This window comes from Bradyrhizobium sp. AC87j1 (genome assembly GCF_002936975.1).
GTDB classification, from domain to species: Bacteria; Pseudomonadota; Alphaproteobacteria; order Rhizobiales; family Xanthobacteraceae; genus Bradyrhizobium; species Bradyrhizobium shewense.
The window spans coordinates 1-55576 of record NZ_PTFE01000049.1 but is presented as its reverse complement, the minus strand read 5'-3'; the positions used below and the strand labels follow the sequence as shown (position 1 = coordinate 55576).

Here is a 55576-nt window from a genome sequence, read left to right as displayed (position 1 = left end):
CAGCGCTTCGAAGCGCCGGACATTGCTGGGCACGCTCATCGGATACCGATCTTTTCTTGGTTATTCTCTCGGAAAGTCCAGGCCCATCTCGCGGTAGCGATCGGGATCGTCGCCCCAGTTCTCGCGCACTTTGACGAACAGGAACAGGTGGACAGGCACGTCCAGGATCTGCATCAGTTCCTTGCGCGAGTCCGCGCCGATCGACTTGATGGTGGCGCCGCCCTTGCCGAGCACGATCTTGCGCTGGCTCTCGCGCTCGACGAAGATCGTCTGCTCGATCCGCACCGACTTGTCCTTGCGCTCCTCCCACTTGTCGGTCTCGACCGTGGACTGGTAGGGCAATTCCTGGTGCAGCTTCTGATAGATTTTTTCCCGCGTGATCTCGGCCGCCAGCTGCCGCATCGGCGCGTCCGACATCTGGTCCTCAGGGTAGAGAAACGGGCCCGCCGGCACCATCTCGGAGAGAGTCTTGCGGAGGTCGTCGACGCCGTCGCCCGAGATCGCCGCGATCATGAAGGTCCGCGCGAACTTCATGCGCTCGTTGGCGGCCTGCGCCAGCGCCAGCAGTTTCTCGCGCTGAACCAGATCGACCTTGTTAATGACGAGGATCTTCTCGTGATTGACGCTGGCCGCCTTGGTGAGGATCGCCTCGGCCTCCTCATCGATCCCGGTCTTGGCGTCGAGCAGCACGCAGACGAGATCGGCGTCATGCGCCCCGCTCCATGCGGTCGAAACCATGGCGCGGTCGAGCCGGCGCTTGGGCAGGAAGATGCCGGGCGTGTCGACCAGAATGATCTGCGCGTTGTTCTCGATCACGATGCCGCGGATCAGCGCGCGCGTGGTCTGCACCTTGCGCGAGACGATCGTGACCTTGGCCCCGACCAGCGCGTTGACCAGCGTGGACTTGCCGACATTCGGCGCGCCGATCAGCGCAACGAAGCCGCAGCGCGTGGCAGTGGGCGCCTCGCCGCTTGTTTCAGCCGTCATTGCCGCCGCCAACGCCTTCACGTTCGATCATCACTGAAGCTGCTACTTTCTCTGCCGCGCGCTTGCTGCCGCCGATGCCTTCGGCCGGCGCGAGCCCCGGCAGGTCCACCGCGACGCGGAATTGCGGATCGTGGTGCGGGCCGGTGCGCTCGACCTCACGGTAAACCGGCGTCGGCAGCCCTTTGCCCTGCGCCCATTCCTGCAGCACGGTCTTGGGATCGCGCAAGGGACGGCGCGGCTTGTGCATGCGCTCGGTCCAGTTGCGCTTGACGAACTCGGCCGCCGCCGCGTAGCCACCGTCGAGGAAGACGGCGCCGATCACGGCCTCGCAGATGTCGCCGAGGATGGACTTGCGCAGTCGCGCGTCGGCGCTGGAGCCGACTGAGCCGAGCTTGATGTCGTCGAGCAGTCCGAGCGACTTGGCCACGTCGGCGCAGCTTTCCTTGCGCACGAGTTCGGCAAGACGCTTGGACAGCTCGCCCTCATCGGCGTTCGGGAAGGCGTGATAGAGCATGTCGGAGACGACCAGCCCGAGCACGTGGTCGCCGAGGAATTCCAGGCGCTGATAGCTGTCGCCGCGCTTGCGCCCGGACTTCAGCGCCGAGACATGCGTGATCGCCTGCATCAGCATATTCGGATCGGCGAAGCTGTGGCCGATGCGCGCCTCGAGCGCCGCGTTGGCATCGGTGCCCTTGGCCTTGCTGCTCCGCGTCCGCTTCTTCTTTGCAGGCGTCTTCGCTGCAGCTTCGCTCTCAGGAGCGGCTTGCGCCTCGGTCGGTTGGATCGCGATGTCCTTGGCTTCGTCTTTCATCGGACGATTTTGAAGAACCGATTCCAGCGCACCGCCCACGGCCAGCGCCAGAACATCCAGGCATGCTCGCCTTCGGCGATGGAGAAGAAGATCATCTGGGCGCGGCCGATCAGATTCTCCTGCGGCACATAGCCGACCTGGCCGAGAAAGCGGCTATCGGTGGAATTGTCGCGGTTGTCGCCCATCATGAAGAAATGGCCTGATGGCACGGTGTAGACATTGGTGTTGTCCACGTAGCCGTTGTCGGCGCAATCGAGCGTCTCATAGGACACCCCGTTCGGCAGCGTTTCCTTCCAGCGCTTCACGCGGGAGATGCCGCCACCTTCCGAGCCGCAGGGCTCCTCGCCGACATATTCGCTCATCCGCTGCCGCTCGACCGGCGTGTCGTTGATGTAGAGCAGCCCGTCCCGCATCTGGATACGGTCGCCGGGAAGGCCGATCACGCGCTTGATGTAATCGGTGGAATCGTCCTTCGGCAGGCGAAACACGACGATGTCGCCGCGGTTCGGATCCGAGCCCCAGATCCGCCCGGAGAACAGCGGCGGCGAGAACGGAATCGAATAATGGCTATAGCCGTAGGAATATTTCGAGACGAACAGATAGTCGCCGACCAGCAGCGTCGCCTTCATCGAGCCGGACGGGATGTTGAAGGGCTGGAACAGGAAGGTGCGGATCACCAGCGCGATCAGGAGAGCGTGGATCACGACCCGGATCGTTTCACCGACGCCGCTCTCAGTTTTCGTTCCTGAAGTCACGCTCATTGCTCTCTCAATTCCGCCCGGCGATCACAGAGCGCCCTCCTCCCGCGAACGGCCCACCGGTTCGCGGCGCAAGGAGATTGTCCTGATTCTGATAGTGAGGGCCAATTCCGGCGTAAAGCCGAATTCGCCCATGCTGATTTTGTGTCCGCGGACTTTTAGACGGTTGTCGGAGGCCACGCAATCAAGGATCGCGTCAAAACTCGATAAGATATTGATTTATAACACAAATCATAATATGGCCCCGGGCCCCTCAGGGTTTCGGCAGCGGGACGGCCGAAATGATGACGAAGGCCTGCGCCAGCGGCCAGTCATCGGTGATCGACAGGTCGATCCGCGCCTCGAACCCCTCCGGGGTCAGGGCCTGGAGCCGGGCCAGCGCCCCGCCGGTCAGTTGCATGGTCGGCCGCCCGCCCGGCAGGTTGACCACCCCCATGTCGCGCCACCACACGCCGCGCCGGATCCCGGTGCCGAGCGCCTTGGAGCATGCCTCCTTGGCGGCGAAGCGCTTGGCGTAGGTCGCCACCACCATCTTCTCGTTCTTGGCCCGCCGCTCCGCCTTGGCCCGCTCGGCCGCGGTGAAGATGCGGTCGAGGAAGCGCTCGCCGTGCCGCTCGATCACCTTGCCGACGCGGGTGATGTCGATCAGGTCGGAGCCGATGCCGATGATCATGCCCGGCTCCGGCCGCGGTCCATCGCCGCGCGCATGCTGCGCACCGTCTCGGCAAGACCGACGAACAGCGCCTCGCCGATCATGTAGTAGCCGATGTTGAGCTCCATGATCTCTGGAAGGGCGGCAATCGTCTCTGCCGTTGCATAGTCGAGCCCGTGCCCGGCATGAACCTCCAGCCCGGCGGCCTTCGCCAGCTTCACGCCCGCCACGATCCGCTGCCATTCGGCCTCGGCCTTGGTCGTGTGGCCGTCGACGACGGCGTCGCACCAGGCGCCGGTGTGGATCTCGATCACAGGCGCGCGCAGCCGCGCCGCCATCTCGATCTGGGCGGGATCGGCGGCGATGAACAGGGAGACCCGAATGCCGGCATCGTTCAGCCGGGCGATGTAGGGCGCGAGCGCGTTGTGCTGGCCGACCACATCCAGCCCGCCTTCGGTGGTCACTTCCTGCCGGCGCTCCGGCACCAGGCACACCGCGTGCGGCTTGGTGGCGAGCGAGATGCGCATCATGTCGTCGGTCGCTGCCATCTCGAAATTGAGCGGCTTGGAGATCTCGGCCTTCAGCCGCGCCATGTCCTCGTCGCGGATGTGGCGGCGATCCTCGCGTAAATGGGCGGTGATGCCGTCGGCGCCGGCTTCGATAGCCATCAGCGCCGCGCGCACCGGATCGGGATGGCGGCCGCCCCGCGCGTTACGCACGGTTGCGACGTGATCGATATTGACGCCGAGGCGAAGCGGAATTGCGGGCATTTCAGGACTCGCGAAGTGACATTTCCCAACTCGTCATGCGCGGGCTCGACCCGCGCATCCATCTTCTTTGAAGAGATGGGTTACCGGGTCAAGCCCGGCAACGACAAGCATCATCCATTAACACGTTCGACTTTGGCGACGACCGCCTTCGCGCGCAGCTGGGCCAGGATCGCGCTGAGGTGCTTCAAATCGTAGACTTCGAGATCGATCGTCGTCTCCGTGAAATCAGGCGAGCGGCGCTGCATGCTGATGTTGTCGATATTGCCGTCGTGCTCGGCGATCACGGTCGCGATCTGCGCCAGCGCACCGGGCTCGTTGACGTTCTCGACCTTGATGCGGGCGGGGAAGCGCTGCGGCGCGGAGTCCTCGATGTCCCAGCGGACGTCGAGCCACCGCTCCGGCTCCTCCTCGAAATCCTTCAGGGCCGGCGCCTGGATCGGGTAGATCGTGATGCCCTCGCCCGGCGTGACGATGCCGACGATGCGATCGCCCGGCACGGCGCCGCCATTCGGTGCGAACTTGATCGGGAGGTCGGAATTGATGCCGCGGATCGGGATCGCGACGGGGCTGCGCGGCGGCTCCGACGACTTCTCCTTGAGCTTGGCGGCAAGCCCTTTCTTGACGCCGTAGCGCGCGATGCGCTCCTCCTTGTAGTCGGGGTACATCGCACGCGCGACGTGGGAGGCCTTGATCTCGCCGCGGCCCACCGCCGCCATTACGTCCTCGATCGAGGTGCGCGCGAGCCGCGGCAGCGCGCCCTTGAGCTTGTCGTCGGCGTATTCGATCTTGGCGCGTTCGAACAGGCGTTCCACGATGCGCCGGCCGAGACCGGCATATTGATCGCGCACCGCAGTCCGCGTGGCACGGCGGATCGCGGCGCGCGCCTTGCCGGTGACCGCAAGCGTCTCCCAGGCCGAGGGCGGCGCCGATTGCGCTTCCGAGGTCAGTACCTCGACCTCGTCGCCGTTCTGCAGCTCCGAGGACAGCGGCGCGAACTGACCGTTGATCTTGCAGCCGACCGCGCTGTTGCCGACGTCGGTGTGCACGGCATAGGCGAAGTCGATCACGTTGGCATGGCGCGGCAGCGCGATCAGCTTGCCCTTCGGGGTGAAGCAGAACACCTGGTCGTGGAACAGTTCGAGCTTGGTGTGCTCGAGGAATTCCTCCGGGTTGGCGCTCTCCGAGAGGATGCCGATGGTGTGGCGCAGCCAGGCAAACGCATTGGACTCACGCTTGAGGAATTCGGTCGGCGAGCCGACGCCCTCCTTGTAGAAGACGTGCGCGGCGATGCCGCGCTCGGCGATCTGGTCCATCGCCTCGGTGCGGATCTGCAACTCGACGCGCTGGTTGCCGGGGCCGATCACCGTGGTGTGGATCGAGCGGTAGTCGTTCTGCTTCGGCGTCGAGATGTAGTCCTTGAAGCGTCCCGGCACGACCGGCCAAGTGGTGTGGACGATGCCGAGCGCGCGATAGCAGGCCTCGATGTCGTTGACGACGAGACGGAAGCCGAAGATGTCGGACAATTGCTCGAAGCCGACCGACTTGCGCTCCATCTTGGTCCAGATCGAGAACGGCTTCTTGCGGCGGCCATAGACCCGCGCCCCCAAGCCCCGGTGGCGCAGATTGTTGGAGAGCTGGTCCTCGATCTCGCCGATCAGATTGCGGTTGCGTTCGGCGAGCGCGTCGAGGCGCTGCATCACCACCGAATAGGCCTCGGGATCAAGGGTGCGGAAGGACAGATCCTCCAGTTCCTCGCGCATTTCCTGCATGCCCATGCGGCCCGCCAGCGGCGCATAGATGTCGAGCGTCTCCTCGGCGATGCGCCTGCGCGACTCCGTCGGCACGAAATCCAGCGTGCGCATGTTGTGCAGGCGGTCGGCGAGCTTGACCAGGAGCACGCGGACATCGTCAGCAATGGCCAGCAACAATTTGCGCAGGTTCTCGGCCTGCTTGGCCTCCCGCGACACTAGCTCGAGCCGCTTCAGCTTGGTCAGGCCCTCGACCAGCGCGCCGATCTCCGGCCCGAAGATCTGGTCGATCTCGGCCCGCGTCGCTTCGGTGTCCTCGATGGTGTCGTGGAGCAGCGCGGCCACGATGGTGGCGTCGTCGAGCTTGAGGTCGGTGAGAATCGCTGCCACTTCGAGCGGGTGCGAGAAATACGGATCGCCCGAGGCTCGGGTCTGCGAGCCGTGCGCCTTCATGGCGTAGACATAGGCGCGGTTCAGCAGGTCTTCGTTGGTGTTGGGATTGTAGGACCTGACGCGCTCGACGAGGTCATATTGACGCATCATGCGCGCGCGCGGCTTGGCCGGGCGCGCGACCGGCGCAGTCGGGGCCACGGCAACCGATTCCGTTGCGGCCTGCATCTGCGTGGATCTGCGGCGCCGATATACCATCCCGTCCTGCCTTCAAACGAGCCCGAGCCGGCCCGCTGTATACATCTTAGCTCCGATCGCGCTTGTGTCCGATCAATTCAGTGACAGGACGCATCGCCAAGTACAACGCATGGTAACCACGAAAACGTCAACAAAAGCAAAGGCCCGAACACCGGTTCGGGCCTTTGATAAAATCACAAGAAATCGACGATCGCGACGGACGATTTACTCGTCTTCCTCGGGCTGCTCCTCGGGCGGCGCGAGGCCTTCGAGACCCTTCAGGAGCTCCTCTTCGGTCATGCGCTCGACGGCGACTTCAGTGTCGTCCGCATCGACGCTCGCGCCAGCGGAACCGATCAGCGGCACCGTATCCGGCTCGGGCTCGTCGACCTCGACGAACTTCTGGAGCGAGTGCACCAGCTCCTCGCGCAGGTCCTCGGGCGAAATGGTCGTGTCAGCTATTTCGCGCAAAGACACAACAGGGTTCTTGTCGTTATCGCGGTCAACCGTTAGTTGTGAACCGGACGAAATCATGCGGGCACGGTGGGCGGCCAGCAGGACCAGGTCAAACCGGTTGTCGACCTTGTCGATACAATCTTCTACGGTGACGCGAGCCATGGACTGTCGCTCCGTTGTGGGTGGGACGAAATATGTGGATGATTGGGGCTAGTTATAGGGGCTGGGGCGGTTTCGCAAGGCCAATTTGTGATTTGGCCTCGCCAAACGGCTCTGCTACCCCCACATTGGGGCTGGGATGGGCGGTTACCCGGGCTGCCATCGAGGGCGGCGCCGGGTCTATGAAAGTCCGCCATAACTATACCTTGTTTGCCCCGACTTCTCCGGATTTGCGGCTTCGACGGATTTCGGCGGCACCCTAGAACTGCGCGGCCTGCTGCCGCCGCGCCAACAATAAACGATCAATCACGAACACTACGCGAGCAAACTGAATGTCACCTTCCTCTACCGACAAGATCGCGCTCTTCATCGACGGAGCCAATCTCTACGCGACGGCGAAAACTCTGGGCTTCGACATCGACTACAAGCGCCTGCTGAAGGAGTTTCAGAGCCGCGGAACGCTGCTTCGGGCGTTCTACTACACCGCCATCATCGAGGATCAGGAATACTCCTCGATCCGCCCGCTGATCGACTGGCTGGATTACAACGGCTACACCGTCGTCACCAAGGCGACCAAGGAGTTCATCGACGCCTCCGGCCGCCGCAAGGTCAAGGGCAACATGGACATCGAGCTCGCCGTGGACGCCATGGAGCTTGCCGAGCACATCGACCAGATGGTGCTGTTCTCCGGTGACGGTGACTTCCGCTCCCTGGTCGAGGCCGTGCAGCGCCGCGGCGTGCGGGTCACGGTGATCTCCACCATCGCCAGCCAGCCGCCGATGATCGCCGACGAGCTGCGCCGCCAGGCCGACGTCTTCACCGACCTCGTCGAGCTGCAATCCAAGCTCGGCCGCGATCCCTCCGAACGCCCCGCCCCGCGCGACCGCGGCGATCGCGAGGCCCGCCACCACGCCCCGCAATTCCTCCAGCGCGCAACCACCATGGCGCCGAGGGGCGATGACGACTTCGAGGAGTGAGGCGGCCCGGTCAAGTCGCCAGCCTCCCACCGTCGTTCCCGACCGCAATTGTCCGCTCTGTCCGCGCCTGGTCGCCTTTCGCGAGGCGAACCGGGCGCGCGAGCCGTTGTGGCACAACGCGCCGGTCGCGCCTTTTGGCGACGTCAAGGCACGCCTGTTGATCGTCGGCCTCGCGCCGGGGATGCAGGGCGCCAACCGCACGGGACGGCCGTTCACCGGCGATTACGCCGGTGACCTACTCTATGCCACGCTGCTCGAATTTGGTTTTGCCAAGGGCACCTATCAGGCACGTCCCGATGACGGCCTGAAGCTGGTCGACTGCCGGATCGCCAATGCAGTGCATTGCGTTCCGCCGCAGAACAAGCCGCTGCCGGTGGAGATCAACACCTGCCGCCAGTTCCTCGTCGCGAATCTCGAGACGATGCCGAAGCTGCGCGCGATCATCGCGCTCGGGCGGATTGCGCACGACAGCGTGCTCAAGCCGCTGAAGCTGAAGGCCTCGCAGGCCCCCTTCGGCCACGGCGCCGTGCATCCGGCCGGCGCGTTCAGGCTCTACGACAGCTATCACTGCTCGCGCTACAACACGAATACCGGCGTGCTGACGCCGGACATGTTCCGGTCGGTGTTCGCGAAGGTGAAGGCGGATCTCGATTAGCGCCCTGGTTCAGGCCTGGGCCGGATTGGCCTTCAGCCAGTCCAGGACGTCGCCGGCGTTCCGGTCGGGCGGAAACACCGGGTAGAATACATGCGTGATTCTGGCGTCGTCGACGATCAGCGCAAGACGCTTGATCAGGGTCAGGCCCGCGACCTCCATCGTCGGCAGATTGAGCGCGCGCGTCAGCGCCAACTTCTCGTCCGACAGCACGGGGAACGGCAGATGCAGCCGTGACGCCATCTCGGTCTGGTACTCGTTGCTCTGGGTCGAGAGGCCGAACACGTGGGAGGCGCCGGCGCCCTTCAGCTCAGCGAACAGATCGCGAAATGCGCAAGTCTGCGGCGTGCACCCGCGTGCACCCGGGATCATGTCCCAATCGTCGACCAACGAAATCTTGCCGGGTTCGCCGGTGCGGGGATAAGCGAACACCACGGTCCGGCCGCGCAGCGCCGACAGCGTCACCGAGGTGTCGTTGGTCGCGAGCAGGCCGATTGGCGGCAGCGTCATGCCGGTCAGATGCGCGGCCGCGCCGTCGTCTTCAGGTGCGGGAATCTGGCTCCAATCGACCTCGAGCAGGTTCCGTTGATTCATCTCGCTATCCCCTCGCCCGCATCAGGCGGCCCTTCTCCCGGCTCCAATCGCGCTTCTTTTCGGTCTCGCGCTTGTCGTGGAGCTTCTTGCCTTTTGCAACCGCCAGCTGCAATTTGGCGCGCCCACGCTCATTGAAATAGAGCTTGAGCGGGATCAGCGTCATGCCCTCGCGGTCGACGGCGCCCATCAGCTTGTTGATCTGCCGGCGATGCAGCAGCAGCTTTCGCGGCCGCTTGGGCTCGTGATTGAAGCGGTTTCCTTGCAGATATTCGGGAATGGTGGCGTTGATCAGCCAGATCTCGCCGTCCTTGGAATCGGCATAGGACTCCGCGATCGTGCTCTTGCCGTTGCGGATCGACTTGACCTCGGTGCCGGTCAGCGCAATCCCCGCCTCGATCGTATCCTCGATCGCATAGTTGAAGCGGGCCTTGCGATTTTCCGCCATGACCTTGATCGGACGTTCGTTCTTTTCAGCCATGGCGACGAAACCTGAGCGCGATGCGCAGCGATGCTAACAGTTTGGATGAAGCGCGCGCGTCACTTCTTGAGGAGATCGCGGATCTCGGTCAGCAGCACAACCTCCTCCGACGGTTTCGGCGGCTCCGCGGGCTTGGTCTCTTCCTTCCGCTTCAGTGTGTTTATGGCGCGGATCACCAGGAACAGCACGAAGGCGACGATGATGAAGTTGATCGTCAGCGTCAGGAAGCTGCCGTAAGCAAGTACGGCGCCTTGCTTTTTCGCATCCGCTAAGTTGGTGGCGGTCACCGCCTTCGACAAGGGGGCGAAGTAGTTCGAGAAGTCGAGGCCGCCGGTCGCAGCGCCGATGATCGGCATAATGATGTCACCGACCAGCGAGGTGACGATGGCGCCGAAGGCCGCACCGATGATGACGCCGACCGCGAGATCGACGACGTTGCCCTTCATGGCGAATTCGCGGAACTCCGTGAGCATCCGCCTGCCCTTTTCGTCGACGCTCATGAACGGCCTCCCCGATAGGTCAACCTATCAGTTGATGAGGCCAGCGTGCACCATGGCGCTGCGCACGGCAACGCGGGTCGGCTCGGAGACCGGCACCATCGGCAGCCGCAGCGTCTCCTCGAGCTTGCCGAGCAGCGACATCGCGTACTTGATCGGCGCCGGGTTGCTCTCGATGAAGAGGTTGTTGTGCAGCGGCATCAGCTTGTCGTGGATCTTCAGCGCGGCGGCATGGTCACCCCTCGCCCAGGCGGCCTGGAACTCCGAGCACAGGCGCGGCGCGACGTTCGACGTCACCGAGATGCAGCCGTGGCCGCCATGCGCCATGTAGCCGATGATGGTCGCGTCCTCGCCCGAGAGCTGGTTGAAATCCTCGCCCATCGCCGCACGCTGCTGCGACACGCGCACCATGCTGGCGGTGGCGTCCTTCACGCCGGCGATGTTCTTCAGCTCCCACAGCCGCTTCATGGTGTCGACCGACATGTCGATCACCGAGCGCGGCGGGATGTTGTAGATGATGATCGGAATGCCGATCGCGTCGTTGATCGCCTTGAAGTGCTGGTACATGCCTTCCTGGGTCGGCTTGTTGTAGTAAGGCGTCACCACCAGCACGGCATCCGCGCCCGCCTTCTCGGCGTGCTGGGCGAGCTCGATCGCCTCCTTGGTCGAGTTGGAGCCTGCGCCCGCGATCACAGGCACGCGGCCCTTGGCTTCAGCGATGCACCATTCGACCACCTTCTTGTGCTCGTCATGGCTGAGCGTCGGGCTCTCGCCGGTGGTGCCGACCGGGACCAGGCCGTTGGTGCCCTCCGAAATCTGCCAGTTGACCAGGGATCGGAATGCCGCCTCGTCCAGCGAGCCGTTCTTGAACGGCGTGACCAAGGCGGTGAACGACCCCCGGAATTTCGTCTTGGCTGCCATGGACTTCCTCCGTACGCGGCTATCTCTTGAGCAAGCCCCTTTCATATCGGGTCTATCCCGCCGGTAAAAGGCCCGCTTCCGTGTGACGCACCGTTTAGGCCGCGATTTTGCCGCGGTAGTGGTGCAAACCGGCCCGCGGTAAGCCGCTGTTGGTATTTTGTCCGCATATTCAATCAAATACAGCTAGATCTTGAGCCACTTGACTGATTCGGGGCGACCAAACCCGTGACCTCATTCCCTCGTGCCGCCTGGCGATCCGCCGGTCTCATCGTGTGCCTGATGGCAGGGCTATCGGTCGGCTGCGCCGCCCTGGCCAAGTCCAATGAGACGACGGCGGAAGCTGGCAAGGACACCGCGAAGCCAGCCGCCAAGGACGCTGCCAAGGACAGCGCGAAGGGCTCGTCCAAGGGAACCGGCAAGGAAACCTCGAAGGACGCGGCCAAAGGAGCAAGCCCGGGCGCAAGCAAGGGCGCGAGCAAGGCTGCCGCCGGCGCTCCGGCCAAGGACGCTGCGAAGAAACCGGCCAAGGATGCTGGCAAGGACGCCGGCAAGAGCCCCGGAAAAGAGCCCGCGAAGGACAAGCCCAAGCCCGCCGCTTCGGCCCCTGCGCCGAAATCGCATCCGGCCGCCAGCGGTTCGTCGCCGAAGACCGCCCCCGCGCCGGCGGTGACCGCCACCGTCAGACCTTCCGCCCCCGCGGCCAGACCGGCCGCAGCGCCCGTGCTGGCCCCGGCGACGCGCCAGCATGCCGCGCCGCGCAAGCCGGTCATACCGGCCGCGGTCGCTGCGACGTCGTCGACGCCCCAGGGCGACAAGGACGCCCTCGAGAGCGTCATCGAGCTCGTGCGCAAGCGCAAGGCGGGTGAGGCCAGCAATGTCGCAGCCGGCATCTCGGATCCGGTCGCGCGAAAACTCGCGGAATGGATCATCCTGCGCAGCGAGGACAATGGCGCCACCGTGGAGCGCTACCGCGCCTTCCTCTCCGCCAATCCGAGCTGGCCGTCGCAGACCTTCCTGCGCCGGCGCCTCGAGGCCGCGATGTGGGACGACAGGCGCGACGATTCCGTCGCGTGGTCGTGGTTCGAGAACGAATCTCCGATCTCCGCCAAGGGCCGCTTCACGCTCGCCAAGGCGATGCTGGCGCGCGGCGACCGCGCCAATGCCGAGCGGCTGGTGCGCGAGGCCTGGCGCAGCGATCCGATGTCCGAGGATACCGAGAACAACGCGCTCGATCAGTTCGGCGCCCTGCTGACACCGGGTGACCAGAAGGCGCGGATGGACACCCTACTCTACGGCAGCGAGAACGAGGCCGCGCTGCGCGCCGCAAAGCGCCTGGGTGCCGGCTATGTCGCACTTGCCAAGGCCCGCATCGCCGCCGTCAAGAAGGCGCCGAACGCGCGTGCGCTGCTCGACGCCGTTCCCCGCGAGCTGCACAACGACCCCGGCTTCACCTTCAGCAAGATCCAGCTGCTGCGCCGCGAGGAGAAGTTCGCCGAGGCAGCCCAGCTCATGCTGTCGGCGCCGAAGGATCCGAACCGGCTCCACAATCTCGACGAATGGTGGATCGAGCGGCGTCTTTTGGCGCGCAAGATGATCGACACCGAGGAATTCCGCAGCGCCTATCTGATCGCGCGCGACGCCGCACTGCCCTCGCGCGACATCTACAAGACCGAGCAGGAATTCACGGCCGGGTGGATCGCGCTGCGCTTCCTCAACGACCCCGCGGCCGCCACCCAGCATTTCGCCCGCATCGGCGTCGGCAGCGTCAATCCGACCGCGCTGGCGCGTGCGGGGTATTGGCAGGGCCGCGCCGCGGAAGCGGCGGGACGCCAGCAGGAGGCGCGCAACGCCTATGCCCGCGCAGCCGAACAATCGACCAGCTATTACGGCCAGCTCGCCCGGGCCAAGCTCGGCCTGCCGCAGATCGAGCTCAACAGCCAGCCGCGCGGCCGCGGCGCCGAACGGCTGGAGATCGTGCGCGCCGCGCACCTGCTCTACGAGCTCGACGAGCGCGAGATGGCGATACCGCTGCTGGCCGACATGGGCGAGAACGGCGATCCCGAAGCGCTCGCCGGCCTCGGCGAGCTGTCCCAGCGCTACAACGACGCGCGCGGCATGCTGCTGCTCGGCAAGGCCGCGCTCAATCGCGGCCTGCCGTTCGACTTCTACGCCTACCCCGTCAACGGCATTCCACAGTTCACGCCGATCGGTCCCGAGGTCGAGCGCAGCATCGTCTACGCGATCGCGCGGCAGGAGAGCGCATTCAATCCGTCGGTGGTCTCGCCGGCGCAGGCCTACGGCCTGATGCAGGTGACGCCCGACGCCGCGCGCTATGTCTGCAAGCGTCACGGCGCGACTTACGATCTGGGGCGGCTGAAGAACGATTCGGTCTACAACGCCACGCTCGGCTCGGCCGAGCTCGGCGGACTGCTCGAGGATTATCGCGGCTCCTACATCATGACCTTCGCCGCCTACAATGCCGGCCGCGGCAGCGTGAAGAAGTGGGTCGAGCGCTACGGCGATCCGCGCGACCCCAAGGTCGACGCGGTCGACTGGGTCGAGCTGATTCCGTTCTCCGAGACGCGCAACTACGTGCAGCGGATCATGGAGAACCTGCAAGTCTACCGTGCCCGCTTCGGCGGCGGCACGCGGCTGCAGATCGAAGCCGATCTGCGCCGTGGCGCCGGCAGCGTGGAATAGCGATCCGCTCTTTCGATTCGCAGCCGCGAGCATGGGTGGCGAGCGCTGCCGTTGCCTCGCGGTGCAGATGAAGGCGCCTGGCGCCGCCGCTGCAAAGGCAGACCAGCGAGGCGTTTGCGAGGCCAGCCGGCCAACGGCAGTGCACCCCTGCGCGCCGCTATCAGGATGGGAAGCGCGGAGCTTCCCTCTCCCACTCCAGAGCAATCGCATTTGGAAGCGACCCCTCTGTGGCCATCCTTCGAGACGCCCGCCGTTGGCGGGCCCTCAGGATGAGGACCGAGCGTGCGGCAGCAGTCTTGGCGGGCATCGATGCCGCTTGGCCTCTAGGAGACCGCCGCCGGGTCCGCGCAAGCGCGGCCCGATGACAGGCTTCACAGTCGTCTGGAAGGACGAGGCGCGCGCTCAGCTGGGGGAAAATGCCGTATGCGATTGCCCTGCCCCCCACCACGGCTTCCATTAGATCGCAACGAAGATGGAGGGCGATGCGCCAAACTTGGCCCATTGCGCCCAGCGAGAAGGCAAGCATCGCGGCAAAAGAAAAGCCCCGGCGGTTTCCCGCCGGGGCTCTCTGTCAGGTCGTTAGACCGAACTTACCAGTTGCGCTGAGCGCGGAGGAGCAGGGTGATGGTGTCCTGATCCTTGAGCTGGTAGGTGGCGATCGGCTTGGCAGCCGGGCCATTGATTGCCGTGGTGGTCACCACACCAGCATATTTCTGGTCGAGGTGGGTCCAGTTGAGGTCAGCCGAGAACGTGAGGTTCTTGACCGGGGTCCAGCGGGTGATGATACCGACCTGGCCGACGGCGAAGTCGGGATTACAGCTCGTCACGCCAGCAACTGCCGTGATGACGCCCGCAGGGCCGCAGAGGGTGCCCTTAGCCAAGCTACCGAACTGTGCCTGAGCGTAGGCACCGTAGATCGCGGTGTTCCAGTAGGGATCCCAGTTATGCGTGTAAGCGCCACGGAAGCCCCAGGTCTTGATGGTTTCCTGCTGGCCGCCGGTCACGAACACCGTGTCCGGGGCACTGGCAGCACCAACGCTCGCGTAAGCTACATTCGAGCTGCCATAAATGGCGTACGAGCCGCCCGCAAGGTTCTGGAAGTTGTAGCGGGTCGCACCGTCGGTGTAGACACCCGAAATGTTGATCACGTCACCCGCACCAGTCGGGATGTTCTTGATCGACAGAGCGAGCTGAACCGCCCAACCCCACTTGTCGTCGGGGTGGCCAGTGGCCTCCGTAGCGCCGTAGTAGGCAACGTGGTTGTCATGCGCAGCGACCGACGCCTGGAACAGACCCCAAGCCTGGTCGACACGAACCATACCGACGAGGTTCGGGGAACGCGAACCGCCGATGGCATTGGAGCCATAAGCTGCACCCGTCACACCGCTGAGACCGGCGGCACCGCTCATGTTCAGGTTGCCGGCCTGGTAGTAGGCCGTCGCGTCTTCCGCCGAGAACGACGCCGTCACGCCCTGACCGAAGTCAGCGGTGTAGGTGAACTGGTTGACACCAGTGACCGTGCCGCTGCCGCCGACGAGGCTGTCGAAGTTGTTGCCGGGATAGTTGGTCCAGGGCGCGTCGAACTGCGACACGGCCTTACCCATGGTGAAGCCAGCGAACTGGATGAAGGCGTAGTACACGCCGAGCGAACCGCCCGAGGTGTTGCCGTCGGTGCCGTTGATCGACGAACCAACGAGCACCGGGGTGGCGCCGGAGGTGTTGAGAGCCAGCGTGCCGCTGTAGGCGGTCGCGCCCGTCGCGCTGCCCGTGCCGGCGTAGTTGCCGGTGGTCCAGGAGAACACGCCGTCGAAGAAGGTACGGACGACGCCGTACTCGGTCGCGGTGCGCGTGTCGATGTTGAGATCTTCACGAGCGCGCATGGTGTAGTAGTTCGTCAGACGGTTGCGCCCACCGTTGTTGCCGGTGAGCTGACCGCTGAAGCTCGAGTTGGTGTTCAGCGCGACTTCAGCGCGCAGATAACCACCCAGCTTGATGCAGGTGTCGGTGCCCGGGATGTAGTAGAAGCCCGCGCCGTACAGCGAGCAGATCTTCACGTATTCGACCGCCTTGGCCTTCACGGGCAGATCGGCTGCTTGAGCTCCGCCCACGGCGATCAGACCCGCCGCTGAGCCGAGCAAAAGGCTCTTAACCAACTTCATGTTAAACCTCCAAGTTGCTCTTCAGGGAAGGTCACTGACCGGACGGCCAATTCCCCAACCCCCTCTAAATCACCGCTCCGGGCTCCTTCGCGTCTTCGGACACACCCGCATGAACGCGAGGGACTTAAGCGAAATGACCTAAACGGGACGACCTCGGGATGCCCCCCTCCGTCGCTCAGTCACAATTACCGAACGTCCTTGCACACACAACAAGAGAACGCTTTGAAACGGGCCTATGAAGCTTGTTTTCCGACGGGTGTTGCACAAATAACACGCAGATGTGATCAGAGCGCCCTCGCAACATATTGTTTTTATTGTTGTTTTAGAGACGGTTCCTTCTGCCATCAAAGTTCCCCACTTAAGGCACCGCAAGCGAGGTCTCGGCCTGGAGGGGCTTTGACGCACTCGAATCGTAGAATCGGAGGGAGACTCAAGGAGAACGCATCGACCTGCTCCGCGCCTCCCAGCCTGATGCAGGCACGGCTTTAAGGTGCGCGACGAGCACCTTTGCGGATAGCGGGGGCTATTGGAGCCGGCTGGCGGAGCTGCCACGAATCGAACTTTCGACCGCCCCCCCCCCGCCCCATCGATTCTTCCAGTAAACTCAGTCCCTTACGCGAGCTAAGACGATCTCATAGGCGGAACTATCCTCCGAGATGCGCCGCACGCTCCAACTCTGTGCCGATTCTCGCAACGTTACGGTCACGCTCCGGGGCCAAACTGCTTTGTCGCGAAAATCGCTGGGAATATTCGAGCGAAAACACGCGCTTCCAAATTGACCGGCCCGAGTAATTAGATGCATAAGGCTCGCACCGGAGAGGTGGCCGAGTGGCTGAAGGCAACGCTTTGCTAAAGCGTCATACGGTCTCAAGCTGTATCGAGGGTTCGAATCCCTCCCTCTCCGCCACCCAGCGGCAGAATCAATCAAGGCCTGGGCGTTCTTTCCCCTGAATGCGCTCGTGAGGCCGCGCGAAAGCCTGGCGCAAGGATAGGCGCGGCGAGCTCCAGCTCGATTCGCGCTATCTTATATGTGTGGGTATGTGTTCGGTCCGCGCCTAGCGGTGGAACCGCCAGATCCGCCAATGCGAGGGCGAAATCAGCACCGCTTCGCCGGCCCAGACATTGTACCAGACGCCGGACCTGCGCCGGCACGGAAACGACCAGGGCAGAATCCCCGTCTTGTGCGGACGTCCGAGTTCCAGATCGCACTCATCGGGAGCGATCTGCATCGGCAGCCATCGTCCATTGATGTCGGGCTCGCTCATGCCGCACGGGTCTTATGTGGCGGCACGACGAAGAAACTTGATTCAGCGCAACCCGGCCCACCCGTGCGAACACGGGTATGGATCCGATTCCCGGTTCAGTGCGTGGAGACCCACGCCCTCGCCTCGCGCTGCGCGGCCGAGATCTCGGCATCCGACATCTGCCCGGCGACTTCCTGGCGCAGGGTCACGGCGTCCTTGCGGCCCTTCAGGGCGGCGAGGTTGAACCATTTGTGCGCGGCGACGAGATCGACGAGCCCGGAACGGCCGCTCGCCCAATAGATCCCGCGCTCGAACAGCACGTCCGACAGCGCGGTCGCGTCGATCGGCGTTGCCGTCTCCAGATCGAAAGTACCCTGAAACATAACGCATCCCCTTTTTTCTTGTGCCTTGCTCCCCCGAGCGCGGCTCCCGTCCAACTCTGATGTGCATGACCCTTCCCGGGACCGTGCACTGTTCAACTCATCCCTTAGTCTTCTTGCCCAACGCCGTTTGCCGGCTTGTTGGAGGCGATGATGGCTGGCAAATTTGAATGGCAGTTTAAGTATCGCGATGAAGCAGACGTAAACGCGAGCACGCGGCACCGGCGCGCAGAATTCAAGAAGCCCCTGATTTGCAGGCACTTCTGCGATTCGTCAGATTTGGTTTACCCTGGGATTTTGGGACATCGATAACCATCGCATGCGGTGGGCGCATCCTGTGGCGTCCCCAACTCGCTGTCGTCACCCGCGCCCCGGCTACGGCCGAGGCTTCGCCGAGGCCCGTCGTCTTGGAATTCCGAAGCTTCAGCGAATGCGGCAGGCGGACGCCCCGGTATCCGGAGTCAGCAACGTCGCTCGAGATGCCGCGCCGTACCCGATCGCCCGGTCGGAGCCCGCCGATAACATCGCGAATGGTAAAGCGGCGTGCGAGCAGCGCGCAATCGGGCCGCAGCCCTCGCCTGCCCAAGGTGGAGCGGCCAGCGCAACGATGACGCTATGGTCAGATCAGCAATGTGGGGAAAAGGAATGCCGGCAATACCCCGGCCTCAGGAGAACGAGGGCGTCGGCGAACACGTCAGGGCCAGATTCCACTTTGACCGCGAGGCCACTCGTGAAATTGCAGAACCGGAGAACCGGCCCCGCACCGAACGAAGAAAACTTGTTTCTTCTGCCGGACCGCGAAGAGAGCGATCCGACCGTTGACCTGATGTCTCGCCGACACCCTCTATCGTCGACCAGAACCTCTGGGAGGCGCTGATGACGTGCCGGCTCTCGAGGAGCCGGCAACTTCAGAAGCGAAGTTACTTCTTCTTGGCGACCTTGCGGGTCTTCTTCGCAGTCTTCTTCACTGCGCTCTTCGCCTTCTTCGCCTTCTTTGCCTTCTTAGCTTTCTTGGCCATGTTGCCCTCCGATGTGTGAGATGGCTTAATCGCTGCATGCATTCGGGGATCGAGTGCACACTCATCCCGAATACACCAACACAACGAAAAAAACAGCGTCTCGCTTAAAGAAGTGTTGACGGCGCAAGGCGCGTGCGCTTGGCGAGCGCGATGCAAGCACGCTGCATGACGTGTTTGCACGATCGCGCAGAGTGCCCGCATCATCGATGTCTGCGAGAGATGCGATTGCAGAAAACTCTATGCAGCAAGTATTTTCCTGCACGCGCGCATCGCGCACGATCGACCCGACGGTGCGCATCGTGACGGTCGAGATCACCTTGCAAAGGCATTTCGCGGACTCTGAGTCGCGATTTTTGGCAACGAAATTATTTTCATGCTTAACGGCGCGAGCGCTCGCCAGAGCGTGTGCGAGCCGCCTTTTTGCGCGAATCGCGTGACGGCGATTCGGCCGTCGCATCGCGTCTGGTCGGGATGAAGTTTGCCGCCGAGGATGCGCGCGAGCGTCGCATCACGAACCGAAAGCGAGGTGACGAAGCGTGTCGTCACCTCGTTCGAACGCGCGACGTCAGACGCCGAGCTTGGACTTGAGCAGGTCGTTGACGCTCTGCGGGTTGGCCTTGCCGCCCGACGCCTTCATCACCTGGCCGACGAACCAGCCGAGCGACTGCGGCTTGTCCTTGACCTGCGCGGCCTTGTCGGGATTGGCCGCGATGATGTCGTCGACAACCTTTTCGATCGCCGAAAGATCCGTGACCTGCTTCATGCCGCGGCTTTCGACCAGCGCACGGGGATCGCCGCCCTCCTGCCAGACGATCTCGAACAGATCCTTGGCGATCTTGCCCGAGATCGTGCCGTCGCCAATCAGGTCGATGATCCCCGAGAGCTGCTCGGCGCTCACTGGAGAGCCCGTAATATCCCGGCCTTCCTTGTTGAGACGGCCGAACAGCTCGTTGATCACCCAGTTCGCCGCCATCTTGCCGTCGCGCGCGCGGTTGCCGAGCTTGTCGAGCACGGTCTCGTAGAACACCGCGCTCTCGCGCTCGGCGACGAGCACGCTCGCATCATAGGCCGACAGGCCGAGATCTGCGACGAAGCGCGTCTTCTTCTGGTCCGGCAGCTCGGGGAGCTCAGCCTTCAGCTCGTCGACGAATTCCTGGCTGAACTCCAGCGGCAGCAGGTCGGGATCGGGGAAGTAGCGGTAGTCATGCGCCTCTTCCTTGGACCGCATCGAGCGCGTCTCGCCCTTGCTGGGATCGAACCGACGCGTCTCCTGCTCGATCTGACCGCCGTCCTCCAGGATCTCGATCTGGCGCCGCGCTTCATACTCGATCGCCTGGCCGATGAAGGTGATCGAGTTCATGTTCTTGATTTCGCAGCGGGTGCCGAGCGGCGCGCCGGGCTTGCGCACGGACACATTGACGTCGGCGCGCAAGGATCCCTTCTCCATGTCACCGTCACAGGTGCCGAGGTAGCGCATGATCGAGCGCAGCTTGGTCACATAGGCCTTGGCCTGCTCGGCGTCGCGGATGTCCGGTTTCGAGACAATCTCCATCAGCGCCACGCCACACCGGTTGAAATCGATGTAGGACAGCGAAGGCGACCGGTCGTGCAGCATTTTGCCGGGATCCTGCTCCAGATGCAGCCGCTCGATGCCGATGGAGACACTGCGGCCGCCATCAAGATCGACGATCACCTCGCCCTCGCCCACCACCGGCGACTTGTACTGGCTGATCTGATAGCCCTGCGGCAGGTCCGGATAGAAATAGTTCTTCCGGTCGAACACCGAACGCAGATTGATCTGCGCGTTGAGACCGAGCCCGGTCCGGACAGCCTGCCTGACGCATTCCTCGTTGATCACAGGCAGCATGCCCGGCATCGCGGCATCGACCAGCGACACCTGCGAGTTCGGCTCGCCCCCGAACGCAGTGGACGCGCCGGAGAACAGTTTCGACTTCGACGTCACCTGGGCATGGATCTCCATGCCGATGACCACCTCCCAGTCACCGGTGGCGCCCTTGAGAAGCTTGTGCGTGGCCGTGCTCATGTCGTGCTCCCGAGCAGCGTGACAGCGATCCGCTCCCACTCCGCTTCCAATGAATCCTTTGCAGCGGGCTGACCGGCCTGGCGGTACCAGTAGCCGGCATTGCCGAGATCGCCTTCGACGCGATGCAGATAGGCGTGCACCCAGGCCGCGTCGCGGCTGCTCTCGTCCTGGACGATCTTGTGCGCGCGGTCCCAGTCGCCCTTCGCGGCCCACCAGAGGCCAGCGAGCGGCGCGCTCAGGTGTGGCGCGGGCGCGGCGCCGTCGAGGCTCGCGATGAACGCGGCGGCATTCACCACCACCTCGCGGGCGTGAAGCGGCCGGCGGCCTGCTCGATCACCTCGCCAAGCGAGAACAATGTCTCCTCCTCGAACGGACGGCCGATCAATTGCAGGCCGAGCGGCAGGCCCTGCGCGTCCTTGCCTGCGGGCACCGCGATGCCGGGCAGGCCCGCCATGTTCACGGTCACCGTGAAGATGTCGTTGAGATACATCTCGACCGGATCGGCGCCGCCCTTCTCGCCGATGCCGAAGGCCGCCGACGGCGTCGCCGGCGTCAGGATCGCGTCGACGCCCTTCGCGAAGCAATCCTCGAAATCCTTCTTGATCAGCGTGCGCACCTTCTGGGCGCGCAAATAATATGCGTCGTAATAGCCGGCCGAGAGCACATAGGTGCCGATCATGACGCGGCGGCGGACCTCCGCACCAAAACCTTCGGCGCGGGTGTTCTCATAGAGCTCGGTGATGTTCTTGGCCTGCTCGCGCAGGCCGTAGCGGACGCCGTCATAGCGCGCGAGGTTGGAGGACGCCTCCGCCGGCGCCACGATGTAATAGGCCGGCAGCGCGTATTTGGTGTGCGGCAGCGACACCTCGACGAGCTCGGCGCCGGCCGCCTTCAGCCAGGCCGCGCCCTCACTCCAGAGCTTTTCGATCTCGGCCGGCATGCCGTCGAGGCGATACTCCTTGGGAATGCCGATCTTCATGCCCTTCACGGATTTGCCGATCGCGGCTTCGTAATCCGGCACGGCAATGTCGACCGAGGTCGTGTCCTTGGGGTCGTGCCCGGCCATCGAGCGCAGCAGCATCGCGGCATCGCGCACGCTGCGCGCAATGGGACCTGCCTGGTCGAGCGAGGAGGCGAAGGCGACGATGCCCCAGCGCGAGCAGCGGCCATAGGTCGGCTTGATGCCGACGGTCGCGGTGAATGCCGCCGGCTGGCGGATCGAGCCGCCGGTGTCGGTCGCGGTCGCGCCCATGCAGAGCAGCGCCGCCACGGCCGAGGCCGAGCCGCCGGACGAGCCGCCCGGCACCAGCGTGGTGTTGCTTCCTTCGCGCCGCCAGGGATTGCCGACCGGACCGAAGCACGAGGTCTCGTTCGCCGAGCCCATCGCGAATTCGTCATTGTTGAGCTTGCCGAGCATCACCGCACCGTCGCGCCACAGCTGCGAGGTAATGGTGGACTCGTAGGTCGGCACGAAATTGCCGAGGATCTTCGAGCATGCCGTGGTGCGCACACCCTTGGTCGCGAACAGGTCCTTGATGCCGAGCGGAATGCCGGCGAGCGGGCCGGCATCGCCCTTGGCGATCTTCTCGTCCACGGCCTTCGCCATGTCGCGCGCCTGCTCCGGCGTCTCCATCACGAAGGCATTGAGCACGCGCGCGGCTTCGATCGCGCTCAGATGCGCGTCGGTCAGCTCGAGGGACGTGAAAGTCTTGTCGGCGAGACCCTTGCGGGCCTCGGCGAGCGTCAGCGATGTCAAATCGGTCATTTATTGATCGGGCTGCAGAAGAAAGGAGACAGGGTCTTGTCGTTGGCCGGGTCGTCTTTTTTGGCGGCCGCATTGGCGGCGGCCTCGATCTCGTCGAGCACGGCATTGACGGCGACGTTGGGATCGGCAGCCTTGCCCTGCCGCTCCATCTTGTCGAGATAGTTCATGTAGGCCTGATAGGCCTTCTCATCGTCGCAAAGCAGGCACATCGGACCTAACCTGTTTATTCAACGACCTTGGGCACCAGGAAGAAGTGACCTTCGGTCGCGGGCGCGTTGGCAACGATATCGTCGGCGATCTCACCGTCATTGACCACGTCCTGCCGCTTCTTCATCTGCATCGGGGTGACCGAGGTCATCGGCTCCACGCCCTCGACATTGACCTCCGAGAGCTGCTCGACAAAGTCGAGCATGGCGTTGAGCTCGCCCTGCAGATGCGGAACCTCGCCCTCGGAAACCGCGATGCGCGCCAGATGCGCGATGCGGCGGACGGTAGCGGCGTCGACGGACATTATATAAGGCCTCTCACGGCAAAACCTATGTGCCGTATAGCAGAGGCCGGTTTTGCGCCGCAACCGGCGCCGGGACTTAGCTGGCCAGCGCTTTCATGCGGGCCAGCGCCGATTTGGCAAAATCCCGGGTCAATTCGGCCGCAGGGACCTCGCGGCCCAGCGCAACGGCCTGTCCAGCCCAGAGATTGGTGAAATCCACCCTGCCCTGCTTTTCGGCAGCCGTCTTCAATGGTCCCAGCGCGGTCGCGGCATGGGGAAACGGCGGGGCATCCGGCGAAATCGGGCCGGCCTCGCGCATCAGGCGGTTCTGGATTCCGCGCGCCGGCCGGCCGGTCATGACATTGGTGATCACGGTGGAATCGTCCCGCGCTTCAGCCAGCGCCTTGCGGCCGCCGGCGCTGACCTTGGACTCCGGACAGCGCAGATAGGCGCTGCCGATCTGCACGCCCGAGGCACCGAGCGCGAAGGCGGCTGCGATGCCGCGCCCGTCCGCGATGCCACCGGCCGCGATCACCGGCACCTTCACGGCATCGGCGACCTGCGGCACCAGCGCAAACGTGCCGGGCTGCTCGGAGATCTTGTCGGTCAGGAACATGCCGCGATGGCCGCCGGCCTCGGCGCCTTGCGCAATGACGGCATCGACGCCGCGCTGTTCGAGCCAGACCGCCTCCTTCACCGTCGTCGCCGACGAGATGACGAGGCAGCCGGCGGCCTTGACGCGCTTGAGCAGCGCCTCCTCCGGCAGACCGAAATGGAAGCTGACGATCTCGGGCTTCAGCCCCTCGACGACCTCGCAGAACGCGGCATCGAACGGCGCCCGGTTCGCCGCAGCGATCGGCGCCGCGGGATCGAGACCATGCTCGGTGTAGTACCCCGTGAGCCGCTGCTTCCAGCGCGCTTCGGCCTCGGTCGAAAGGTCAACCGGCGTGTGGCAGAAGAAGTTCATGTTCACTGGCGCCTTCACGCGCTGGCGGATGATGTTGACCTGCTCGCGCGCCTTCTCCGGCGACAGCATCGCGCTCGGCAACGAGCCGAGCCCACCGCCCTCTGCCACGGCGATCACCAGCTCCGCATCCATCACACCCGCCATCGGCGCCAGCACGATCGGAAATTCGGTCTTGAAGAGGTCGATCAGTCGACGGTCAGGCCACATGGGTTCTCTCTCGCAGTTCAGGCGGACACGATGGAGTTGCGACGACCGGCCAGGAGTTGCTCAGCCTCGCTCGCGATGCGTTCGACAATTTCCGCTGCCGGCGGAATATCATGGATCAGGCCGACCGCCTCACCTGCGATCACGGCGGCGAGGTCGAAATTGCCGGCTGCCTTGGCCGCGGCATAATCCGCCGCGACCCCAGCGACATTCTGCATCAACTCGACTTCGCGACCACTCCAGCGCCGGGCATGATCATTGACCAGACACCGCCCGGTAAACGGCGCCGGCCAGACATTGTTGCGGGAGAGATCGAAGATGATGCCGCGCACAGTCGAGCCGCTGCTTGCCGCGCAGATGCGCCGCTTGGCCTCCTGTGCACCATCGGCCTCCTCACTCGCATAGAAGCGCGTGCCAAGCAGCACGCCACTCGCGCCCAGCATCATCATCGCAGCAAGCCCACGCCCATCGGCGATGCCCCCGGCCGCAACCACCGGCACGCCCGCGGCAAGATCTACGATTGCGGGCACGAGATCGACCGTGGTGCGGGAGGCGCCGTGACCACCCGCCTCCGTCCCCTGCGCGATCAGGATATCGGCGCCGGCTTCGAGCGCCTGCCGCGCCATCGCTTCGTCCTGCACCTGGCAGATCAGACGCGCGCCAGCCGACTTGATCTTCGTTGCGAACGGCGCGGGATCGCCGAACGAGAGCATGATCGCGGACGGCTTTGCGGAGAGCGCGATGTCGAGAAGCTCGGGCCGCTTGGCGAGGCTCCAGGTAATGAAGCCGATCCCAAACGGCGCGGACAGCGAAGCGAGCTTCGCGGTCTCCCGCTCCAGCCACGTCCTCTCGCCATAGCCGCCGCCCAGAATGCCAAACCCGCCGGCGCCGCTCACGGCCGCGACCAGACGGCTGCCCGCGATGACATCCATCGGCGCCAGCAGGACGGGATGGCTGATCTCAAGCAGCGTGGTCAGCGGTGTCGCAATGGGCATGGCCCCTCCCCCGATCTGGACAGCGAGAGTAAGCGCGATTAGCATTCTCGAAAATTGAATTGTTGCGAACGCTACCATCTCAAACCCGAAACGGCGCCATGGAACTCATCGATCTCCAGACCTTTGCCACTGTTGCCCGCACCGGCGGCATCACCCGCGCCGCCGAAGAGCTCAACACGGTGCAATCCAACGTTACCCAGCGCGTGAAGGCGCTGGAGGCGGAGATCGGCACGCCCCTGTTCGAACGCCATAGCCGTGGCATGACGTTGACCGGCGCCGGCAAGCGCCTCCTCCCCTACGCTCAAAAGATGGCGGCGCTGTCGCGCGAGGCCGTGCTTGCGGCGCGCGACGATGGCGAGCCGAAGGGACCGCTTGCGATCGGCTCGATGGAAACGACAGCGGCGGTACGGCTGCCGCCGCTGCTCGCCGATTTCCACCGCCGCTTCCCCGCCGTGCGGCTCTCCTTGCGCACGGCGACCACGGCCGACCTCGTCGCAGCCGTGCTCGAAGGTGCGCTCGACGGCGCCTTCGTCGCGGGCCCGATCGCGCATGCCGACCTCACCGCGACGAGCGCGTTCCGCGAGGAGCTGGTGCTGGTCAGCGCGCGGCGCTGGACCTCGCTTGCCGAGCTGCGCGCCGGCACGCCGGAATCCGGCCCGACTGCGCTGGTCTTCCGCACCGGCTGCACCTACCGCCAACGGCTCGAGCAGATCTTCGTCGACTTTGGCTGGCCGTCAGCCGCGCGCTTCGAGCTCGGCACGCTCGACGGCATGATCGGCTGCGTCGCCGCCGACATGGGCGTGACGTTGCTGCCGCGTGCCGTCGTCGAACGCAGCGCCATGAACGGCAGCGTCTCGATCCACACGCTGAGCGCCACGCACGCGCGCGTCGAGACCCTCTTCATCCAGCGTCGCGCCGGAAATCAATCCAGCGCGCTCGGCGGCTTTGCCGCGTGCCTGAAGCAGGACGAGGACGTCATCGCAGCCTGACGCGGTGACGCCGCGTCAGGCCGCGCTGTTCTAGAGTCGAATGTCCTCATAGGACTCGATCCGCCGCGGGCCGACTGAGGTCGCCTCGTGCGAATCCGCATCAGTGAGATTGCCGTAATCGAGCTTGGTCAATTTCGCAAGGTCCGCGATCGAGACCTGGAAGATACTGACATCCTCCTCCGACATCTTTTCGCGCAGATCCGCCTCCTGGATGCGATCGATCTCCATGACCAGCTTTCGCTGGCTCATCAGGAAAGCCGCCGCCTTGAGCGCGTCGTCATCCTCGTTGCGCCGGATCAGGATCTTCCAGAAATATTTCGGGATCTGAACGCCGCCGAAGCTCGGATCCTTGTGCGGCCGCCCGGTCGGATTGGGCAGATCGGATCCATCGGCATCCGGCCCGTCGAACACCGGACCATTCATGACGATGCCCTTCTCCTCGCCTTCGAGCAGGACATCGCGCGTGTAATCCTCCAGGCCCGCCCAGAGCTGCTTGCCCTGGTTGAACGAGAAGAATTGCGGCGAGCAATTGGTGAAGTGGAAGGAATCGTCGCCATGCTGCTTGGCCGCGGCGACGGTGTCGCCCCAGGTCGCATCGAGGCGGCGCACGAGATGACCGCGATCGAACGGGTTCTTACTGCGGTCCGCCTCGAAGGTGGCCTGCTTGCGGTAGAACTCGTCGCCGATCTGGGCATCGTCGTCGATGCGCGGATCGCGCAGCCAGGAATCCCCTTCGCGCTTGCCGACGTCCTGTTGCTGCCCGCCGTCGATATTGACACAGCTGAAGAAGGCGAGCCGGCGCTCCTTGTTCATGACGACGCTGTAGTTGAAATATTTCAGCTCGGACTGCCTGGAGCTCCCCTTCAGCGTCGCGATCCGGGACTTCAGAGCGGCCGGAATCTTCGGCAGGGCCACCGAGAATTTACCGGTGCCGAGAAAATTCGCCTTGTATCCAGGACGCGATTTCAGCGTGCTCTGATCGATATGCACGGCCTCCATGGGCAGGCCGTTCGCACTGATGCGAGGCAGGAGGCCGGCCGGCGGAGCGATCAACGGCTTGCCGCCGTTCGGCATACCGCCGTTCTGCGCCCCTCCGTTGCCCCCAGCCGGGCCCGGCACGGGTGCCAGCGGAGCGAACGGAATGTCCTTCCTGAACATCGGCAGCGGCACGCGGATCGGGACCACCAGCGAGGTCCCGTCGAGCGACTGCTCGACCCAGACATTGGCGCCGAAAGCAGGCGCGGCGACCGGCGCGCTGACCTTCTCGACCTCGAGCCGGATCGGCGGCTCTTCCTCGTCCAGCACCGGCCTGATCAAGGGATGGGAGCCGACGGCGACCTTGAGATCGGCGACGATCGCGCTGATCCGGATGCCTTCATTGGCGATCCAGTCGATCAGGGATTCATCCATCGACGGCTTCCACACCTTGCCGTCCTTGGCCAGGGTGCGGCCTTGCGAATCCTTCCGGGGAACGCCGCTGTGATGCAGCCCGACCACCTGCCAGAAGCGGTTGAACGCCGGCGAGCCCGACGATCCCGCCGTCGTATCGGTGTTGTACCAGAGGAAGTCGCCGACATATTTGAGCAGCTTGTTCTCGCGGACGCAGACCTGCTTCATCTGCCCGCTGGGGTGCTGCACGATGGTGAGGTACTCGCCGGGGTCTGCCTTGCCGGGCGCTCCGCTGAGCGGCAACCATCCCCAATCCTCGAGCTCCTCGTGGCCCGACAGCGAGGTCGGCGCCACCGCGACGACCGAGAAATCCAGCCTGTCATTGGTGTAGAAAAATTTGCCCGGCTCGAAGCCGAACCGCACCGGCACACGCTCTTGTCCGGAGACGTCGAGCTCGTAGTTGAAATCGGCGATCGAATTGGCGGCGTCGGCCGGCTTGCCGAAGACATGATGGTTCGTCAGCAGCAGGCCCGGCCCGATCAGAAAGCCCGAGCCGTAGCCGAGCAGGTTCGACTTGAGATCCCTGAGCTGAATGCGGCAGACCGAGCGCGAGGCCGCAGTCCCCTTGGCGAGATAGTTGATGCTGTCGAGATCATTGCCCTGGATGATCCGCTCCAGGCCGATCTCGGCCTTCTCCACGTCCTGCGTCTCGGCCAACAGCTGGCGCTGGCGCACGCGCATCTTCTCGACGGTCATCTCGATCGGACCGTCGCCCAGTTTCCGGTTCAGGGCATCGGGTGAGAACTCGGCTTGCTTGAATCGCCTTTCTGAGCCCGCGATCAGGCTTGGCTTGATGAGCATCGTGACCTCTCAAATGATTGGCGAATATTGGACCTGGTGAGCGCCTGAAAAAATCTGCGCGAAGTTGCAGCGCGGGCCGGATGGCCGATCGCTGCCGATCGTTCTGGAAATCGGGGGCTCCGCCCCACACTACTTTAGACCTGCACATCTCCTGCCACGCAACCACCGGCATCATGCCATGGTCTGCAATGTCACCAGTGTGAGATTTCCCACAAATGATCGATGCGCCCGCGCATCACGATTTCGCGCGCTGCTTGCTGCCGCTGGATCATCTACGGCTTCAGCTGCCACCGCCGCAGCGCCACGACGGCCCAGATCGCTTCCACCAGCCCGAACGGCCAGGCGCCCTGCAGAAAACCGTAGGCCGAGCCGAGCCCGCAGGATGCGGCGAACAGCAGCACGAACCAATGGCTGCGATCTTCCAGGGCGTAACTGACCAGCATCGCCGTGACGGCGAACAGGCCGAATAATGTCAGCGCATCCATTGTTCCGGGTTCACTCCGCGGCGCGACGCGTGATATGCGCTACGCATGCCGGCTCTTATCCTGCCCCTCATCGATGCTGCAACCCACTGGCCCGCGCGCGGCGCGCTGGTCGGGCTCGACCTCGGCACCAAGACCATCGGCGTTGCCGTATCCGATCCGGACCGGCGGCTTGCGACCGGCGTCGAGACGATCCAGCGCAAGCAGTTCAAGCAGGACGCCGCCCGGCTGCTCGCGATCGCGGCCGAGCGCAGGGTGGTCGGCTTCGTGCTCGGCCTGCCCATCAACATGGACGGCAGCGAGGGTCCGCGCGCGCAATCCACCCGCGCCTTCGCCCGCAATCTTGCCGGGCTCACACCCCTCCCCATCGGCCTGTGGGACGAGCGTCTCTCGACCGCGGCGGTCGAGCGCGAGCTGATCGGCATGGACGTCAGCCGCGCCAAGCGCGCCGAGGTGATCGACGAGCACGCCGCGATCTTCATCCTGCAGGGCGCGCTCGACCGCCTCGCCAATCTCCGTCCAGGGACCGCCTGACCGATGGCCGTCGTGATCGCGGCGCTGCTGCCGGTCTTCATCCTCATCGTGCTCGGAATCGTGCTGAAGCGCAGCCTGATGCGGCTCGACACGCAGTGGCACGGGCTGGAGCGGCTGACCTATTTCGTGCTGTTTCCGATGCTGCTGATCCAGACGCTGGTGAAGGCCGACCTCTCCAAGGTGCCGGTCGCCGGTGTCGGCGGCGCGCTGCTGCTGTCGGCATTGGCGATGTCGCTGCTCTGCCTCGCGCTCCGCCCTGCCCTGGCCCGGCTCGATATCGACGGGCCCGCCTTCACCTCGATCTTCCAGGGCGCGACACGCTGGCAGACCTTCGTCGGGCTGTCGGTGGCCGCCAACATGTTCGGCGATGTCGGACTGGCGCTCGCCTCCGTGGCGATGGTCGCGATCATTCCCCTCGTCAATGTGTTGAGCGTCGTGGTGCTCGCCCATTATGCCGCGCCGGAGAAGCAGTCAGCGCGGACCATCGTCATGACGGTGATCGCAATCCCCTGATCTGGGCCTGCGCGATCGGGCTCTTCGTCAACGTCACCCACCTGCCGTTGCCAAAACTCTGGCACGAGGTGGCAGACGCGCTCAGCCGCTCCTCGCTCGCGATCGGCCTGCTCGTCACCGGCGCCGGCCTGCATCTCGAAGGCCTCTTGCGTCCAAGCCTGGCCGCGGCCATCGGCGTCGTCTTCAAGCTCGCGCTGATGCCTGCACTGGCGCTGGCGCTTGCCCTCTGGTTCGGGCTATCAGGCGACAGCCGCGCGATCGTGGCGATCTGCGCGGCGGTGCCGACCTCGTCCAGCGCCTATGTGATGGCGCGCCAGATGGGCGGCGATGCTCCGCTGCTGGCGCAGATCATCACGCTGCAGACGATTTTGGCGGCGATCACGATGCCGATCGCGATCGCGCTGGCAGCTTAGCTCCCCAGCCACATCGTCAGGACCACCGCGGTCAGATTGTTCAGCGCGTGCAGCACGATGGTGAGCCAGAGCGAATTCGCGCGATAGCGCATGTAGCCGAACCACAGGCCGATGGTGAAGACTTCGGCGAGGAAGTACATGTCGTATTGCAGGTGCACGACCGTCCAGACCAGCGACGACAGCAGGATCGCGCCGGGCACGCGCAGGAAGCTCGCCGACCAGCCGCGAAAGAGGAAGCCCCGCGCCAGGATCTCCTCCGACATCGGCGCAGCCACGCTGAAGGCGAACAGCAGCAGCAGCGCCGCGCCCTTGTCGCGGCCCGATTTCAACAAATCGGTCATGAACCCCGGCGTCGCCTCGCGGCCGAGCGCGCGCGACATCGTCTCCCAGACCAGCACAAGCAGGATGAGGCCGACCGCACCGAATAGGAGCTGCTTCCAGGACGGCCAATGCAGCGCGAGATAGTCGACGAAGGAGGCTTTCTTGATGCGGATGGCGAGCCACACCGCCAGGAGCGTCGCCGGCAGGCCCATGATGACCGAAAGCGCGAGCGTCTGGGGCTCGCTGCCGACGAGCTGGATCGAGGCGAAGTCCATGGGAAGACCACGCTGCACCGCCAGCAGGACGACGGCGCCGATCTGCCCGACGAACATCGCGACGAAGACGAAGAGGCCCCACAGCGCGGTGCCCAAGAACATCCAGACGCGCGGCGGCGCAGGCGTCACAGTCAGCGACGGATGGTCGGGATTGAGGGAATCCATCAGGAGGCTTTCGTTAGGAAGACTCACGGCAGCGCCCGCTCCAGCAGCGCGCGCACGTCGCCGTTCTCCAGCTCCACGGCGCCGTACATGCTGGCGTGATTGGCCGCAAGACGCGTGCTCGCGAACAGTTCGGCATTGCGCGGGGAAACACCGTTGAGAGCCGCAGCCGCAGCCAGCAGCGCCAGCTTCTCGACGGCGAGACGCGCGACGCGCTCGCCATCGGCGCGGCGGAAAGTCTTGCCGATGAAGGTGGCCGTCTCGCCTGCGCCGGGCAAGCCCTTCGTCTCGGCCGCAAGCGATTGCAGCACAGCCGTCGCCGCCTCCGGCTCGCGCGAGAGCGCCCGGAGCACGTCGAGGCACATCACGTTGCCGGAGCCCTCCCAGATCGCGTTGACCGGCGATTCCCGGTAGTGCCGCGCCAGAATGCCGTCCTCGACATAGCCGTTACCGCCGAGGCATTCCATGGCCTCATAGAGGAACGGCGGCGCACTCTTGCAGGTCCAGTATTTGATCGCGGGCGTCAAGAGCCGCATATAGGCGGCCTCCGCCGCGTCGCGCGGCGTGCGGTCGAAGGCGCGGCAGAGCCGCATCACCAGCGCCGTGCTCGCCTCGACATGCAGCGCCATGTCCGACAGCACCGCCTGCATCAGCGGCTGGTCGGCCAGATGCTTCTGGAACACGCTGCGGTAACGGGCGTGATGCAGCGCATGCGCGAGCCCCGAGCGCATCAGGCCGACGGAGGCGATCGCGCAATCCTGCCGCGTCAGCTGCACCATCTGGATGATGGTGCGGATGCCCTTGCCCTCCTCGCCGACCCGTTCGGCGTAGGCACCGACGAACTCGACCTCGGACGAGGCATTGGAGCGATTGCCGAGCTTGTCCTTCAAGCGCTGGAACTGGATCGCATTCACCGAACCATCCGGCGCGAAGCGCGGCATGAAGAAACAGGTCAGCCCGCCGTCCGCCTGCGCCAGCACCAGGAACGCATCGCACATCGGCGCCGACATGAACCATTTGTGGCCGGTGATGCGATAAGCCTCGCCCTCGCGCACCGCGCGCGTCATGTTGGCGCGCACGTCGGTGCCGCCCTGCTTCTCGGTCATGCCCATGCCGAGCGTCATGCCGCGCTTCTGCCACCACGGCGCAAAGCTCGGGTCGTAGCTCCGGGTCGACAGCACCGGCATCACCTTGCCGAGCAGGTCCGGCTGCATCGCCAGCGCACCGACCGAGGCGCGGGTCATCGTGATCGGACAGAGATGGCCGGTCTCGACTTGGGCGGCCATGTAGAATTTTGCCGCACGAATGACTTCGGCGGCATCGCCCGCAGGTTTGCCGTCCGCGGTCCACGTCGAATTGTGCACGCCGGCATGGGCGCTGTGCGCCATCAATTCGTGATAGGCCGGGTGAAACTCGACCTGGTCGCGGCGATTACCTTTGGCGTCGAAGGTGCGCAGCTTCGGCGTATTCTCGTTCGCGACGCGCCCGCGATCGGCCATCGCAGCCGAGCCCCATTGCTTGCCGAACTCGGACAGCTCGCGTTCCGCCGCCGCACCACCATTGGCCTTCACCGCATCGACCAGCGGCCGATCGACAGTGAACAGGTCGATATCCTCGAACGGCGGCGACTGGTTTAAGACCTCGTGGGTCGCAAAGCTCGGCTGGGTCATGGTGCTTCCTCGGCGCGGAATCAGTTCCGGCGCGGCTGGATCGGGAAATCATAGGCTGCCCCACCGGCCCCCGGCAGGGAAAAATGCCACCACTCCTTCGAATAGTTCACAAAGCCTTGCCTGGTCATCGCAGCCACCAGCCGCTTGCGCCAGATGCGCTGCTCGGAGGTGATCGCCGGTGCCGCGGTATGGCCCTTGGCATCGGTACAGTCGTAGCCGGTGCCCATGTCGACGCTGCCTTCCGGCGCGCGCGCTTCGACCGGCGCGGTGCAATCGGCATAGGTCTTTGCCGGATCGTATTTGGCGGCGTTGTCGGCTTTGAGATCGACCAAAGTGAGATCGAGCGCGGCGCCCGTCGAATGCTGCGACCGGCTCGCGATGTAGCCGAGGCGGAACAGCTCGGTCTTGGGAATTTTGGGATTGTAGCGCCGCTCGGCGGCGCTCTCGTGACCGTTCTGCGACCACTTGACCATGTCGAGCGAGGCCCGCGCCGGCCGGTAGCAGTCGAACATCTTGAGCGAGAGATTTTGCGCCGCGAGCTCCTCTTGAACCGCCTTCAGCCGCAGCCCGACTTCGCGCTTCACCACGCATTCACCGGCATTGTAGCCGGCGAGCGGCCGGCCGACGAAATTGTTCGAGGTGGCGTAGCGGATGTCCTGGATGATGGCGGGATCGATCTCGCGCAGATAAACAAAGCCGCCGGGGAGCGATTGGGCGTGGGCGGAGGAGATTGTTGCTGCAGCCAAGAGCACAGTCAGGATTGTTTTCACGAAATGCCCCCACATCGTCCTGGCCGGGTTTATCCCGGCCATCCACGTTCTTTTTGCGTCAAATGCGATAGAAGAACGTGGATGCCCGGGACAAGCCCGGGCATGACGGAGAGGCCACGCCGCAGCGTCGGGACGGACAGATCAGGGGATAACTCACCGCCCCGGCTTTGGCCCTTGCCCCCTCATCCATCCGCGCCTATAGCTCTCGTTTTAATGACATCGAAATCGACCTTCGTCCTCGGCCACCGGCATTTGCTGGGCATCGAGGGCCTTTCCGCGGCCGACATCACCGGCCTCCTCGACCTGTCCGAAGAATATGTCGAGCTCAACCGCCAGGTTGACAAGAAGCGCACCGTCCTGCGGGGACGGACGCAGGTGAACCTCTTCTTCGAGGCCTCCACCCGGACCCAATCCTCGTTTGAACTCGCGGGCAAGCGGCTCGGCGCGGACGTCATGAACATGTCGGTGTCCTCCTCGTCCATGAAGAAGGGCGAGACGCTGATCGACACCGCGATGACGCTGAACGCGATGCACCCGGACATCCTGGTGATGCGCCATCATGCCTCCGGCGCGGTGGAACTGCTGGCGCGCAAGGTTGACGGTTCCGTGATCAATGCCGGCGACGGCGCCCATGAGCATCCGACCCAGGCCCTGCTCGACGCGCTCACCATCCGTCGCAACAAGGGCCGGATCGAGGGGCTCGTGGTCGCGATCTGCGGCGACGTGCTGCATTCGCGCGTCGCCCGCTCCAACATCATCCTGCTCAACACGATGGGCGCCCGCGTCCGCGTGGTCGGCCCCACCACGCTGCTGCCGCCGGGCATCGAGCGGATGGGCGTCGAGGTCGCGCGCGACATGCGCGAGGGGCTCAACGGCGCCGATATCGTCATGATGCTGCGGCTGCAGCGCGAGCGTATGAACGGCTCCTTCGTGCCGTCATCCAGCGAGTACTTCAACTATTTCGGGCTCGACCAGAAGAAGCTCGCCTACGCCAAGCCCGACGCACTGGTGATGCATCCGGGCCCCATGAACCGCGGCGTGGAGATCGACTCGATTGTGGCCGACGGCGCTCAGTCCCTGATCCGCGAACAGGTGGAGATGGGGGTGGCCGTGCGCATGGCGGTGCTGGAAGCGCTCGCCCGTAACCTGCCGAACGCGTGATGCCGATGTTGACCGATCGCCGCCCCATCCTGCTCGCCAACGCCCGCGTCGTCGATCCCTCCCGGGATTTCGACGGTGTCGGCGACGTCCTCATCGCCGACGGCGCCATCCGCGAGACCCGCCGCGGCATCGGCGCGGCCGGCGTCCCCGAAGGAACCGACATCGTCAACTGCTCCGGCAAGATCGTGGCGCCCGGCCTGATTGACATGCGCGCCTTCGTCGGCGAGCCCGGCTTCAGCCATCGCGAGACCTTTGCCACTGCGAGCCAGGCGGCCGCGACCGGCGGCATCACCACGATCATCTGCCAGCCCGACACCTCTCCGGTGATCGATAATTCGGCGACCGTCGACTTCGTGATGCGCCGCGCCCGCGACACCGCGATCGTCAACATCCAGCCGATGGCAGCCCTCACCAAGGGCATGCACGGCGATGAGATGACCGAGTTCGGCCTGCTCAAGGCCGCGGGCGCCGTCGCCTTCAGCGACGGCGTCAGAAGCGTGACCAATGCGCAGGTGATGCGCCGCGCGCTGACCTACGCGCGCGATTTCGACGCGCTGATCGTGCACTACACCGAGGACCCCGATCTCGTCGGCGAAGGCGTGATGAACGAGGGCGAGTTCGCATCGCGGCTCGGCCTGATGGGCATCCCGAATGCTGCCGAGGCCGTGATCCTCGAACGCGACATGCGCCTCGTGGCGTTGACCGGCGGCCGCTATCACGCGGCCTCGCTGACCTGCATCGATTCCCTCGAGATCCTCCAGCGCGCCCGCGACGCCGGGCTCGCCGTCAGCGCCTCGGTCTCGATCAACCATCTTGCGCTGAACGAGAACGACATCGGCCCCTACCGCTCGTTCCTGAAACTGTCGCCGCCACTGCGGACGGAGGACGACCGCCGCGCGCTGGTGGCCGCAATCGCCTCCGGCCTCCTCGACGTCATCATGTCCGACCACAACCCGCAGGACGTCGAGGTCAAGCGCCTGCCGTTCGCCGAAGCCGCACCGGGCGCCGTTGGACTCGAAACCATGCTGCCCGCCGGCCTGCGCCTCGTGCACAATGGCGAGCTGGACCTGAAGACGCTGGTCCGGGCGATGTCGACCCGGCCGGCAGAGCTGCTCGGCCTGCCTGGCGGAACCCTGCGTGCAGGCAGCCCGGCCGACGTCATCGTGATCGACCCAGATGTGCCCTGGGTGGTCGATCCCGCCGACCTCAAATCGCCCTGCAAGAACACCCCGTTCGACGAGGCCCGCTTTACAGGCCGCGTGGTGCGCACCATTGTCGGCGGACGCACGGTCTACGAACATGTCTGATGTGCGCAATCGTTCGGCTCGGAAGTCGGGCCTTTGGAGCTGCCGCCATGGGGCTTGAAGCATTTCTGCCGGTGGCCTTCATCATCGGCTACCTCCTCGGCTCGATCCCGTTCGGGCTGGTCCTGACCAAGCTCGCCGGCACCCAGGATATCCGCTCGATCGGCTCCGGCAGCATCGGCGCCACCAATGTGCTGCGCACCGGGCGCAAGAGCCTTGCCGCGGGCACCCTGCTGTTCGACGCGCTCAAGGGCACCGTGGCCGTGGTGATCGCCGGCTACATCGCAGGACCCAATGCCGCCATGGTGGCCGGGCTCGGCGCGTTCCTCGGCCATCTTTTCCCGGTCTGGCTCAAGTTCCGCGGCGGCAAGGGCGTGGCCGTCTATATCGGCATCCTGCTCGGCCTGTTCTGGCCTGGCGCCGTCGTGTTCTGCCTGATCTGGCTGGCGACCGCCTTCACCACCCGCTACTCCTCGCTCTCCGCCCTGGTGGCGGCGTTCGTCACGCCGATGTTCCTGTGGTGGTTCGGGCATCTCGCCTTGTCGGCGCTGACGGCGCTGCTGACGCTGCTGCTGTTCTATGCGCACCGCGAGAACATCAAGCGTTTGCAGACCGGCAAGGAAAGCCGGATCGGCGAGAAGGCGTAGAGCGTTTTGGAGCGAAGCGGATTCCGGTTCGCGTCAAACGAGTGTCCACAGCCGGGCATCTACGGATACCTAGGCACCTCTGCTGGATTATATGTCAGTTCCTGTTCGCAAATGACGGCCGAATCACGGTTGTATTGGCGAGCGGATTCCGGCCTGTCATCCTGACAGCGGAAATGGGTTACGCGGTTGCTCAGAATGAGCGAGAAGATTGTCGGCGCGCATGACGGGGTTGGTTCGCGAGGTGCGGTGCGCACCGCGGCAAGCCGTCTGCTCTCGACCACCGACATCTGGTCCGATGCGCCCTCGCCGCCTCCCGCGCCAGAGCCTCCTCCCATCCTGCCGCCAACGTCGCAGCCTGATCCGATCGCGCAAGCGCCTGTGACGGCCGAGGTGGTGACCACGACCGCGCCCGTTGCGCGTGCGCAGCTGCCCGCCGGCCAATGGCCGCCGCGAAAGCTCTCGCTCGCGCTGCAGGGCGGCGGCACCTTTGCCGCCTTCACCTGGGGCGTGCTGGAGCGGCTGCTGGAAGAGCCGATCGAGGTCGACACCATCAGCGGCGCCAGCGCCGGCGCCATCAATGCACTCCTGCTCGCCTCTGGCCTTGCCGAAGGCGGCCGCGAAGCTGCTCGGGCACGGCTGAGCCGGTTCTGGCTCCGCCTGATGCACGAGGCCTCGTTCCGCTCGCTGATGCTGGTCGGCGGCTTTTCCCCGGCGGGAAGCTCGGTCGCGTTCGGTCCGACGCTGCGCTCCGGCCAGTTCGATCCTTTCGATCTCGATCCGCTGCGGCAGGCGCTATCGCGCGACATCGATTTCGCCGCGCTGCTCAATCCGGACTGCCCGAAACTCCTGATCGCGGCGACACGGATCCGCGACGGGCAGCAGCAGATCTTCCGCAACGACGCCATCACCGCCGATGTCGCGCTGGCCTCGACCTGTCCGCCCTTGGTGCACTGCGCCGTCGAGATCGAGGGCGAAGCCTATTGGGACGGCGGCTTTGGCGGCAATCCACCCTTGCTGCGGCTGGCGCAGGAGACGTCGACGTCCGACGTCCTGCTCGTCCAGGTCACGCCGGCGCGCGACAGCTACGTGCCGATCACGCTCGCCGCGATCGATCGCCGGCTCGACCAGATCGCGGCCAACGCCGCCCTCAATGCCGAGATGGCGGCGATCGCCTGGACGCAGGCGCATGCCGCGCCGTCGCTGCGCCTCACCAGGATCGCGGCGGAAGATTCCGTTGACGGCCTGGCCCAACGTTCGTCCACCGATCTCGGCCGCGGCTTCATTCGCCTGCTGCACCGAAGCGGTCGCGCAGCCGCCGAGCGCTGGCTCGGGCAAGATGCAAAGGTCGGCGCACCGCTCTCTGCGCCCGCACAATCCCTTGTCGCTTCCGAACCCGCGCTAACCTGATTTCGCCAGCGCGTTCTCCAGGAACCACGCCGCCGCGAGTGCGACCGGATCGTTCCCGAAGCGCGCGATCACCTGCACGCCGATTGGCAGGCCACTCGCCTTCAGCACCGGCACGTTGACGCAAGGATTGCCCATCAGTGTCCAGAGCCGATTGTAGCGGGGATCGCCTGTCGTCGCGAGCTCCTTGGCCGGTGCCGTGCCGGGCGCCGAATAGGTCAGGAGCACGTCGAAGCCCTCGAACAATTCGCCGAGCTCGCGGCGGCCACGACGGCTGATCCGGCGTGCCTCGTCATAGTCCTTCGGCGTCAGATGCGCGGTGGCATCGAGGCTTGCACGCAACATCGGTGCGATCTCGTCGTGACGCTCCGAAAACTCCCAGGCCAATGCGCGATGCGCCTCGAATTCCTGGACGATGGGATGGATGCGCCAGGCCTCCTGCACCGCCTCCGGCAGATCAATGGCCTGCACGCTGGCACCGGCACGTTCCGCAGCCTTGATCGCGGCCTGCAAGCCCTCCTCGGCCGCCGGCTCCACGGCGCCGGCAAACTCCTGCCTGACCACGCCGATACGTGGCGCCTTCGCCGGAACGATGCCGGAAAACTCGGTACGGCCCGTCATCGCCAATAGTCCGCGCGTGAGATCTTCCGCGCGCGATCCGAACAGGCCGACCGTGTCGAGTGCCCACGAGTAGCACTTGACGCCAACCGTCGGCAGCATCCGGAACGACGGCTTGATCGCGGCAGTCCCGCAATAGGCGGCGGGCCGGATCACCGAGCCGCCGGTCTGGGTGCCCAGCGCCAGCGGGATCATGCCGGCACCGACGGCCGCCGCCGAGCCCGAGGACGAGCCGCCCGGCGAATGGCCGAGATTGTGCGGATTGAGCGTCGGGGTCGGATCGCGCGAGGCGAACGCCGTCGTTGTGGTCTTGCCGATGATGGTGGCGCCCGCCCGCTTCAGCATCATGACAACAGGCGCATCGGCGCGCGGCTGCCAGCCGCGATAGATCTCCGAGCCCATCTCGGTCGGCATATTGGCGGTGTCGATGATGTCCTTGATGCCGACGGCGATGCCGCGCAGCGGGCCGGCGCTTTGCGCCTTCGCGGCCTTGTCGTGTCGGACGAAGGCGTGGACGTCCTTCTCTTTGGCCTCGATCGCCGCATGCGACTGGGCGATGGCGGCATCGGGCGACAACTCGCCGGCTTCGATGCGGCGCTGGAGGTCGGCAAGTGAGATCATGGCAAAATCCTTCTTATTGGCATCGCTTTTAGCATCGGGGCGAGGTCGCGCAAGCGCACGCCGCTGTTGCGCAACGCCCTCAGGTTGTTCCATGCTGCCCCCACAAGGAGACGCCGTGGACGCCATCAATCCGAGCGTGGAGCTGACCGAAGCTGAGCGGATCGACCGCCTGCGGCTGATCCGCTCCGACAATGTCGGACCGCGCACCTTCCGTTCGCTGGTCGATCATTTCGGCAGCCCGCGCGCCGCACTGGAGCGGCTGCCTGACTTGGCGCGCCGCGGCGGCGCGGCGCGGTCGGGGCGCATCTGCAGCGCGGATGAGGCCAAGGCCGAGCTCGCCGCGAGCCGCAAATTCGGCATCGCCTGGCGCGCGCCCGGCGAGGACGGCTATCCGGCCCGGCTGGCAATGATCGACGATGCGCCGCCGCTGCTCGCCGTGCGCGGCGATACGAAGACCTTGATGCGTCCGATGATCGCCATCGTCGGCTCGCGCAACGCCTCCGGTGCCGGGTTGAAATTCGCAGGCTTGCTGGCGCGCGAGCTTGGCGAAGCCGGCTTTATCGTCATCTCCGGGCTCGCCCGCGGCGTCGATCAGGCCGCACATCGCGCCAGTGTCGCAAGCGGCACGATCGCGGTGCTCGCCGGCGGTCATGATTGCATCTATCCGCCCGAGCATGGCGACCTGCTCGCAGCGATCCTCGACCACGCGGGGGCTGCGATCTCCGAGATGCCGCTCTCCCACGAGCCGCGCGCCCGCGACTTTCCCCGCCGCAACCGGCTGATCTCGGGCGCCTCGCTCGGCGTCGTCGTGGTGGAAGCGGCGCACCGCTCGGGCTCGCTGATCACCGCGCGCATGGCGGCCGAACAGGGCCGCGAAGTGTTCGCGGTGCCGGGCTCGCCGCTCGATCCGCGGGCCGCCGGCGCCAACGATCTGATCAAGCAGGGCGCGACCCTCGTCACCGAAGCTGCCGATATCATCAATGCTGTCGCACCGATCATGGAGCGGCCGCTGATGCACCCCGCGAGCGAGCCCGACAGCGAGCCGTTCGAGAGCGATCCGCAAAGCCACGACCGCGACCAGATCACCGGCCTGCTCGGCCCCACCCCCATCTCGATCGACGATCTCGTGCGGATGTCCGGCGCCTCGCCTGCGATCGTGCGCACCGTGCTGCTGGAGCTCGAGCTCGCCGGAAAGCTGGAGCGTCACGGCGGCGGGTTGGTGTCGCTGATCTAGGGATCGTTCCGCTCGTCGAACTTCGTCCGCGCCGCCGCGATCTGCTGCTGATGCGCGATCGCCCACTCGCCGAGCGCCTTCACCGGCTGCTGGAGGCCACGGCCGAGATCGGTCAACTCATAGTCGACCCGCGGCGGGATGGTGGGGAAGATCGTGCGCGTAACGAGGCCGTCGCGCTCCAGCCCCCGCAGCGTCAATGTCAGCATGCGCTGCGAGATGCCGTTGATCATGCGCTTCAGCTCGTTGAAGCGCTTAGGCCCGTCGCTCAGCATCATGATGACGAACACGCTCCATTTGTCACCGACGCGAGACAGTACGGAGGCGACACCACGGCAGTCCGCATGGTCGGGATGCGGCATTGGATCGGGCCTTGGCGTCGCAGGAAAACCGGTGTTCTCAAGTTTCAAAGATGTGCCCATGGCTCAAAAAAGTGCGTTCTTGCGGGATTTTCGATAGTCACTCATGTAGCTCTGGTTACAAACTTATACCAGGGTGACCTCAAATGAAACTCCTCCATATCGACTCCAGCGTGCTCGGCCCCCACTCCGTCTCCAGGCAGGTCTCCGCCGCCATCGTCGACCGGCTCCGGCAGGCGACACCCTCACTGGACATCACTTATCGCGACCTGACCCAGACCCCGCTGGCCCACCTCTCCGGCTCGCACCTCGCCGCCGCGCAAGGCGCGCCCGCGCCGGCGGAACTCGGACCCGACCTTGCTGCGAGCGCAGCCGCGCTGGATGAGTTCCTGGCCGCCGACATCGCCGTGATCGGCGCGCCCATGTACAACTTCACCATTCCCAGCCAGCTCAAGGCCTGGATCGATCGCATTCTGGTGGTGGGGAAGACTTTCAAATACGGCGCGGCCGGGCCCGAGGGGCTCGCCGGCGGCAAGCGCGTGATCGTGGCGATCTCGCGCGGCGGCTATTACGGCGTCGAGACGCCGTACGCAGCCGGCGAACATCTCGAAAGCTATCTGCGCTGGGTGTTCGGCTTCATGGGCATCACCGGCGTCGAATTCATTCCGGCCGACGGCGTCCAGGTCGGCCCGGACCACCGCGAGAAGTCGCTGGCCGGCGCCCTCCAGGCGGCAACAAGCCTTCGCGCGGCCTGAGTTCATGCCGACATCATCAGTCGCCGGGGCACCGCCTGCGGCGGCTGATGGACGGCGGCCGGTCTGCGAAGCTAAAACCAGGCGCCCTGCATGCCCAGGATGACCGCGACGAGCGAGATGAACAGGCCAATGCCGGCGAACAGAACCACCCCGATGAGTTCGGAAGTATCGGAGCGTTTGGCCGGAACGGTTGAATTTTCGGTGTAAATGCGCGGTGCTGAAATCGATGAAAAAATGCGAGCTGCTTTTGGCATATCGAGCTCCCTTGAAATGAGTCTTGTGACCCCCGCCCGTAAAAATGTCTTGGCAGCTTGCACGAAGGTTCAACGCCTCACGCAAGGTTCAGGAATATACGGCTCGCCAGGTGCAGGAATGCCGGCGCAATCGCAATGATCGCGCCGACTGATTCAATTTTCACTTCACTTGATCAACCGCGATAGATCGGCGCGCCGCTCGGCGAGGCCACCGCGCCGCCGTCGACGAAGATCTCCTGGCCCTGCACATGCGCGGAATCATCGGAGGCAAGGAATAGCACCGTCTTCGCAACGTGATCGGTTTCACCGATGCGCCCCAGAGGTGTCGACAGCGCGATCCGCTTCTCGAACGCCTTCTCGGCTTCCGGTGTTGCCGTTGCAGGCCCCCAGATCGGCGTGCGGGTCGCGCCGGGCGCGACCACGTTGACGCGGATGCCGCGCGGCGACAGCTCCGAGGCCATGATCCGCGCCATCGCGCGCACGCCGGCTTTCGCCGCGCCATAGGCCGAGTAGCCGGGAATGCCGAGCACGGAGATCACCGAGCCGTTGAGGATGATCGAGGCATTATCGCTGAGATAAGGCAGTGCCGCCTGCACCGTGAAGAATACACTTGTCAGGTTCGTGCTGATGACCTTCTCGAAGACCTCGAGCGTGGCCGAGCCGAGCGGCGTGCCGCCGGCGATGCCGGCATTGGCGAACACGATGTCGAACTTGCCGAACCTCTCGGCGCCCTGCTTGATCGCAGCTTCCGTCGCGGCGATGTCGGTGGCGTCCGCGGCGAGCGCGAGCGCGTTCGGCCCGAGCTCCTTGGCGGCAGCCTCCAGCGTCTGTTTGTTGCGCCCGGTGATCACCACCTTGGCGCCTTCGGCCACGAACAATTTTGCGGTTGCAAGGCCAATGCCGCTATTGCCGCCGGTGATCAGGGCCGTCTTGTTCTTCAATCTCACGTTCGCCTCCAGTGGTTGCATCATAAAATCATGTTGCCATCTAGGGCGCGTGGTTTTATGATGCAACCACAAAAACGCGTGATCGGCACGCCGATCGTGCGAACACGACAGGACCGGAACGATGGTGAAACGAACCAGCTTCGAGGGCGATGGCTGCCCGATCGCGAGGTCGCTGGATGCGCTCGGCGATTGGTGGTCGCTGCTGATCATCCGCGAGGCGCTGTTCGGCCTGCGCCGCTTCGGCGAATTCCAGAGCAAGCTCGGCATGGCCAAGAACATCTTGTCGGTCCGGCTGCGCTCGCTGGTCGACCACGGCATCCTGGCAACCGCCCCCGCCTCCGACGGTAGTGCCTATCAAGAGTATGTGCTGACACCGAAGGGCCGCGGCACCTTCCCGATCCTGGTGGCGCTCAGGCAATGGAGCGAGGAGTTCGACGATCGCCCAGAGGAGATCGCGACTGTATTGGTGGATCGCGCCAAAGGCCGCCCGGTGAAGAAGCTCGAGATGCGCGCCGAGGATGGGCGACTGCTCAGCCCAGCGGATACCACGCTGAAGCCGCGGGCGACGCGGCGGCGGCGATTGGCGTGACAGCCGTAACCCCACCACGCCGTCATTGCGAGGAGCCTTGCGACGAAGCAATCCAGACTGCCGCCGCGGAAAGACTCTGGATTGCTTCGCTGCGCTCGCAATGACGGGGATAGAACGGCGCCCCTATCTCACACCGTCACCCTGAGGTGCTCGCCTCTTCGGCGAGCCTCGAAGGGCGACGGCCCGGCTGCACCAGCGTGGCCGTGCATCCTTCGAGGCTCCCGGCGCGATGCCTTGCATCGCGCCACTCGCGCCTCAGGATGACGGGGCTGACGTTGGCTGCCCCCCTCACGACAGCTTGCGCTTGCTCCGCAGCCTCACATGCTCGTCGGCCTCGAGCTTGGTCATGCCCAGGAGATAATGCAGCACGTCAAGCTTGTGGCGCTCGGCGAGCTTGCGCAAGGCCCCGACCTGCTCGGCGATGAAGGCGACAGCCTCGTCCACGCCGCCCTCCCCCGGTTCCTCGTGACGCGAGCCTCCCGGCGCGCCTGATGCGGCGCGCGCCCGTTTCTTTCCCGGCCTAGTCACCAGCCCCCACCCGAATCCATGCCCCGCCGAAACATTACGCCGACATCGATCGCAACTCCAAGGTGGTATTTTGCAACTTTCTCGATATGAAACTTTTCCCATCCGGGCGTCTTTCAACAGCCTTCGATTTGACAGCGAGGGCCTCACCACCCATGTTCGGGGCGAAACGGCCGACCCGAGTCCTTTCGTTTTCGGCCTCAGATTTTCCCGTAAGTTACTGGAACTACATGAATATCGTCATTGTGGAGTCGCCGGCGAAAGCCAAGACGATCAACAAGTATTTGGGCTCGTCCTATGAGGTTCTGGCCTCGTTCGGCCATGTCCGCGACCTGCCCGCGAAGAACGGCTCCGTCGATCCCGACGCCAATTTCAAGATGATCTGGGAGGTCGACCCCAAGGCGGCCGGCCGGCTCAACGACATCGCCAAGTCCCTGAAGAACGCCGACCGCCTGATTCTCGCCACCGACCCTGATCGCGAGGGCGAGGCCATCTCCTGGCATGTGCTGGAGGTGCTGAAGGAAAAGCGCGCGCTGAAGGACCAGAAGATCGAGCGGGTGGTGTTCAACGCCATCACCAAGCAGGCGGTCTCGGACGCGATGAAGCATCCGCGCCAGATCGACGGCGCGCTGGTCGACGCCTATATGGCGCGCCGTGCGCTGGACTATCTGGTCGGCTTCACCCTCTCCCCCGTGCTGTGGCGCAAGCTGCCGGGCGCCCGCTCCGCCGGCCGCGTGCAGTCGGTGGCGCTGCGTCTCGTCTGCGACCGCGAGCTCGAGATCGAAAAATTCGTCGCGCGTGAATATTGGTCGCTGATCGCGACCCTGCTCACCCCGCGCGGCGATGCCTTCGAGGCCCGCCTCGTCGGCGCCGACGGCAAGAAGATCCAGCGCCTCGACATTGGAACCGGCGCGGAAGCCGAAGACTTCAAGAAGGCGCTGGAGACGGCCGCCTACGCCGTGACCTCGGTCGATGCGAAGCCTGCCCGGCGCAATCCGCAGGCGCCCTTCACCACCTCGACGCTGCAGCAGGAAGCCAGCCGCAAATACGGCTTCGCGCCGGCGCACACGATGCGCATCGCTCAGCGCCTCTATGAGGGCATCGACATCGGCGGCGAGACCACCGGACTCATTACTTATATGCGTACCGACGGCGTGCAGATCGCCCCCGAGGCGATCACCCAGGCGCGCAAGGTGATCGGCGAGGACTACGGCAACGCCTATGTGCCGGACGCGCCGCGCCAGTACCAGGCCAAGGCCAAGAACGCCCAGGAAGCGCACGAGGCGATCCGCCCGACCGACATGTCCCGCCGCCCCGACAGCATGAGCCGCAAGCTCGATGCCGATCAGGCGCGACTTTATGAGCTGATCTGGAAGCGCACCATTGCGAGCCAGATGGAATCGGCCGAGCTGGAGCGCACCACCGTCGACATCACGGCGAAGGCAGGCTCCCGCACGCTGGAGCTGCGCGCCACCGGCCAGGTGGTCAAGTTCGACGGCTTCCTCGCGCTCTACCAGGAAGGCCGCGACGACGAGGAGGACGAGGATTCCCGCCGCCTGCCCGCGATGAGCCCGAACGACGCGCTCAAGCGGCAGTCGCTGTCCGTCACCCAGCACTTCACCGAGCCGCCGCCGCGCTTCTCAGAGGCTTCCCTGGTCAAGCGCATGGAAGAGCTCGGCATTGGCCGGCCCTCGACCTACGCCTCGATCCTGCAGGTCCTGAAGGACCGCGGCTACGTCAAGCTGGAGAAGAAGCGCCTGCACGGCGAGGACAAGGGCCGCGTCGTGATCGCGTTCCTCGAGAGCTTTTTCGCTCGCTACGTCGAATATGATTTTACGGCCGGTCTCGAGGAGCAGCTCGACCGCATCTCCAACAACGAGATCTCCTGGCAGCAGGTGCTGAAGGATTTCTGGACCGGTTTCATCGGCGCCGTCGACGACATCAAGGATCTGCGCGTAGCCCAGGTGCTCGACGTGCTCGACGAGATGCTCGGGCCGCACATCTATCCGCCACGTGCCGACGGCGGCGACGTCAGGCAGTGCCCGAACTGCGGCACCGGCCGGCTCAATCTGAAGGCCGGCAAGTTCGGCGCCTTCGTCGGCTGCTCGAACTATCCGGAGTGCCGCTACACCCGTCAGCTTGCCGCCGACGGCGAGACCACCGCCGATCGCTCGCTCGGCCAGGATCCAGAGACGGGTCGCGACGTCTGGGTCAAGGCCGGCCGGTTTGGTCCCTACATCCAGCTCGGCGAGCAGAAAGATTACGAGGAAGGCGAGAAGCCGAAACGCGCGGGCATCCCGAAGGGCACCTCGCCCGGCGATGTCGACCTCGAGCTTGCGCTGAAGCTGCTGTCGCTGCCGCGCGAGATCGGCAAGCATCCGGAGACCGGTCAGCCGATCACCGCAGGGCTCGGCCGCTTCGGGCCGTTCGTCAAGCATGAGAAGACCTATGCCAGCCTGGAGGCCGGCGACGAGGTGTTCGACATCGGCCTCAACCGCGCGGTGACGCTGATCGCGGAGAAGGTCGCCAAGGGCCCGAGCCGCCGCTTCGGCGCGGATCCCGGCAAGGCGATCGGCGATCATCCCTCGCTCGGCACGGTCACCGTGAAGAGCGGCCGCTACGGCGCCTATGTCACCGCGGGCGGCGTCAACGCGACGATCCCGGCCGAGTTCGAAAAGGACACCGTCACGCTGGCACAGGCGATTGCGCTGATCGACGAGCGCGCGGCCAAGGGCGGCGGCAAGAAGCCGAAGAAGGCAGCGAAGCCGGCCAAGGCCAAGAAGACTGCAGAGAAGACCGCGGACGGCGATGACGCCGCGCCGAAGAAGAAGCCGGCCGCGAAGAAGGCCGCCAAATCGAAAACTGAATCCACCAGCAAGGCGCGCGCAGCCGTGTCGTCGACCGCAAAAACGTCGCCGACCAAGGCCGCCGCTACCAAGGCTCCGGCCAAGAAGAGTGCCGGCAAGACTTGAGATCAAGAATTAGAGGTTAAGTGAAACGCAAGAATGACCATGGCTTTCCCGACAGGCAAGCCATCGTCGCCTTCATCAAGGCAAATCAAGGAAACGTCGGCACCCGCGAAATTGCGCGCGAGTTCGGCCTGAAGAACGCCGATCGCGTCGAGCTCAAGCGCATATTGCGCGAGCTCGCCGACGACGGAACCATCAAGAAGAAGCGCCACAAGGTGTCCGAGCCGGACGCGCTGCCGCCGACGCTGGTAGCCGACATTACCGGCCGCGACGCTGACGGCGAGCTGATCGCCTCACCCACCGAATGGGACGAGGTCGAGAGTGGCGAGCCCCCCAAAATCCGCATCCAGATGCCGCGCCGGCCAAAGCCAGGCACCGTCGCCGGCGTCCGCGATCGCGTGCTGCTGCGCGTCGAGCGCACCGACGAGACCGAAGGCCCAGCCTATCGCGGCCACATCATCAAGGTCTTCGACAAGGCCAAAAGCCGCATCCTCGGCGTGTTCCGCGCGCTTCCCGAAGGCGGCGGACGGCTCGTCCCCGTCGACAAGAAGTCCGCGGACCGCGAGCTGAACATCGCCCCGGCCGACACACACGGCGCGCAGGACGGCGATCTCGTCAGCGTCGACATCGTCCGCACGCGCAGCTTTGGGCTGGCGTCCGGCCGCGTGAAAGAGAAGCTCGGCTCGGTCAAGTCGGAGAAGGCGATCAGCCTGATCGCGATCTACGCCCACGACATCCCGCTGCAATTCTCCTCCGGCGCGATGCGCGATGCGGAAGCCGCGGAGCCGGCTAACCTGAAAGGGCGCGAGGATTGGCGCGACGTGCCGCTTCTCACCATCGATCCGCCCGACGCGAAGGATCACGACGACGCGGTGCATGCTGAGGCCGATCCCGATCCCAACAACAAGGGCGGCTTCATAGTCAACGTCGCCATTGCGGATGTGAGCTTCTACGTCCGGCCGGGCACCGCGCTCGACCGCGACGCGCTCGATCGCGGCAACTCGGTCTATTTCCCCGACCGCGTCGTGCCGATGCTGCCCGAGCGCATCTCCAACGATCTCTGCTCGCTGGTGCCGGGCGAGCCGCGCGGCGCGCTCGCGGTGCGCATGGTGCTCGGCCCAGACGGCCGCAAGCGCTCGCACAGCTTCCACCGCATCCTGATGCGCTCGGCCGCCAAGCTGAGCTACGCGCAGGCGCAAGCCGCGATCGACGGACGGCCGGATGACACCACCGGTCCCCTGCTCGATCCGATCTTGAAACCGCTCTACGCCGCCTATGCCTGCGCCAAGCGCGCCCGCGACGAGCGCGATCCGCTCAATCTCGACCTGCCCGAGCGCAAGATCCTCCTCAAGAGCGACGGCACGGTCGACCGCGTCGTCGTCCCTGAAAGACTCGATGCGCACAAGCTGATCGAGGAGTTCATGATCCTCGCTAACGTCGCAGCCGCCGAGATGCTGGAGAAGAGATCGCTCCCGCTGATCTACCGCGTGCACGACGAGCCGACCTTGGAGAAGGTCCACGCTCTCGCGGAATTTCTGGAGACGCTCGACGTTCCCTTCGCCAAATCAGGCGCTCTGCGTCCCACCACGTTCAACCGCGTGCTGGCCCAGCTCGAAGGCCATGACTACTACCCGTTGGTCAGCGAGGTCGTGCTGCGCGCCCAGGCGCAGGCCGAATACTCTTCGGAGAATTACGGGCACTTCGGCCTGAACCTGCGCCGCTACGCCCATTTCACCTCGCCGATCCGCCGCTATGCCGACCTCGTCGTGCACCGCGCCTTGGTTCGTGCGCTCGGCCTCGGCGAAGGCGCGCTGCCCGACAGCGAGACGCCGGAAACCTTAAGCGAGGTCGCAGCCCACATCTCGGTGACCGAGCGGCGCGCGATGAAGGCGGAACGCGAGACCGTCGACCGGCTGATTGCCCATCACCTGGCTGATCGCATCGGCGCGAGCTTCCAGGGCCGGGTCTCCGGCGTCACCCGCGCCGGCCTGTTCGTCAAGCTCGCTGAGACCGGCGCCGACGGCCTGATCCCGATCCGATCCCTCGGCACGGAATATTTCAACTATGACGAGAGCCGGCACGCCCTCGTCGGCACGCGCAGCCGCACCATGTATCAGCTGGGGGACGTGGTCGACGTCCGCCTGATCGAAGCAGCGCCGATCGCGGGCGCGCTGCGCTTCGAGCTGCTGTCGTCATCCAGCGAGACCGCGCCGCGCGAACGCAGACCATCCGGTCCACAGCGCCGCCCCTCGTTCAAGGCGCATCCCGGACGCAGCCCGGATAGAAAACGCAAGCCGGCGAAGCCAAAATCCGGCAAGCCGAAGAAGGGCCAGGGAAAGAATAAGGGAAAGAACAAGGGCAAAGGCGGCGGTAAAAAGGGCAAAGCATGGTGACGATGAGCACGGCCCCAAAAATCTGGACGCGCGAGACGGGTCTCGTCGAGAAGCGCGATCTCTGGACGGCCATGAAGCGCGGCTTTCGCGGCCGCTGCCCGCGCTGTGGCGAGGGCAAATTGTTCCGCGCCTTTCTGAAGACATCAGACGATTGCGCCAGCTGCGGCCTCGATTTCACGCCGCACCGCGCCGACGATCTGCCCGCCTATCTCGTCATCGTCATCGTCGGTCACATCGTGGTGCCCACGATCCTCTGGATCGAGACCAATTACACGACGCCGGTCTGGCTTAGCTTCGCGGCCTATCTGCCCTTCACCTTCGTCGCCTCGCTCGCGCTGCTGCAGCCGGTCAAGGGAGCTGTGGTCGGCCTGCAATGGGCTCTGCGCATGCACGGGTTTGACGAGAACCCTCCGGATGGTATTCCGCCTGTGTAAGCAAGAAGCAAAAAGCGTTTGGGTGAGGACATGACGGATATTGCGCAAGTCGCGGAGAAGGCCAAGGTCCACGAGGAGAAGGAAGCCGATCATCATCCCTATTTCCGTCCGAGGGATGCGGCAACGCTGATCCTGGTCGACCGCAGCGGCGCCATTCCGAAAGTGCTGGTCGGCAAGCGCCACGACAAGGTGGTGTTCATGCCCGGCAAGTTCGTCTTCCCCGGCGGGCGCGTCGACAAGGCCGACTATCGCGTGCCCTGTGCCGCGCCCATCACGGCCGAGCTGGAGGCCAACCTCGCCAAAGGCAGCCCGAAGACCCCCGCTTCTCGCGCGAAGTCGCTCGCCATCGCCGCGATCCGCGAGGCCTGCGAAGAAACTGGCCTCTGCCTCGGGCGCACGGCCGAGGGCAAAGTGACAAAGCTCGACGGCCCCTGGAAGCCGTTCGCCGATGCCGGCCTCCTGCCCGATCCCTCCAGCCTGTTCCTGATCGCGCGCGCGATCACCCCGCCCGGCCGGGTCAAGCGGTTCGACACGCGCTTCTTCACGGCAGACGCCTCCGCGATCACCCATCGCGTCGAGGGCGTGATCCATGCCGATGCCGAACTGGTCGAGCTGGTCTGGGTCGAGCTCGGCTCCAAGCCGTTGGCCGATTTGCATCCGATGACGCGCAACGTGCTCAACGAGCTCCACACCCGCCTTGCCACCGGCCCGCTGCGCCACGATGCGCCAGTGCCGTTCTTCCATTTCTACGGCGGCAAGATGCAGAAGGATATTTTGGGCTAGTCAGTCCGCATCCGGTTCGGTGCCGACATAATCGCGCGCCGGCAGCTTGAGGACGCGGCCGATTTCGCTTGCGAGCTGATCCGCCTCCTCACGACGCGTGAAGCTCTGAAGCGTGATCGGCTCGATGCCCTTGTTGCCGCAGAGATTGACGTCATATGTCGTCAGATCCGTGTCGTAGTCGTCGATGACACTGATGAAGTGATAGTCGGCGAGATTGCGCGACGAGCGGATGTTCAGCGGGCCGAACTGCCTGGTGATGACGATCTGGCGCAGCGTCTCGTTGAGCACGACGAAGTAGCGGAACGTCAGCAGGATGAGGCCAGGGATGCCGACGAGCAGCCCGAACCCCGTGAACACCAGCACCGGCACGAGATCGTCGGCGAGCCTTCCAAAACCGAAAAAGTCCTGGCGCAGGCCGAGCGCAACGTTCCACAGCAGATAGCCACTCGCCGCCAGCAGCGGCAGCGACAACAGCCGGCCGACCCATGGCATGGGCCGGTCGATGCGGACGATACCGCCGTCCACGGTCATTGCGCCGGCCATTGAAGCGTCTCCTCGCGGGGTCATGGCTTGGTCGGCGCGAGCAGCGGATTGGTTCGAAGAGACGCCTCGGTGCGGGGCTGGTCAAGCTGCTCGCCGATCTGCATCCGATGACGCGCAACCTGCTCAACGCGACAGCCCGCTCCGCCGCGATGCGCCGGTGCCGTTCTTCCATTTCTATGGCGGAAAGATGCGACGAGATGTGCTAGGTGAAGGAAGAGCCTTAAACAACCGGAGGATCAGATGATGCGCTTCGTAAGGCCTCTGCTCGCTTCCGTGGCGTTGTGCGGCCTGCTCTCGCCGCCCGCCCATGCGGAGCTCGACGTCGCCAGGTTGAAGCAAACCATCGAGACCGCCTTCGAGAGCAAATACCCGAAGCTTGACGCGCTCTATAAGGACATCCACGCCCATCCCGAGATTGCCTTCCAGGAGGAGAAGACCGCGGCGAAACTCGCCGGCGAGATGCGTGCGATTGGTTTTGAAGTCACCGAGCATGTCGGCAAGACGGGCCTTGTTGCCATCTACAGGAACGGTGACGGTCCCACCATCATGGTTCGCACCGAGCTCGATGCGCTGCCCATGGAGGAGAAGACCGGCCTACCCTATGCCAGCCGCGACAAGCAGATCTGGCAGGGCCGCGAGACATTCGTCGCCCATAGCTGCGGCCATGACATCCACATGGCGAGCTGGGTCGGCACGGCGAAGACCTTGGTCGGCATCAAGGACCAGTGGCACGGAACGCTGATGTTCATCGCGCAGCCCGCCGAGGAAGAGGTCGCGGGCGCAAGGGCGATGATCGCCGATGGCCTGTTCACCCGCTTTCCGAAACCCGATGCGGGATTTGCCCTGCACGACGGCAGTGGGGCCTACGGCTCCGTGACCTACAGGGTCGGGGTCGGATCGTCGAATGTCGACGGTCTCTTCATCAGATTCGTCGGCCGCGGTGGCCATGGCGCGATCCCGCAGGCGACGATCGATCCCGTGATGATGGCATCGCGCTTCGTCGTCGACGTCCAGAGCGTGATCAGCCGCGAGAAGGACCCGACCGAATTCGGCCTTGTCACCATCGGCGCGATCCACGCCGGCACCGCCGGCAACATCATTCCCGACGAGGCCAGGGTGATCGGTACGATCCGCAGCTTCAAGCCGCAGGTGCGCGCGAGGATGCTGGCCGGGATCGAGCGGACGGCGAAAGCGGTGGCGGCGATGGCGGATGCGCCTGCGCCCGAAATCCACATCGACGAAGGGACCAAGGCGGTGGTGAACGATGCCGCGGTGGTCGGCCAGGCCGAGCGGGTGCTGAAAGCAGCCTTCGGCGACAAGTTCAACGTCAGCCCTGCGAACACGACCAGCGAAGACTACTCGGAATATGTCAACGCCGGCGTGCCGTCGATGTTCTTCAACATCGGCGTTTATGAGCCCGACCGCGTCGCCGCCGCGCGCAACGGCAGCGGCCCGCCGCTTCCCGGCAATCACTCGCCGCAATTCGCCCCGGTGCCGAAACCGACCATCCAGACCGGGGTCACCGCGATGACGCTCGCCGTGCTGAGCGCCTTCGATCAAAGGGCCGCCCGGGGGCAGTAGTCCTCTCGCCTCGGTGTCTGCGGCTTGATGGATTCTCAGATGCGCAATTGCGCATCGTAGCTCGCCGCACGGCGGTCCGGAATGACGCGAACGTGCTGAGGTTTGATCGAAAAACGAAAAAATCTTCCCGCCTCCCCCAATGGCGGAGTTCCCCGGCATGCCTATGTCTTTCCCCAACGTCACCAAGAACGGACACCGGGCGATGGCACAACGGCAACTCAAGCTTGGCGCGTTCATGCGCCCGATCAGCATCCACACCGGCGCCTGGCGCTATCCCGGGGCCTGGCCCGACGCCAATTTCAATTTCGGGCACATCAAGACGCTGATCCAGAAGCTAGAGGCCGGCAAGTTCGATGCTTTCTTCATGGCCGATCACCTCGCCGTGCTGAACATGCCGGTCAACGCGCTCAAGCGCAGCCACACCGTGACCTCGTTCGAACCGTTTACGCTGCTGTCGGCGCTCTCGGCGGTCACCGACCGGATTGGCCTGATCGCCACGGGCTCGACCACTTTTGACGAGCCCTACCACGTCGCGCGCCGCTTCGCCTCGCTCGATCATCTCAGCGGCGGCCGCGCCGGATGGAATATCGTCACGACATCGAACCCGGATGCTGCGCTGAATTTCGGCCTCGACGATCACATGGAGCATGCCGAGCGCTACAAGCGCGCCCGCGAGTTCTACGATGTCGTCACGGGCCTGTGGGATTCCTTCGCCGATGATGCCTTCGTGCGCGATGTCGAGAGCGGGCTATTTTTCGATCCCGCGAAAATGCACACGCTCGATCACAACGGCAAATATCTGAAGGTGCGCGGCCCCCTCAACATCGCCCGCCCCGTGCAGGGCTGGCCGGTGATCGTGCAGGCCGGCGCCTCCGAAGACGGCAAGCAGCTCGCGGCAGAGACGGCGGAAGCCGTGTTCACCGGCGGCGGCAGCCTCGCCGACGGACAAAAGCTCTATGCCGACATCAAGGGCCGTATGGAAAGGATTGGCCGCGATCCCGAGCATCTGAAGATCCTGCCCGGTGCCTTCGTCGTGGTCGGCGACAGCGTCGATGAGGCCAAGGAGAAGCGCGCGCTGCTCGACAGCCGCGTGCACTATGACAGCGCCATCGCCTCGCTCTCGGTCATCCTCGGCACCGATGCCTCGGGCTTCGACCCCGATGGCCAGCTGCCTGATATCCCCGAGACCAACGCCAGCAAGAGCGGCCGGCAGCGCATGGTCGACCTCGCCAGGCGCGACAAGCTCACCGTGCGCCAGCTCGCCCAGCGCGTCGGCGGCTATGGCGGGCTGTCCTTCGTCGGCACCGCCAAAACCATCGCCGACCAGATGGAGGAATGGCTGGTCGGCCGCGGCTCCGACGGCTTCAACATCATGTTCCCGTTCCTGCCCGCTGGGCTCGACGATTTCGTCGACAAGGTCGTCCCGGAGCTGCAGCGGCGCGGGATTTTCCGCAAAGAGTATGAAGGGCCTACTTTGAGGGAGAATCTGGGCCTGCCACGGCCGAAAAACCGGTTCTTCGAAGCCTAATGGGCCCGATTTGGGCGGTTTTCGGCCCTAGAGCCCCATACGGGGCTCTAGGTTGTTGTTTTTGACGCGTTTTCTTGACGCGAACCGGTGCCCACTTCGCTTGAAAACGCTTCGAAACCTTGACATCAGGCGGTTTCTGGCTAGGTTGCCGGCCAACGCGGGCCGTTTGGCCGGCTCCAGATTCCCTTCATTCCTGAGGTTCTGAACATGGCCAAAGCGGTCACCATCAAGGTCAAGCTCGTGTCCTCAGCCGACACCGGCTTCTACTACGTCGCCAAGAAGAATTCGCGCACCATGACCGACAAGCTGGTCAAGAAGAAGTACGATCCCGTGGCGCGCAAGCACGTCGAATTCCGCGAAGCCAAGATCAAGTAAGATCGCGGACAAGCTGCTGAGTTTTGCGGGGCCCTCACGGGCCCCGTTTTATTTTGGACTGCATGTCCCGGACGCGCTGCAGCGTGCCCTAAGCGCGTACACGCGCGTCTTCGACACGCTATGGCGCTGCTGCGCAGAGCCGGGACCCAGAACGCGATACGCGACGCTGCGGCCGCATCGGCCCCGGCTCTACAGCGCACCGCACCGGACGATGCTTCGCATCGCCGGGAGCGCTGCGCTCGTCCGGGGCTCGAGAACGAATTGACGTGCTCCACTTTCTCTTGACCACCCGGCCAATCATTGGGCAGAGGGCGCCTCAACCCTCGGTTGCTCAATCCCAAATGTCTGTTACCGTGCACTTACCGGGGCGGCATTTCCGTCCGGATTTGGGAAGGACATGGTCATGAGATTGTCATCGAGCCTTGTCGTGCCTTCAACCATCGCTGCCTTGTCGACTGCCCTGCTGTGCGCCCCGGCAGCATCGCAAATCCCGACCGGCTCCGCCGCCACGCTTCCCCCTGTCACGGTCGATGCGCCGAAACAGGTGGCAAAGCCGCACGTGTCGGAGCGAGGAGCAAACACAACGGCGCCGCGTCGGACTGTGTCAACCCCGCGAACGGCAACCGCGCGCACGCCTTCCTATGCACCGGGTTCTGTGATGGGGAGGATAGCCAGCCTGGAGAAAGTCGCCAGCAGTTGCAACGGTGGCTGTGCATCAAGCTTCCGGCATGGCAATGAGCCCTGGATCGGATGCAGCGAGTCGGGCGGCGGTCTGAACTATGGACCTTTCTCGCCGACGTGCCGAGACACCATCACCCATACATCCTTCGAGAATTGCGTCGAGACAAAGGTGTTCCTGGGCGAGAATCGAAACAGGGCCCACTGGTTTTGCAGCAGCTTGGCTGCCGGCAACAGGTTCAAGGTCGCCGATATCAAGCGCTCAGGACATCGCTAGTCCATACCGCTCGCCGATTGCTGCAAGCGCTTATCCCGATCCGTCATCCTTGTAAGTCTCGAATCGCTGGATCGGATAGAGTGTCCGGTGCGGTAACGGACGGGAGACCGCTTCATCCAAGGGCTTTGAAGCCCGTACCTCAGCGCGGCGCCCCGTCCGTTGTTCCA

At 64.8% G+C, this 55576-nt stretch carries 54 protein-coding genes, 1 tRNA gene and 1 pseudogene (1 of these 56 cut by a window edge); 22 read left to right on the top strand and 34 right to left on the bottom strand.

Annotated elements, in window-relative coordinates:
- The 8 genes from CV770_RS23755 to rpoZ all read right to left on the bottom strand — a co-directional run.
- On the bottom strand, positions 1–39 hold the start of the coding sequence (locus CV770_RS23755; protein WP_038972470.1) for a hypothetical protein. 342 nt of this gene lie to the left of the window's left edge; the window shows 39 of its 381 coding nt (coding positions 1–39); its start codon is at positions 37–39; its stop codon lies beyond the left edge, outside the window.
- Between the two features lie 21 nt (positions 40–60).
- Complete coding sequence (gene era / locus CV770_RS23750) at positions 61–987, bottom strand: GTPase Era (RefSeq protein ID WP_028144378.1); 927 nt, start codon at positions 985–987, stop codon at positions 61–63.
- A complete protein-coding gene (rnc, locus tag CV770_RS23745) occupies positions 977–1798 on the bottom strand; it encodes a ribonuclease III (RefSeq protein ID WP_104464064.1) in 822 nt (273 codons plus the stop codon). The genes era and rnc overlap by 11 nt, the downstream gene beginning before the upstream one ends.
- Positions 1795–2559: a signal peptidase I gene (lepB, locus tag CV770_RS23740; protein ID WP_028144380.1), complete on the bottom strand. Its 765-nt coding sequence runs from the start codon at positions 2557–2559 to the stop codon at positions 1795–1797. Before lepB ends, rnc begins: the two co-directional genes overlap by 4 nt.
- A 250-nt stretch (positions 2560–2809) precedes the next feature.
- Positions 2810–3229, bottom strand: coding sequence for a holo-ACP synthase (acpS, locus tag CV770_RS23735; protein WP_028144381.1), 420 nt, complete (start codon positions 3227–3229; stop codon positions 2810–2812).
- Positions 3226–3978 (bottom strand): pyridoxine 5'-phosphate synthase, encoded by a 753-nt coding sequence (locus CV770_RS23730; RefSeq protein ID WP_104464063.1) that lies wholly within the window; start codon positions 3976–3978, stop codon positions 3226–3228. Before CV770_RS23730 ends, acpS begins: the two co-directional genes overlap by 4 nt.
- A 110-nt stretch (positions 3979–4088) precedes the next feature.
- On the bottom strand, positions 4089–6374 hold the full coding sequence (locus CV770_RS23725; RefSeq protein ID WP_018320008.1) for a RelA/SpoT family protein: 2286 nt from the start codon (positions 6372–6374) through the stop codon (positions 4089–4091).
- Positions 6375–6578: 204 nt separating this feature from the next.
- Positions 6579–6971, bottom strand: a complete 393-nt coding sequence (rpoZ, locus tag CV770_RS23720) for a DNA-directed RNA polymerase subunit omega (RefSeq protein ID WP_008133017.1) — start codon at positions 6969–6971, stop codon at positions 6579–6581.
- A 329-nt stretch (positions 6972–7300) separates the two neighbouring features.
- On the opposite strand from rpoZ, the gene CV770_RS23715 reads away from it, so the two are divergent.
- Together CV770_RS23715 and CV770_RS23710 are read left to right on the top strand one after the other, a co-directional pair.
- Positions 7301–7945 carry a LabA-like NYN domain-containing protein gene (locus tag CV770_RS23715; RefSeq protein WP_018320007.1) on the top strand — a complete coding sequence of 215 codons (645 nt, stop codon included), beginning with the start codon at positions 7301–7303 and terminating at the stop codon, positions 7943–7945.
- Positions 7926–8600 (top strand): uracil-DNA glycosylase, encoded by a 675-nt coding sequence (locus CV770_RS23710; protein WP_104464062.1) that lies wholly within the window; start codon positions 7926–7928, stop codon positions 8598–8600. Before CV770_RS23715 ends, CV770_RS23710 begins: the two co-directional genes overlap by 20 nt.
- 9 nt (positions 8601–8609) lie before the next feature.
- Here the strand turns inward: CV770_RS23710 and CV770_RS23705 are convergent, their stop codons facing one another.
- From CV770_RS23705 to dapA, 4 genes are read right to left on the bottom strand one after another with little or no spacing between them, the layout of a single operon-like run.
- The gene (locus CV770_RS23705; protein WP_104464061.1) at positions 8610–9191 is read right to left on the bottom strand and encodes a peroxiredoxin; all 582 of its coding nucleotides are present in this window, start codon (positions 9189–9191) and stop codon (positions 8610–8612) included.
- A gap of 4 nt (positions 9192–9195) precedes the next feature.
- Positions 9196–9669 (bottom strand): SsrA-binding protein SmpB, encoded by a 474-nt coding sequence (gene smpB, locus CV770_RS23700; protein WP_018320004.1) that lies wholly within the window; start codon positions 9667–9669, stop codon positions 9196–9198.
- A gap of 59 nt (positions 9670–9728) precedes the next feature.
- Positions 9729–10142: a large conductance mechanosensitive channel protein MscL gene (gene mscL / locus CV770_RS23695; protein ID WP_201760007.1), complete on the bottom strand. Its 414-nt coding sequence runs from the start codon at positions 10140–10142 to the stop codon at positions 9729–9731.
- Positions 10143–10196: 54 nt separating this feature from the next.
- Positions 10197–11087, bottom strand: a complete 891-nt coding sequence (gene dapA / locus CV770_RS23690; RefSeq protein ID WP_104464059.1) for a 4-hydroxy-tetrahydrodipicolinate synthase — start codon at positions 11085–11087, stop codon at positions 10197–10199.
- A gap of 279 nt (positions 11088–11366) precedes the next feature.
- Between dapA and CV770_RS23685 the strand changes: the two genes are divergently transcribed.
- The gene (locus CV770_RS23685; RefSeq protein WP_201760006.1) at positions 11367–13787 is read left to right on the top strand and encodes a lytic transglycosylase domain-containing protein; all 2421 of its coding nucleotides are present in this window, start codon (positions 11367–11369) and stop codon (positions 13785–13787) included.
- A 590-nt stretch (positions 13788–14377) separates the two neighbouring features.
- On the opposite strand, the gene CV770_RS23680 is transcribed toward CV770_RS23685, so the two are convergent.
- The gene (locus CV770_RS23680) at positions 14378–15946 is read right to left on the bottom strand and encodes a porin (RefSeq protein WP_104464057.1); all 1569 of its coding nucleotides are present in this window, start codon (positions 15944–15946) and stop codon (positions 14378–14380) included.
- Positions 15947–16760: 814 nt separating this feature from the next.
- Here CV770_RS23680 and CV770_RS23670 point away from each other — a divergent pair.
- Positions 16761–16853, top strand: a tRNA-Ser gene (locus tag CV770_RS23670).
- A 148-nt stretch (positions 16854–17001) separates the two neighbouring features.
- Here the strand turns inward: CV770_RS23670 and CV770_RS23665 are convergent.
- The 10 genes from CV770_RS23665 to CV770_RS23615 form a co-directional block, all read right to left on the bottom strand.
- Positions 17002–17211, bottom strand: coding sequence for a hypothetical protein (locus tag CV770_RS23665; protein WP_104464056.1), 210 nt, complete (start codon positions 17209–17211; stop codon positions 17002–17004).
- 95 nt (positions 17212–17306) lie between these two features.
- The gene (locus CV770_RS23660; protein WP_018321086.1) at positions 17307–17573 is read right to left on the bottom strand and encodes a hypothetical protein; all 267 of its coding nucleotides are present in this window, start codon (positions 17571–17573) and stop codon (positions 17307–17309) included.
- A 1328-nt stretch (positions 17574–18901) separates the two neighbouring features.
- Positions 18902–19135: a hypothetical protein gene (locus CV770_RS23650; protein ID WP_201760004.1), complete on the bottom strand. Its 234-nt coding sequence runs from the start codon at positions 19133–19135 to the stop codon at positions 18902–18904.
- A 19-nt stretch (positions 19136–19154) separates the two neighbouring features.
- On the bottom strand, positions 19155–20633 hold the full coding sequence (gene gatB / locus CV770_RS23645) for an Asp-tRNA(Asn)/Glu-tRNA(Gln) amidotransferase subunit GatB (RefSeq protein ID WP_104464055.1): 1479 nt from the start codon (positions 20631–20633) through the stop codon (positions 19155–19157).
- On the bottom strand, positions 20630–20932 hold the full coding sequence (locus CV770_RS23640) for a hypothetical protein (RefSeq protein ID WP_091967003.1): 303 nt from the start codon (positions 20930–20932) through the stop codon (positions 20630–20632). Before CV770_RS23640 ends, gatB begins: the two co-directional genes overlap by 4 nt.
- Positions 20923–22398 carry an Asp-tRNA(Asn)/Glu-tRNA(Gln) amidotransferase subunit GatA gene (gatA, locus tag CV770_RS23635; protein WP_091967005.1) on the bottom strand — a complete coding sequence of 492 codons (1476 nt, stop codon included), beginning with the start codon at positions 22396–22398 and terminating at the stop codon, positions 20923–20925. The genes CV770_RS23640 and gatA overlap by 10 nt, the downstream gene beginning before the upstream one ends.
- Complete coding sequence (locus CV770_RS23630) at positions 22395–22607, bottom strand: hypothetical protein (RefSeq protein WP_018321091.1); 213 nt, start codon at positions 22605–22607, stop codon at positions 22395–22397. The genes gatA and CV770_RS23630 overlap by 4 nt, the downstream gene beginning before the upstream one ends.
- A gap of 14 nt (positions 22608–22621) precedes the next feature.
- Positions 22622–22909, bottom strand: coding sequence for an Asp-tRNA(Asn)/Glu-tRNA(Gln) amidotransferase subunit GatC (gene gatC, locus CV770_RS23625; protein WP_104464054.1), 288 nt, complete (start codon positions 22907–22909; stop codon positions 22622–22624).
- A 76-nt stretch (positions 22910–22985) separates the two neighbouring features.
- On the bottom strand, positions 22986–24062 hold the full coding sequence (locus CV770_RS23620; RefSeq protein WP_104464053.1) for an NAD(P)H-dependent flavin oxidoreductase: 1077 nt from the start codon (positions 24060–24062) through the stop codon (positions 22986–22988).
- A 17-nt stretch (positions 24063–24079) separates the two neighbouring features.
- Positions 24080–25054 (bottom strand): NAD(P)H-dependent flavin oxidoreductase, encoded by a 975-nt coding sequence (locus tag CV770_RS23615; RefSeq protein WP_104464052.1) that lies wholly within the window; start codon positions 25052–25054, stop codon positions 24080–24082.
- A gap of 98 nt (positions 25055–25152) precedes the next feature.
- Between CV770_RS23615 and CV770_RS23610 the strand changes: the two genes are divergently transcribed.
- A complete protein-coding gene (locus CV770_RS23610; RefSeq protein WP_104464051.1) occupies positions 25153–26043 on the top strand; it encodes a LysR family transcriptional regulator in 891 nt (296 codons plus the stop codon).
- A gap of 30 nt (positions 26044–26073) precedes the next feature.
- On the opposite strand, the gene CV770_RS23605 is transcribed toward CV770_RS23610, so the two are convergent.
- The gene (locus tag CV770_RS23605) at positions 26074–28293 is read right to left on the bottom strand and encodes a DNA/RNA non-specific endonuclease (RefSeq protein WP_104464050.1); all 2220 of its coding nucleotides are present in this window, start codon (positions 28291–28293) and stop codon (positions 26074–26076) included.
- A 272-nt stretch (positions 28294–28565) separates the two neighbouring features.
- Positions 28566–28778, bottom strand: coding sequence for a hypothetical protein (locus CV770_RS23600; protein ID WP_104464049.1), 213 nt, complete (start codon positions 28776–28778; stop codon positions 28566–28568).
- Positions 28779–28823: 45 nt separating this feature from the next.
- Between CV770_RS23600 and ruvX the strand changes: the two genes are divergently transcribed.
- The gene (ruvX, locus tag CV770_RS23595; RefSeq protein WP_104464048.1) at positions 28824–29309 is read left to right on the top strand and encodes a Holliday junction resolvase RuvX; all 486 of its coding nucleotides are present in this window, start codon (positions 28824–28826) and stop codon (positions 29307–29309) included.
- Positions 29310–29312: 3 nt separating this feature from the next.
- A pseudogene (locus CV770_RS23590) lies at positions 29313–30235 on the top strand (AEC family transporter).
- On the opposite strand, the gene CV770_RS23585 reads toward CV770_RS23590, so the two are convergent.
- Genes CV770_RS23585 through CV770_RS23575 form a run of 3 tightly spaced genes read right to left on the bottom strand, consistent with a single transcriptional unit; the run spans position 30232 to position 33448 of the window.
- Positions 30232–30996, bottom strand: a complete 765-nt coding sequence (locus tag CV770_RS23585) for a CPBP family intramembrane glutamic endopeptidase (protein WP_104464047.1) — start codon at positions 30994–30996, stop codon at positions 30232–30234. The pseudogene CV770_RS23590 and the gene CV770_RS23585 overlap by 4 nt on opposite strands.
- Before the next feature lie 23 nt (positions 30997–31019).
- Positions 31020–32663, bottom strand: a complete 1644-nt coding sequence (locus CV770_RS23580; RefSeq protein WP_104464046.1) for an acyl-CoA dehydrogenase family protein — start codon at positions 32661–32663, stop codon at positions 31020–31022.
- A gap of 20 nt (positions 32664–32683) precedes the next feature.
- The gene (locus CV770_RS23575; protein WP_104464045.1) at positions 32684–33448 is read right to left on the bottom strand and encodes a M15 family metallopeptidase; all 765 of its coding nucleotides are present in this window, start codon (positions 33446–33448) and stop codon (positions 32684–32686) included.
- Between the two features lie 198 nt (positions 33449–33646).
- Here CV770_RS23575 and CV770_RS23570 point away from each other — a divergent pair, with 198 nt between their 5' ends.
- From CV770_RS23570 to CV770_RS23555, 4 genes are all read left to right on the top strand, one after another.
- On the top strand, positions 33647–34594 hold the full coding sequence (locus CV770_RS23570; protein WP_018321103.1) for an aspartate carbamoyltransferase catalytic subunit: 948 nt from the start codon (positions 33647–33649) through the stop codon (positions 34592–34594).
- A 5-nt stretch (positions 34595–34599) separates the two neighbouring features.
- Positions 34600–35901: a dihydroorotase gene (locus tag CV770_RS23565; RefSeq protein ID WP_201760005.1), complete on the top strand. Its 1302-nt coding sequence runs from the start codon at positions 34600–34602 to the stop codon at positions 35899–35901.
- A 47-nt stretch (positions 35902–35948) separates the two neighbouring features.
- A complete protein-coding gene (gene plsY / locus CV770_RS23560; RefSeq protein ID WP_104464043.1) occupies positions 35949–36545 on the top strand; it encodes a glycerol-3-phosphate 1-O-acyltransferase PlsY in 597 nt (198 codons plus the stop codon).
- A gap of 195 nt (positions 36546–36740) precedes the next feature.
- Positions 36741–37952, top strand: a complete 1212-nt coding sequence (locus CV770_RS23555; protein ID WP_104464042.1) for a patatin-like phospholipase family protein — start codon at positions 36741–36743, stop codon at positions 37950–37952.
- On the opposite strand, the gene CV770_RS23550 is transcribed toward CV770_RS23555, so the two are convergent.
- Positions 37944–39188, bottom strand: a complete 1245-nt coding sequence (locus CV770_RS23550; RefSeq protein ID WP_104464041.1) for an amidase — start codon at positions 39186–39188, stop codon at positions 37944–37946. The two genes, CV770_RS23555 and CV770_RS23550, sit on opposite strands and share 9 nt — an antisense overlap.
- Before the next feature lie 91 nt (positions 39189–39279).
- Here CV770_RS23550 and dprA point away from each other — a divergent pair, with 91 nt between their 5' ends.
- Positions 39280–40422 carry a DNA-processing protein DprA gene (gene dprA / locus CV770_RS23545; protein ID WP_104464040.1) on the top strand — a complete coding sequence of 381 codons (1143 nt, stop codon included), beginning with the start codon at positions 39280–39282 and terminating at the stop codon, positions 40420–40422.
- On the opposite strand, the gene CV770_RS23540 is transcribed toward dprA, so the two are convergent.
- Positions 40419–40841 carry a winged helix-turn-helix transcriptional regulator gene (locus CV770_RS23540; protein WP_104464039.1) on the bottom strand — a complete coding sequence of 141 codons (423 nt, stop codon included), beginning with the start codon at positions 40839–40841 and terminating at the stop codon, positions 40419–40421. The genes dprA and CV770_RS23540 overlap by 4 nt on opposite strands.
- Before the next feature lie 83 nt (positions 40842–40924).
- Between CV770_RS23540 and CV770_RS23535 the strand changes: the two genes are divergently transcribed.
- Positions 40925–41533 carry an FMN-dependent NADH-azoreductase gene (locus CV770_RS23535; protein WP_104464038.1) on the top strand — a complete coding sequence of 203 codons (609 nt, stop codon included), beginning with the start codon at positions 40925–40927 and terminating at the stop codon, positions 41531–41533.
- 71 nt (positions 41534–41604) lie between these two features.
- Here the strand turns inward: CV770_RS23535 and CV770_RS23530 are convergent, their stop codons facing one another.
- Both CV770_RS23530 and CV770_RS23525 read right to left on the bottom strand, forming a co-directional pair.
- Positions 41605–41787, bottom strand: a complete 183-nt coding sequence (locus CV770_RS23530; protein ID WP_091967040.1) for a hypothetical protein — start codon at positions 41785–41787, stop codon at positions 41605–41607.
- Positions 41788–41960: 173 nt separating this feature from the next.
- Positions 41961–42734: an SDR family oxidoreductase gene (locus CV770_RS23525; protein WP_201760003.1), complete on the bottom strand. Its 774-nt coding sequence runs from the start codon at positions 42732–42734 to the stop codon at positions 41961–41963.
- A 121-nt stretch (positions 42735–42855) separates the two neighbouring features.
- Between CV770_RS23525 and CV770_RS23520 the strand changes: the two genes are divergently transcribed.
- A complete protein-coding gene (locus CV770_RS23520; RefSeq protein ID WP_091967044.1) occupies positions 42856–43323 on the top strand; it encodes a winged helix-turn-helix transcriptional regulator in 468 nt (155 codons plus the stop codon).
- A gap of 288 nt (positions 43324–43611) precedes the next feature.
- Here CV770_RS23520 and CV770_RS23510 read toward each other — a convergent pair whose 3' ends face one another.
- On the bottom strand, positions 43612–43767 hold the full coding sequence (locus tag CV770_RS23510; protein WP_240536454.1) for a hypothetical protein: 156 nt from the start codon (positions 43765–43767) through the stop codon (positions 43612–43614).
- Between the two features lie 311 nt (positions 43768–44078).
- On the opposite strand from CV770_RS23510, the gene topA reads away from it, so the two are divergent.
- The 4 genes from topA to CV770_RS23490 are packed head-to-tail and all read left to right on the top strand — an operon-like array spanning position 44079 to position 50427.
- A complete protein-coding gene (gene topA, locus CV770_RS23505; protein ID WP_104464036.1) occupies positions 44079–46820 on the top strand; it encodes a type I DNA topoisomerase in 2742 nt (913 codons plus the stop codon).
- 20 nt (positions 46821–46840) lie between these two features.
- On the top strand, positions 46841–49210 hold the full coding sequence (rnr, locus tag CV770_RS23500; protein WP_104464035.1) for a ribonuclease R: 2370 nt from the start codon (positions 46841–46843) through the stop codon (positions 49208–49210).
- Positions 49204–49644, top strand: coding sequence for a DUF983 domain-containing protein (locus tag CV770_RS23495; protein ID WP_104464034.1), 441 nt, complete (start codon positions 49204–49206; stop codon positions 49642–49644). The genes rnr and CV770_RS23495 overlap by 7 nt, the downstream gene beginning before the upstream one ends.
- Positions 49645–49674: 30 nt before the next feature.
- Positions 49675–50427 (top strand): NUDIX hydrolase, encoded by a 753-nt coding sequence (locus CV770_RS23490; RefSeq protein WP_091967051.1) that lies wholly within the window; start codon positions 49675–49677, stop codon positions 50425–50427.
- Here the strand turns inward: CV770_RS23490 and CV770_RS23485 are convergent, their stop codons facing one another.
- The gene (locus CV770_RS23485; protein WP_091967054.1) at positions 50428–50970 is read right to left on the bottom strand and encodes a hypothetical protein; all 543 of its coding nucleotides are present in this window, start codon (positions 50968–50970) and stop codon (positions 50428–50430) included.
- A 240-nt stretch (positions 50971–51210) separates the two neighbouring features.
- On the opposite strand from CV770_RS23485, the gene CV770_RS23480 reads away from it, so the two are divergent.
- The 4 genes from CV770_RS23480 (at position 51211) to CV770_RS23465 (ending at position 55409) form a co-directional block, all read left to right on the top strand.
- Positions 51211–52551 (top strand): amidohydrolase, encoded by a 1341-nt coding sequence (locus tag CV770_RS23480; protein WP_104464033.1) that lies wholly within the window; start codon positions 51211–51213, stop codon positions 52549–52551.
- A 202-nt stretch (positions 52552–52753) separates the two neighbouring features.
- Positions 52754–54079, top strand: a complete 1326-nt coding sequence (locus tag CV770_RS23475; RefSeq protein WP_104464068.1) for an LLM class flavin-dependent oxidoreductase — start codon at positions 52754–52756, stop codon at positions 54077–54079.
- A 207-nt stretch (positions 54080–54286) separates the two neighbouring features.
- Positions 54287–54454, top strand: coding sequence for a 50S ribosomal protein L33 (gene rpmG, locus CV770_RS23470; RefSeq protein WP_007603295.1), 168 nt, complete (start codon positions 54287–54289; stop codon positions 54452–54454).
- Between the two features lie 403 nt (positions 54455–54857).
- Entirely contained in the window at positions 54858–55409 is a 552-nt protein-coding gene (locus CV770_RS23465) for a hypothetical protein (protein WP_201760002.1), read from the top strand.
- The last annotated feature ends 167 nt before the right edge of the window (positions 55410–55576 follow it).

Coding starts and splice junctions, on each gene's coding strand:
- era (WP_028144378.1), bottom strand. CDS start 987: ATGACGGCTGAAACAAGCGGCGAGGCGCCCACTGCCACGCGCTGCGGC.
- rnc (WP_104464064.1), bottom strand. CDS start 1,798: ATGAAAGACGAAGCCAAGGACATCGCGATCCAACCGACCGAGGCGCAA.
- lepB (WP_028144380.1), bottom strand. CDS start 2,559: ATGAGCGTGACTTCAGGAACGAAAACTGAGAGCGGCGTCGGTGAAACG.
- acpS (WP_028144381.1), bottom strand. CDS start 3,229: ATGATCATCGGCATCGGCTCCGACCTGATCGACATCACCCGCGTCGGC.
- CV770_RS23730 (WP_104464063.1), bottom strand. CDS start 3,978: ATGCCCGCAATTCCGCTTCGCCTCGGCGTCAATATCGATCACGTCGCA.
- CV770_RS23725 (WP_018320008.1), bottom strand. CDS start 6,374: ATGGTATATCGGCGCCGCAGATCCACGCAGATGCAGGCCGCAACGGAA.
- rpoZ (WP_008133017.1), bottom strand. CDS start 6,971: ATGGCTCGCGTCACCGTAGAAGATTGTATCGACAAGGTCGACAACCGG.
- CV770_RS23715 (WP_018320007.1), top strand. CDS start 7,301: ATGTCACCTTCCTCTACCGACAAGATCGCGCTCTTCATCGACGGAGCC.
- CV770_RS23710 (WP_104464062.1), top strand. CDS start 7,926: ATGACGACTTCGAGGAGTGAGGCGGCCCGGTCAAGTCGCCAGCCTCCC.
- CV770_RS23705 (WP_104464061.1), bottom strand. CDS start 9,191: ATGAATCAACGGAACCTGCTCGAGGTCGATTGGAGCCAGATTCCCGCA.
- smpB (WP_018320004.1), bottom strand. CDS start 9,669: ATGGCTGAAAAGAACGAACGTCCGATCAAGGTCATGGCGGAAAATCGC.
- mscL (WP_201760007.1), bottom strand. CDS start 10,142: ATGCTCACGGAGTTCCGCGAATTCGCCATGAAGGGCAACGTCGTCGAT.
- dapA (WP_104464059.1), bottom strand. CDS start 11,087: ATGGCAGCCAAGACGAAATTCCGGGGGTCGTTCACCGCCTTGGTCACG.
- CV770_RS23685 (WP_201760006.1), top strand. CDS start 11,367: ATGGCAGGGCTATCGGTCGGCTGCGCCGCCCTGGCCAAGTCCAATGAG.
- CV770_RS23680 (WP_104464057.1), bottom strand. CDS start 15,946: ATGAAGTTGGTTAAGAGCCTTTTGCTCGGCTCAGCGGCGGGTCTGATC.
- CV770_RS23665 (WP_104464056.1), bottom strand. CDS start 17,211: ATGAGCGAGCCCGACATCAATGGACGATGGCTGCCGATGCAGATCGCT.
- CV770_RS23660 (WP_018321086.1), bottom strand. CDS start 17,573: ATGTTTCAGGGTACTTTCGATCTGGAGACGGCAACGCCGATCGACGCG.
- gatB (WP_104464055.1), bottom strand. CDS start 20,633: ATGAGCACGGCCACGCACAAGCTTCTCAAGGGCGCCACCGGTGACTGG.
- gatA (WP_091967005.1), bottom strand. CDS start 22,398: ATGACCGATTTGACATCGCTGACGCTCGCCGAGGCCCGCAAGGGTCTC.
- CV770_RS23630 (WP_018321091.1), bottom strand. CDS start 22,607: ATGTGCCTGCTTTGCGACGATGAGAAGGCCTATCAGGCCTACATGAAC.
- gatC (WP_104464054.1), bottom strand. CDS start 22,909: ATGTCCGTCGACGCCGCTACCGTCCGCCGCATCGCGCATCTGGCGCGC.
- CV770_RS23620 (WP_104464053.1), bottom strand. CDS start 24,062: ATGTGGCCTGACCGTCGACTGATCGACCTCTTCAAGACCGAATTTCCG.
- CV770_RS23615 (WP_104464052.1), bottom strand. CDS start 25,054: ATGCCCATTGCGACACCGCTGACCACGCTGCTTGAGATCAGCCATCCC.
- CV770_RS23610 (WP_104464051.1), top strand. CDS start 25,153: ATGGAACTCATCGATCTCCAGACCTTTGCCACTGTTGCCCGCACCGGC.
- CV770_RS23605 (WP_104464050.1), bottom strand. CDS start 28,293: ATGCTCATCAAGCCAAGCCTGATCGCGGGCTCAGAAAGGCGATTCAAG.
- CV770_RS23600 (WP_104464049.1), bottom strand. CDS start 28,778: ATGGATGCGCTGACATTATTCGGCCTGTTCGCCGTCACGGCGATGCTG.
- ruvX (WP_104464048.1), top strand. CDS start 28,824: ATGCCGGCTCTTATCCTGCCCCTCATCGATGCTGCAACCCACTGGCCC.
- CV770_RS23585 (WP_104464047.1), bottom strand. CDS start 30,996: ATGGATTCCCTCAATCCCGACCATCCGTCGCTGACTGTGACGCCTGCG.
- CV770_RS23580 (WP_104464046.1), bottom strand. CDS start 32,663: ATGACCCAGCCGAGCTTTGCGACCCACGAGGTCTTAAACCAGTCGCCG.
- CV770_RS23575 (WP_104464045.1), bottom strand. CDS start 33,448: ATGTGGGGGCATTTCGTGAAAACAATCCTGACTGTGCTCTTGGCTGCA.
- CV770_RS23570 (WP_018321103.1), top strand. CDS start 33,647: ATGACATCGAAATCGACCTTCGTCCTCGGCCACCGGCATTTGCTGGGC.
- CV770_RS23565 (WP_201760005.1), top strand. CDS start 34,600: ATGTTGACCGATCGCCGCCCCATCCTGCTCGCCAACGCCCGCGTCGTC.
- plsY (WP_104464043.1), top strand. CDS start 35,949: ATGGGGCTTGAAGCATTTCTGCCGGTGGCCTTCATCATCGGCTACCTC.
- CV770_RS23555 (WP_104464042.1), top strand. CDS start 36,741: ATGAGCGAGAAGATTGTCGGCGCGCATGACGGGGTTGGTTCGCGAGGT.
- CV770_RS23550 (WP_104464041.1), bottom strand. CDS start 39,188: ATGATCTCACTTGCCGACCTCCAGCGCCGCATCGAAGCCGGCGAGTTG.
- dprA (WP_104464040.1), top strand. CDS start 39,280: ATGCTGCCCCCACAAGGAGACGCCGTGGACGCCATCAATCCGAGCGTG.
- CV770_RS23540 (WP_104464039.1), bottom strand. CDS start 40,841: ATGGGCACATCTTTGAAACTTGAGAACACCGGTTTTCCTGCGACGCCA.
- CV770_RS23535 (WP_104464038.1), top strand. CDS start 40,925: ATGAAACTCCTCCATATCGACTCCAGCGTGCTCGGCCCCCACTCCGTC.
- CV770_RS23530 (WP_091967040.1), bottom strand. CDS start 41,787: ATGCCAAAAGCAGCTCGCATTTTTTCATCGATTTCAGCACCGCGCATT.
- CV770_RS23520 (WP_091967044.1), top strand. CDS start 42,856: ATGGTGAAACGAACCAGCTTCGAGGGCGATGGCTGCCCGATCGCGAGG.
- topA (WP_104464036.1), top strand. CDS start 44,079: ATGAATATCGTCATTGTGGAGTCGCCGGCGAAAGCCAAGACGATCAAC.
- CV770_RS23495 (WP_104464034.1), top strand. CDS start 49,204: ATGGTGACGATGAGCACGGCCCCAAAAATCTGGACGCGCGAGACGGGT.
- CV770_RS23490 (WP_091967051.1), top strand. CDS start 49,675: ATGACGGATATTGCGCAAGTCGCGGAGAAGGCCAAGGTCCACGAGGAG.
- CV770_RS23485 (WP_091967054.1), bottom strand. CDS start 50,970: ATGGCCGGCGCAATGACCGTGGACGGCGGTATCGTCCGCATCGACCGG.
- CV770_RS23480 (WP_104464033.1), top strand. CDS start 51,211: ATGATGCGCTTCGTAAGGCCTCTGCTCGCTTCCGTGGCGTTGTGCGGC.
- CV770_RS23475 (WP_104464068.1), top strand. CDS start 52,754: ATGGCACAACGGCAACTCAAGCTTGGCGCGTTCATGCGCCCGATCAGC.
- rpmG (WP_007603295.1), top strand. CDS start 54,287: ATGGCCAAAGCGGTCACCATCAAGGTCAAGCTCGTGTCCTCAGCCGAC.
- CV770_RS23465 (WP_201760002.1), top strand. CDS start 54,858: ATGAGATTGTCATCGAGCCTTGTCGTGCCTTCAACCATCGCTGCCTTG.